Origin of the sequence: Acinetobacter sp. TAC-1, from assembly GCF_029025845.1 — a bacterium.
GTDB lineage: Bacteria > Pseudomonadota > Gammaproteobacteria > Pseudomonadales > Moraxellaceae > Acinetobacter > Acinetobacter guillouiae.
Map to the genome: position 1 here is coordinate 2,996,316 of NZ_CP118892.1, position 57,671 is coordinate 3,053,986.

Sequence of the window (57,671 nt, forward strand, 5' to 3'; positions counted from 1 at the left end):
GCCACTTTAGGTTGTGGCTGGTTGATTTTAAAAACGGAAGCGCGTTTACAAGACATCATGTATACGCTGATGCCAAAGCTGTTAATCACGTTAATGATTATTTTTGCTGCCGTCAGTATCTATACCCCGATCACACATCCTGAAATTGCCCAGCGCTGGTTTGCATTACCAAACCTCATCTATTTCAGCCCTGTGCCTATTTTAGTTGTACTCTTTTCTGGTTTAATTTTACATGCTTGTAAGCAACGACATGAGATCAAACCTTTTGTCTATACGCTGGCATTGGTTTTTCTAGCATTTACAGGATTTGTAATTAGTTTATGGCCCAATATCATTCCACCTTCAGTTTCAATTTGGCAAGCCGCTGCACCAGAATCAAGTCTTAAATTTACCTTGGTCGGCGCGGCAATTCTGATCCCAATTATTATCGCTTATACCTTCTTGTCTTACTGGGTTTTCCGAGACAAAGTCCGTATTGGTGATGAAGGCTACCATTGATCAAGGAGTTTTAGATGAACAAATACATCAAACAACTCAACCCTGCAACATGGTTTATTTTGTTGTGGTGTTTCGGTTTTGCAGCATTGGCTTTAATTGCGGGTTTGTTTAGATTAATGCTTAGTTTTGCCTATTAGGCATATACCTGTTGATGATCTGACTAGCGAAGAAAGGATAAGTATTTAACTATGCTTATCCTTATTTATAGCCAAACCACCTAAATATTTATACAACTGATTTGCATCAAGTCATTGATCAGAAATGAAGCTTAAGTATTTGTATAAACTTTTAGAAACTGCTGGTTATCAATTCACTTTTTGTGCTTTTGAAGCATAGATACTTATCCTATCGTGGGGCGACAAGGATGTCGCCGTTGAGCGGGGGTATAGGATGTACCCCTCGCTCAATAAAAGATTTTTGTCCCTTTTTATCTCTAAAAAGGGAGGCATCGCCTACGCAAAGATATTTAAACTTTGAATGTAAGGTGTAGCATTGCAAGCTTTTTAGAATCAAACAATTTATTTTCTCCATACAATTGATTTAATTAAAAATGTTAATTAAGAGAAATTATATTCTTGTGTCTCAGTTTTTACAGGTTAACTATACTTGGACGCTTAAATGTCCTGACTACTAAAGATGATGCCCCTTATTTTTAATAGAGGGCATCACTCGATTTATCGGATTGAGCAAAAATTAGAATTTAAAGGTATAGGTTGTGATAAAACGATTTTCCACAAAATCCTTGCCTGGCATGTTTCCAACACCATATTTAATATTGGCATCAATATAGCGCCATTCCACTCCAAGCCCCTTTAACCGTCCTTCTGGAACAGTATAGTTTACAATCAAATTCTTCTCGGTTTCTTTATTATCCTTAAAGCCAGCCCGATAAATGTCACTACCATTTAAATAACGCAAGGTCAGTTTCAAGCCCGGTACGCCATGATCTTTAAAGTCATAACTATATAAGGCATGCCAAGTAAACTCTTTCGCTTTATAAAAAGCAATTGTAGACCAAGTCTGTAAATATCCTTGCGGGACATAACCATTTAAAAGTGGAATATTATCCTCACCGAAATGTTTTTGCACACCCGCTAAAAAGGTATTTGGCCCATGTTGTGCACTCGCTTGTAATCCTAGAGATTGAACATCGATGTTTCCAAAATAAGCATCGCCATCCTCTTTATAATTAAAATAGCGCGCATCTACTTTTAGCTTGGTCTCATTGACTTTTTCTGTATAAACCGCATTGAAATAGTGTTGTTGATAAATATCTTCCAACTGACCAAACCAGTATGAACCAGTGAAGTTTGGGGTAAACTTATAGTCTAAGCCGATAAAATTTAAACCATCACTTCTTTTGTTGGGATCTGTGGAGTTGCCCAAAGTGAATTTTCTATATTCATCATCATCTCGGGCATTGACATGGGTAAAACGACCTGCGGACAGTTTTAAATTTTGAATGTCTTGGCTTTCTAACATTACCCCAGCATAGGTCGTCACCAATTGTCGAGAATCATCAATAAATAAAACTGGTGTTTTTGGAAAAAGCTCCCCCACTTTAAGCTCTGTATTTTGATATTTAAGTTTTAAGGTGGCACCTAATTTTAAATAATCCCGTGCTTGTTGGGCTTCACTTTTGTCATATTTAAAAACGGTATCTAAACGTTCATCATAACGATCATTTAAACGTAGGGCATATTGAAAACCAAAATCTAAACCGACTTGTAGCGCAGTGTCGCTATAACCCGATTCAAAGCGCCCAGATGCCGCCTGCGACCAACTGCCGAGGTCATGTTTGGTATCTTCGTAGTCACGTTCATTATAGAAATTACGTAAATAAATACTGGTGTTACTCTCTTCTAAAAACTCGGCATAAGCGGCATCTATACTCAGACATCCAAACAGCGTATAAAGTGCAACTCGTTGAGTTCTATAAAGCAGATTTAGCTTTAACATGGGAAATCCTTTCCTGAATCTTTGAAATTCTTGTTGTGTAAGTTCTAGGGTATTCTTTGTCTTATCCTCCAGACAAAACTTTTGCACTTCCTTAAAATATAAATAAATTCAAAATGATATAATTAAGGAAATACATCAGTATTACCCATTATCAGAATTATTAATGTAATTTTCCATGTATAATGTGGTATATGTTTATACCTTTTCAGTCATACCACTGCTATTTTAAATCTAGATAAACAATTTTTTATGTATAAAAATACATTTTAAGATATTGAAAAATAAATATTTTTTATTATTTTTAATGATCTAACAACATGGTTATTTTCAAGCTATAGCATGACAGCATCACAGTTTTATCATTTGAGCGGGTTAAATATACCTTTTAAGTATTTAAAGATACCGAATTCAGTCTAGATAAGGGGATTACATTCAATTAAGGTATATAGAAGGATTTATGAACCAAGCAAGATTAGGAATGATGCTGGCTCAACGCACAACATATCTTAAAAGATATGACGCAAACCAGCATTATGGCAAGATTAAGGAGATAGCCATGACAGCCAATAATATTAGAATTTTCGAGACGGAAGAAGTACAGAATTTCATTAACCTACTCAGCGGGCTTGAGCAAGACGGTGGAAATCCTCGTACTAAGCAAATCATTCATCGGGTGGTTTCTGACTTATTTAAGACCATTGAAGATTTAGAGATTTCTTCTGACGAATATTGGGCTGCAATTGCATATTTAAACCAGCTAGGTACCAGTCATGAAGCAGGCTTACTTTCTCCTGGTTTAGGCTTTGACCACTTCCTTGATATGCGTATGGATGCAATTGATGCCGCTTTGGGTATTGAGAACCCAACCCCGCGTACCATTGAAGGCCCACTTTATGTCGCAGGTGCACCTGTTGCCCAAGGTTTTGCTCGTATGGATGATGGCAGTGATCCAAATGGTCATACCCTGATTTTGCACGGTACAATTTACGCTGCAGATGGTCAACCACTGCCAAATGCACAAGTTGAAATCTGGCATGCCAATACCAAAGGTTTTTATTCACACTTTGACCCAACTGGCGAACAACAGCCTTTTAATATGCGTCGTACCATTATGACGGATGCTCAAGGTCAATACCGTGTACAAACGATTCTGCCTGCAGGTTATGGCTGTCCACCAGAAGGCCCAACTCAACAATTGTTAAATCAATTAGGCCGTCATGGTAATCGTCCTGCACATATTCATTTCTTTGTATCTGCAGATGGTCATCGCAAACTAACCACGCAAATTAACGTTGCTGGCGACCCGTACACCTATGATGACTTCGCCTACGCAACACGTGAAGGCCTTGTGGTTGACGCAATCGAACATACAGATGCAGCAGCGATCCAAGCCAACGGTGTTGAAGGTCCATTTGCCGAAATGGTATTTGACCTCAGACTTAGCCGCCTTGTAGATGGTATTGATAACCATGTGGTTGACCGCCCTCGCCTACAAGCTTAATTCAGCTAAAAGTCATTTTGTGAATCTTGAAATCAGGCGAGCTGTAACGGTTTAGCCTGATTTATTTTATGGAAAAGATATTTAGATGGATATTCATACTTTTGATGCAGCAAGCAATACTATTTTAGCCGTTGTACCTGAAGATGCGAAAGCTCTGGCTCGACTGCGTGCCATTCTACAGGCAGGTCAATTTCCGACGGTTACAGTGATTGGCAAATATAATCATGGTAAAAGCCGACTGTTAAATGAGCTTATTGGTCAAGATATTTTCTCAGTTGCGGATAAACGAGAAACGGTGGCCCTATCCGAACATCTGCAACATCAAATCCGCTGGTTAGATGCACCGGGTTTGGATGCTGATGTGGCGACAATCGATGATCAACTTGCTCAAGATGCGATGTGGAACAAAGCGGATATTCGCCTCATGGTGCATTCGGTACGTGAAGGTGAGTTTGATCCTTATGAATTACACTTATTCCAGCAATTCGAGCAAGATGCAAAGCAGACCCAACGTCAAAGCTTACTGCTGCTTACTCAAATTGACCAGATTCCAGATCAAGCCGTTTTAACACAGATTATTGATAGCATTCAAAATCAAGCACCAACTGCAACGATACGACCTGTATCAGCTACACGGCACCGTCAAGGTATCGAAAATTCCAAACCCGTACTGGTACAACGCAGTGGTATCCCCGAACTACAACACACACTTCATCGGATGCTTGAGCAAGTCCCCGCAATACGTCAATTTGAAAAAAAACAGATCATTGTTGATCTAAAAACGCGCTTATCCCACCACCTAGAAACCATTCAAAGCAACATTCAGCAACTTACAACAAGCTTACAGCAGCAACGCCAAAATTTTGAGCGTGATCTCAATCAAATATTAGATAAAGTGCGTCAAGATTTACAACCGGTCCTACAGATCTCTGGGCAGGATAATTCGCTAGAACCAGATTCTTTTGCCAATATGTATAAAGTAACCGCGGGCAAACGTGATCGTAACCGTATTCAAGTGGCTTATTCTCGTGCCTGTATCGAAATCAATAGCCATCTGGTGCGCTATGGTGTGGTGGGTTTACCTGATACGCAAAAAAGTAATGTACGCAGTCTAGATACGGTCATGGTTGCGGTGATGGGTGTCTCGGTCAAACTGCGTAAAGATCTCAATCTTATTTTTGTCGAAGAATCAGGTCGTCAGCGTTTACGTGGTGAATTTGCCCATTATTTTGAATTGTCTTCTGATCGAATGCAGTTGCAACAGCAATTACTTAATTTGCAGCAGCAACAGCAGCTCATCATACAAGCCCAACAGGCATCAACCACTTTGGAGCAGGTATAATGACCGTCCATGATTCGCATGATTCGATTCAGACGCTGATTGCGAGCACCGAAGCTTTTGATCAGCAGGAACAGGACATCATCCTGCATTTAAATAAGATGCACACTTGGCATCAGCAACTGGCGATCAATCTCAATAAACAACGTATCAATCCCATTGGACTGACATCATATAGTCAGATTGCCCAAGACATCGCAGTACTCAATTCTCAGCTTGAAAGCTATCTCAGCCATTGGGAAACACAATTAGAAACCCTACATGCTGCACAATCCATCGCAGATCATTTTGACGATAAGATTATTTTGCTGATTTTCGGAAAATTCAATGCGGGTAAAAGTTCATTCTGTAATGTATTGGCAGAGTGTTTTCACAGACGCCAGCAAAGCGTTGAATATTTTTATCTCGACTCAGGTCAAATTATCCATAGTCAGGAGCGTTTTAAAGAAGGTGCCACAGAAACCACCACACGCTTACAAGGGGTTTGTTTAGCAAACAACCTCATTTTATTGGATACCCCAGGACTTCATTCCGTTACGCCAGAAAATGCAGCATTAACCCAACGCTTTATGGATAGTGCGGATGGTGTCCTTTGGCTCAGTAGTTCCTCCTCACCCGGTCAAGTCAAAGAATTAGCGGCTTTGGGGCAGGAATTACGCCGACATAAACCGTTATTGCCAGTGCTGACACGCAGTGATTATTTTGAAGAAGATGAAGTCGATGGCGACATTTGCCAGATTCTATGCAATAAAACCTCTGACCAACGTTATCTGCAAGAAACCGATGTTCAAACCCGTGCTATTGACCAACTGATCGCAATGCAAGTTGATCCTGTGCTGTTGCAATCGCCAATTTCAACCTCCTCTCAGATGTTAAAAAATGCGGATTTCAATGATCAGGCCATGCAAATGGCAGGTTTTAATCGTTTATTTGATGCACTTTTACATTTGATCCAACCTGCTCTGGCTTATAAACAGCGTAAACCTGCGGAAGCATTGTTACATCATTTACAAGAACAAATTCTAACGCCTTTACAACTTGAGGTTGTGCCACAACTGCATCAATTACAGCAGCAGCTAAGCAATGCTATGAGCGCTTTGCTGCAACATAAACAGCAGATCATTACGCAAACATGGCGCAGTATGATTGCAACCCTGCCAAGCTTATTAGAGCAACATGCCGAGCAGCAAGCGGTGGATGAATTGTATAGTGCACTGACCCAACAGGCTCAACAGCTTCTATCACAACATATTGCAAATACTTTATCGGATTATCAACTGCAATATGCCCCTCTCAGTCCGTTACAGTTTGCTAAGCATCTGGCGTATGAAGTGATTTATGCTGATGATGCAACCGAGATCTTGGCCATTGGCCATGACCGTTTATATAGCGAGATCTCACATAGTTTATGGCAAAAGCTTGATCTATATAGCGATGAAGTTATTTCACAATGCCAAGAACTGCTGAGCAATCTTCAAGAGCAAATTGCCACCATCCAGCAAGGCTTAATCAATGACGAACAGGAACTACAATACATTGCGAATTCATTAAGAATGAAGGGATAAAGACTGATAATGTCATTTTAAAATCAATATTTTAAAATCATGGTTTCAAATCATTAACTCAATAGATCTCATGCATAAATCAAAAAAATGATCATGTTGAGTGAATCATATTGGTATTGAAAGTCCCTTCTCCCGTTGGGAGAAGGCGAGGATGAGGGGATTTTTTATTGATCTCAGCGCAGGCCTATACTCGATTAATCCCCATCGAGTTGAAGTGGAATCCCTTCTTCTTCAAATACTTGTCGAATACATTCTAAAATTTTAGGTAAATAAGGACTTTGATCCATATTTCTCACAGCTAATGAAATAGGACTATAGGCCTCTATATCCAAAATCGGAATATAGACCAGATTTTTCATGCCTATTTCACTGGCGCTTTCAGGAATAATGCATATCCCTTCCCCTGACGACACCAAACCCAAAGCCATATGGATTTCTCGAACTTCAACCATATCTTTCGGTACCAAGCCTAATTCGGTAAAAATGGATTGAATCAAGGTTGAGAAATTGGGCTTCTGTGTGGCTGGATAAGAAAAAATAGGTTCATTGATAATTTGCGATAAATAAATACCTTTATCAATATAACTGGTTAAATGATGATTTTTATGCGCGGCTAATTTTAATTTCTCTTTGTACAATAAAATGCGCTTAATCGATGGATCACTAATTCTTAAACGACCAAAGCCTAAATCTATTTTACCGAGTTTGAGTGCTTCAATTTGATCCTTGGTACTATATTCAATCAGCTCAACCTGAATATCAGGGTTATTTTGACGAAATAAATAAATTACCTGAGGCAATAACGCATACAGCAATGAACTGACATAACCAATACGGACAATTGTATTCATTGAACTAATACGCTTCGCCATTGAGGTGGCTTGCGCAGTATGAGTCAAAATTTGTACCGCATGTTGGTAAAAGAATTGTCCTGCTTCAGTTGTTCTTACTGGACGTGTGCCACGCTCAAATAAAAGAATACCGAGTTCTTCTTCTAACTTTTGAATCTGACGGCTCAATGGCGGTTGAGCAATACATAATTTTTCTGCAGCTTTGGTAATACTCTGCTCTTCAACCACTGTAACGAAATAACGAAGATATCTTAATTCCATCTCTATAAATCCCTTTTATATACCTTTTAAGTATCTAAAAATACCAAAATCGGCCTAGTTAAAGATATTACATTAAATTAGGGTATATAAATAGATTGATACTTAAGAAATAACCACGATGTACAAGTCCATAGAAACGCTGTTAATCGAAATTCCAACGATACGTCCTCACAAGATGGCCGTTGCGACAATGCAAACCCAAACCTTGGTCTTGATTAAAGTCACGACTGAAGATGGTTTAATTGGCTGGGGTGAAGCGACCACAATTGGCGGTTTAGGTTATGGCGAAGAAAGTCCTGAAAGTGTAAAGACCAATATCGAAACCTATTTTGCGCCATTGTTAAAAACACTGTCTGGTGCCAATATTGCCCAAACAATGCAAGTGATCCATCGTAATATCAACGGTAATCGTTTTGCGAAATGTGCTGTTCAAACTGCATTATTAGATATTCAAGCGCAACGTTTAGGTCAACCCCTGAGTGAGATTCTAGGCGGTCGCTTACGTGACAGTATTCCTGTGCTTTGGGTTTTGGCGTCGGGTAACACCGAAAAAGACATTGCCGAAGCAGAAAAAATGATTGCGTTAAAACGTCACAATGTCTTTAAGTTAAAAATCGGATCACGTCCTGTTGAACAAGATGTTGAGCATGTATTGGCAATCAAAAAAGCCTTGGGCGCAGACATCTCAATTCGTGTAGACGTTAACCGTGCTTGGTCTGAACTGAATGCAATTAAAGGGATTCAAATGCTTCAAGATGGTGGCGTTGACCTGATTGAACAGCCTTGTGCAATTCATAATATTGATGCTATGCAACGTCTTAGCCGTAAGTTTGATATCGCGATCATGGCAGATGAATCATTAACTGGTCCACAAAGTGCTTATAACTTGGCAAAAACCAATGCAGCCTCAGTTTTTGCGGTAAAAGTTGCGCAATCTGGTGGTCTGATTGAAGCATGCGAAGTCGGTAAAATCGCCAATCTGGCAGGTATTGATCTTTATGGTGGCACTATGCTTGAAGGTCCTGTTGGAACAATTGCCTCAGCACATGCCTTCTCTACATTTAGCAATCTCGCAGCGGGAACTGAATTATTTGGCCCACTGCTACTGACTGAAGAAATTTTAAAAACACCGCTTCAATATGGCAATTTTGAGCTCAAAATTCCAACTGGTCCGGGCCTCGGCATTGAACTAGATGAAGACAAAATCGACAACCTACGTCGTCAATAATTCAAGGAGCTGACATGCTTTTCCAAGTACGAATGGATGTACACATCCCCCTCGATATGCCCGTCGAAAAAGCCAATGAAATTAAAGCAATTGAAAAGGCTTATTCACAAGATTTACAACGTCAAGGGAAATGGCGTCATATCTGGCGTATTACAGGCCAATACTCAAACACCAGTATTTTTGATGTAGAGAGCAATGAAGAACTCCACAATATTTTACAGGGATTGCCTTTATATCCTTATATGAATATCGAAGTGACGGCCTTAAACCGTCATCCGTCTTCAATTCGAGAAGATGACCATTAAGCAGCGGGTGTAAATTCATTGACCAAATAACTGTGAGATAAGTTCTTTCTCACAGTTTTTTAAGTTTCTATACATGTCTATCTTTGCTAATGCGGTATGTATAGAAATTTAAAAACATGGATAAAAGGTTCGTCTTATGATTGATAAAAGTAAGCTCTCGTTGTCTGAGGTTCTGTCACATATCAAAGATGGTGCAACCATTATGATTGGTGGCTTTGGAACAGCAGGACAGCCCGCAGAGCTGATCGATGGGCTGATTGAACTTGGCGTTAAAGATCTGGTGATTGTCAATAACAATGCAGGCAATGGCAATTACGGTCTGGCTAAACTGCTTAAATCGGGTGCAGTCCGTAAAATCATTTGTTCTTTCCCTCGTCAGTCTGATTCTTGGGTATTTGACGAACTCTATCATGCGGGCAAGATCGAACTGGAACTGGTTCCTCAAGGTAATCTCGCGTGTCGTATTCAAGCCGCAGGAATGGGTTTAGGTGCCGTATTTACCCCAACAGGCTTTGGCACATTATTGGCAGATGGTAAAGAAACTCGTCATATCGATGGCAAAGACTATGTGCTTGAATATCCAATTAAAGCAGATTTTGCACTGATTAAAGCACATCAAGGCGACCGTTGGGGCAACTTGGTTTATAACAAATCAGCACGTAACTTTGGTCCAATCATGGCAATGGCTGCAGATGTCACCATTGCACAGGTTTCAGAGGTGGTTGAATTAGGTCAACTCGATCCTGAGCATATTATTACCCCAGGAATTTTTGTTCAGCATGTGGTTGCAGTTGATGCAGCCAATGGTAATGGAGAATAACAATGAGCTACCAAAAACTAAGCCGTGACCAAATTGCTGAACGTGTTGCCCAAGATATTCCCGATGGGGCTTATGTCAATTTAGGTATTGGTTTACCGACCAAGATTTCAAAATATTTGCCAACAGACAAAGATGTATTTCTACATTCTGAAAATGGTTTATTGGCTTTTGGTCCTCCACCCGCCAAAGGTGAAGAAGATCCTGAGCTGATTAATGCAGGCAAAGAATATGTGACTATGCTAACGGGTGGCTCATTTTTCCATCATGGTGATTCTTTTGCCATGATGCGTGGTGGACATCTGGATATTGCTGTATTGGGTGCATTCCAAGTGGCAGCTAATGGTGATCTTGCCAACTGGCATACCGGTGCGCCAGATGCGATTCCTGCGGTGGGTGGCGCAATGGATTTGGCTGTAGGGGCCAAGAAAGTCTTTATCACCACCGACCATGTGACCAAGCAAGGTGAACCTAAGATTGTTGAAGAACTGAGCTATCCAGTGACAGGTAAACATTGTGTTGATCGTATTTATACTGACTTATGCGTGATTGATGTGACCGCAGAGGGTTTAAAAGTGCTTGAAAAAGTTGCAGGTCTGAGCTTTGAAGAGTTACAGGCTTTGACGGGTGCTCAATTGATTGATGCGACACAGGGATAATAAATCCCTCCCTACCTCCCTTTAAGAAAGGGAGGGGTTCTCTCTTTCATTAAGATAAGAGAGAAAGTCTCTCTTTAAAAAGGTGAGAAGTACTGCTTCGCAAGGGGGGATTCAATATAAAAGGAAAGACACATGAAAAACGCTTACATCATAGATGCCATCCGTACCCCATTTGGTCGTTATGCCGGTGGTCTTGCGCCAGTCCGTGCAGATGACCTCGGTGCTATTCCAATTCAAGCATTGATACAACGTAATCCAACGGTAGATTGGCAGCAAGTTGATGATGTGATTTATGGCTGTGCCAATCAGGCTGGTGAAGACAATCGTAATGTCGGGCGTATGTCAGCATTATTGGCAGGTGTGCCCTATCAAGTGCCAGCAACCACTGTCAATCGTTTATGTGGTTCATCACTGGATGCGATTGCCATGGCAGCTCGTGCCATCAAAGCCAATGAAGCAGATTTAATTATTGCGGGTGGTGTAGAAAGCATGAGCCGTGCGCCCTATGTGATGGGTAAGTCGGACAGTGCTTTTGGACGCAGTCAAAAGATCGAAGACACCACCATGGGCTGGCGCTTTATCAATCCAAAACTCAAAGAATTGTATGGTGTGGACAGCATGCCACAAACTGCTGAAAACGTAGCAGAACAATTCAATATTAACCGTGCGGATCAAGATCAGTTTGCGCTGAATAGCCAACAACGTACTGCGGCAGCACAAGCTCAAGGCTTTTTCAAAAATGAGATTGTGCCTGTCACTATTCCACAGCGTAAAGGTGATGCTGTGCTTGTGGATACAGATGAACATCCACGTGCATCAACTACTTTAGCAGCACTGACAAAACTTAAAGGTGTGGTCAAAGCTGATGGTACGGTCACGGCGGGTAATGCATCAGGGATTAATGATGGTGCAGCAGCCTTATTGATCGCTTCAGATGAAGCCGTAGAAAAATACCAATTAAAACCACGTGGCAAAATTATTGCAGCAACCACTGTAGGTGTTGAGCCACGAATTATGGGCTTTGCACCTGCGCCTGCAATCAAGAAACTGCTTAAACAAGCCGATCTTAATTTAGCGCAAATGGATGTGATTGAGCTGAATGAAGCCTTTGCCGCCCAAGCTTTGGCTGTAACCCGTGATTTAGGTTTGGCAGATGATGATGCACGCGTCAATCCCAATGGTGGGGCGATTGCTTTAGGTCATCCTTTGGGTTCATCAGGTGCCAGACTGGTGACCACAGCCTTAAATCAACTTGAACAAATCAAGGGTGAATATGCCCTATGTTCAATGTGTATTGGGGTGGGTCAAGGTATCGCGCTCATTATTCAACGTGTTGATCAAAATTAAGGAACGAGCAATGCCAACTTTTCAATCAGCGGATGCACAAATTAATTATCAAAGTTTTGGAAACCCTAACTCCCCTGCACTGGTCTTTTCAAATTCCTTAGGGACCAACTATGGCATGTGGCAAAAGCAGTTCAATTATTTTAAAGAACGTTTTTTTGTCATTTGCTATGACACCCGTGGACATGGTTCTTCATCTGCGCCACAAGGTCCTTATACCTTGCCCCAATTGGCTGAAGATGTGATTCGATTACTGGATCATTTAAATATTGAAAAAGCCAGTTTCTGTGGCATTTCTATGGGGGGGTTAACAGGTCAATGGTTAGCCATCCATTATCCACAACGATTTAATGCTGTTGTTATCAGTAATACCGCAGCAAAAATTGGACAAGAACAAGCATGGCTAGATCGTGCTCAACTTGTCCGAGAACAAGGTTTAACCAGCATCGCAGCAACCGCTGCATCACGTTGGTTTACAGATCCCTTTATCCAAAGTCATCCTGCAATTGTCAATAATCTGTGTAACGACTTAAGTGCTGGCAGCGCAATAGGTTATGCCAATTGTTGTGAGGCTTTGGCTAAAGCGGATGTCCGCAATCAACTCAAAGACATCACAATACCAGTTTTGGTCATTGCAGGGACGCAAGACCCTGTAACTACAGTTTTAGATGGGCAATTTATGCAACAGCACATTCCGCAATCCCAACTTGTGGAAATTCAAGCATCGCATATTTCAAATATTGAATGTCCTGAAGCATTCAATACTGCACTTGAAAAATTTCTCTCAGCAATTTTTGCGACTGAACTTTGACACTTTATCTTTGACACTTAATTTTTTGAAGCAGCATAAAGGGATAGAACATATCCCTTTATTTTTTGGCATTTCACCAAGACTTGATAAAGCATATTTAAAATAAAATGATGAGATAAAATTAAGTCTATTTATTTAAAAGTATAAATATATACCCACAAAGTAATAGAAAATTACATATAAAAATAACAATCATTTTATTTAATCAGGACCTGCATATCGATAAATCTGCTGTTTTTAGAAAACATCTAAAAACATTTCTTTCTCAATACTCTATTTCTCAACAATAATGAAAAGGATATTTCAATTGAAAAAAAGACCCTCAAATAATCAACTGAGCGATAAACACCACTTAATCAAATTAGGTGTTTTAAGTTGTTTATTGCTTGCAGGATGTAGTTCATCCTCTCGTTTAGAATCAAACCCAGTGCAAAAACAGGTCACGATTCAACGTGACAATTTTGGCACACCGCATGTCTATGCCAAGGATACTTATGGTCTTTTTTATGGCTATGCTTATGCAGTCGCAACTGATCGTTTATTTCAAATGGAAATGTCAAAACGTACAGGTTTAGGCACTGTTGCTGAAGTGCTCGGTCCTGACTATCTACAGTATGATATTGCAACCCATAGTCGTTTTAATCCTGAACAGATTAAACAACAAATTGCCCGACTTTCTCCTGAAGATCGTGCCATTTTCGATGGTTATGCTGCTGGTTTTAATAAGCGTGTCCAAGAGGTTTTGGCCAATCCAGAGCTGATGCCTAAAGAGTTTGTTGATTACGATTTTAAACCATCAACATGGCAGCCAGAAGATATCGCAATGGTCTGGGTCGGCTTAATTCTCAATCGGTTTTTTTCAGCCAGTTCAGAAGTTTCAAACTTAGATTTACTGACTCAACTACAAAAAGAAAAAGGTCCAGAAACAGGGTTAAAAGTTTATCAGCAATTACGTTGGCTAGATGATCCGAGTGCTCCCACAATTATTCAATCTAAAGTAAAACCACAAGTTTCAGCACATCAGCAACACATGTTAAAAGGTATAGCGCCTATATCAGACCAAGCAGCCAAAAACTATTTAGCTCAAGCGCGTATAGCATTGGGTAAAAGTGTGGTTGATGGCGTCCCTACAGCCAGTAATGCTTGGGTGGTCAAAGGAGATAAAACGGTAGAAGGCCAAACGGTTTTATATAATGGCCCTCAACAAGGCTGGTACACGCCTGCAATTACTTATGCGGTTGGGTTACATGGTGCTGGCTATAATCTCACTGGGATTACCCCTGTCGGTCTACCTGCTATTTTATTTGGAACCAATGGAAAAATTGCTTGGGGTTCAACTGTCGGTTCGCTTGATACCAATGACGTCTATCAACTTAGCTTAAATCCGAGCAATCCAAAACAGTACCGTTATCAAGGCAGTTATATTCCCTTTGAACATCAACAGATCAAGATTAAAGTCCGTAATCAGCCAGACCACGTTTTAGATGTGTATCAAAGTAAACAAGGCTTTGTCAGCACATGGGATGAAAAAAATCATACCGCCTATGCACAAAAACGTAGCTGGGAAGGTGTAGAGATTGAAACTTTATTGGGCTGGGCCAATGCAGCAAAAGCGAGCAACTGGCAAGAATTCCTAGATCAAGCCAAACGTGTCGCGGCTTCGATTACGTGGTTTTATGCCGATACCCAAAATAATATTGGTGTCGCTGCATTGGGTCGTTTACCGATCCGCCCTGAAAACCAGCATATTCAACTGCCTGCTCAAGGTGATGGCTCAATGGAATGGCAGGGTTTCTATGATTTCTCACATAATCCCAAAGCCTATAACCCTGAAAAAGGCTATATTAGCAGTTGGAACAATAAAGCTTATGCGGATTTACGTTCCGATTCCTCCAACTTCTCTCATGTTGACCGTGTCAATGAACTGATTGAACCCCTAGAAAGTAAAGCAAAATTAAGCCAACAAGACATTTGGGATATCAATAAAATGGGCGCTTGGTCGGATCTGAATGCGCGTTATTTTATCCCCTATATGGTCAAAGCTGCGCAAAGCCCGAACGCCTCACCTCTGGCAAAGAAAGTTGCACCAATATTGGCGAGTTGGGACTTTAAGCTTCGTCCTGACAGTGAAGCTAAATTCTATCAAGGCGCAGCACCTGTCATTATGCGTACATGGCTCAATCAAATGATTGAATTGGTGCTTAAACCAAATCTATCTGAAAATATTTATGCGCGTTACACAGATACCCTTTACCCAGTAAATAATGACCCACGGAGTACACAACCTGCCAATGCATCCAAACTAATCTGGAATGCGCTGCAAGGCAAACAAGCCAGCGTTGCTCAAACCGTTGATTTCTTAAAAGGACAATCAGCAGATGATGTGGTGTTAACTGCCTTGGAAAACACCTTAATTCAGCTTTCAAAACAATATCATTCAGACCAACCCAATGACTGGAAAATTCCTGTTGCCACAATGGGATTCTCCAACAAAAACTCAGTGGGTATCCCATGGGCCGATCAGGCACATCAACAACAGCTGAGCACCTATGGGAATACAGGGAGTGCAACCTTTAGAGTGGTACTTAATCCCAATCAAGTCAGCATGTGTTCAATTCTTGCACCTGGTCAAAGTGGATTTATTCATCGCAATGGAAAGACTGATCCACACTTTGCCGATCAGCTGCCATTATTTGAGAACTATCAATGTAAGGATGATGCGGTAAGCCAAAAGCAAATTGATCAAGCAACACAGCAAAGTATGACTTTAACCTATTAATTTTTACTCTAAACAGCCCAATATATGCATATATTGGGCTGTTTGGATTTTAAAGCTTGTTCAGCTTATATATTTCCATAACTTATCAAGCCTATATTCGCAACCAGTAGATCACTGGAAGCGATACCACTCTTTTTAGACTGTGCTACCTACTTTTAAATATCTATGCACATTTTTAATAGCGAATCATCACTGATTTTAATTCAGTGAAATCTTCAATAAATGCATCTGAAAACTCTCGACCAGTTCCTGAAGCTTTCACACCACCAAATGGAACCGACGGATCTAAAAAAGTATGCATATTGACCCATAAAGTACCCGCTTCAATTTTCGGTATTAAACGCAAAGCTTTGGACAAATCGTTGGTCCAAATACTTGCGGTTAAACCAAACCGAGAATGATTCATCAGCTGAATGAGTTCTTCATCCGTTTCAAATGGCATTAATCCTACAATTGGACCAAAAGTCTCTTCTATAAATAATGGATCATCAATCGCTTTTAAAGAAATTAAAGTCGGTTCGACAAAATAACCTGTTTGTTGCAAAGTATCTCCACCAGCAATAATTTGATTATTGGCTTTAGCCAAATCTAAATAATGCTTTACTTTATCAAAGTGAGGCCGGTTAGACAGCGGACCAAACATACTGCTTTCATCCATCGCCGATCCAATTTTAAATTGAGATAATGCTTTAGAAAGCTTGGCAACAAGCTCATCATATTTTGTCTGATGCACAAAAAACCGCTCTGGCGATGCACATACTTGGCCTTGATGCACAAAAGTTGCTTGTATCAAGGTAGGTAAAATCTCATCTATATTTGCATCAGCCAAAATGGCAATCGCATTTTTACCTCCCAACTCCAAGCTAACACGAGTTAAATCACTGCTCATCGCAAGCTTACCAATAGCAATCCCCGTAGGTACTGAGCCTGTGAAAGAAACCTTTTTAATCAAGGGTGACTCAATCAGATATTGCCCAGTTTCGCCTTTACCCGTCACAACATTGATCACACCTGCTGGAATACCCGCTTCAATTGCTAACTCAGCTAAACGTAGCAATGACAAACTGGCAAATTCACTGGGTTTCAGCACAATGCTACAGCCTGTTGTTAAAGCTGAACCAATTTTCCAAATGCCAATCATGAGTGAAAAATTCCACGGAACAATACCCGCGACGACCCCAACAGGCTGCCTCAAGGTAAATGCGGTATATTTTTCACCTTGTGTAGAAGGAATAGAAGGTTGCATCGTTTGACCATGAATCTTGGTGGCCCAACCAGCAAAATATCTTAAAAAAATAATAGATTGCGCCACTTCAAGATGACGGGAAATATGAATTAACTTTCCAGTAGACAAAGACTCTAGTTGCGCAAGTTCCTCAGCATATTGCTCAATTAAATCTGCCAATTTATTCAGTTTTACACCACGTTGATACGGTGTCGTTTCAGCCCAAGCATTTTGAAAAGCATGATCTGCACTGGATACTGCATCTACAACATCTTGTTGACTAGCGATACTGATCTGAGCAATGACTTGTTCGGTAGAGGGATTCACAATATCAACTTTATTTGAATGTTGAGCAGCAACCCACTTCCCATCAATAAAATGTCCATGCGCTCTATTCAAAAAAGTCTGTACGCTATCTAATATTTTGACTTCATTCATTTTTATTCCTCACGTTTAACTTTAAAAGGCTTAATTAATAGATATATTGCAAAATCAATTGAGCATATAGATTGGTCTTATCATCATAGTTTTGAGTACCGCCACTATGGATATCTTGCTTCGGTTTATACAGCCCAATGAGCGGAATAACGGTAACGTTTTTATTTACAGACCAGACCGAAAACACATCCAACTCATGTCCATCAACATTTGTTAAAGCTTTATTTACTGTTTTAAACTTATGTGCCAAAGCACCTAATATAAAATTTTCTTTTAAATTCATCATGTAAGATATTTGATGAATATCGGCATTTTTATTGAAAGGACCCGCATAGTTTCCAGCAACCTCCCCCTGAAACCATGTTCCAAATCCCACGGTATTTCCATAAAACATGGGATCATATTGGTCTGAAAAACGACTAAAGCGATAGCCTAGCGAAGGCGTATATTTTGAAGATAAAAAGTTATAGTTCAGTCCTAAATAACCTGCATTTTCTTGGTGTTCCTTTTTGTCTTGAACAACAAATTCAGATTTAATTTGTAACTCTGGTAAAAGTTGATAATTCAAACGTAAAGCATAATTTGTAAGATCTTTCCGCCCTGAAATATGCTCGGCATCGTCAAGATCTAATACATTTAAGTAAGTAAATCCGATACCTTTATCATTAAGTTGATACATCAGATCAGTTACAAAGAGTTCTGATGAAAATTGTGCTTTATTATTCGATTTTAAATAGGCCAGTTTTAAGGTTGTATGATCTTGCAATTTATATTGCAGCAGACTGGTAAAATCAAAACTGCGTCGTGCCGCCAGATAATAGGCCCCTCCACGGTCTAATGAGCCATCTGCGGGTAGTTTTCCGAGGTTTAATGCATCACCAGCAATAAAAAAACCGTCTCCAATCATTATATTTTGTCGACCAATACTTAAATCATATGTGGTCAATTGATCTTTATGAGTACCATCTTTAAAACCAATAACCCATTCATTCACATCAGTTTTACGTTCTTTACCATTACTATTTTGTCCTGCATCCCCCTCTCCAAATGTGGCTGAGCTAATCCCACTCAAACCTGCATAGAGTTGGTTGTTATTCAATGTGTATTGTCCTTTTGCACCATATTTAAGATGCCCTTCTTGCCAATTTATTCTTTGCTCAGCTATGTTTTCACCGTTATAACTTTTCCCACTGCTAAAAGCACCCAAGGTGACTTCAAAAATCGGTTGGATTTCTATTTCGCTTGCATAGACAGTTGAAAAAATTGAGACAAAGAGAGTCCCTCTCATCACTTGAGAAAGTAGCGTTTTCATACAAAATTCCTTTTTTGTGAACGGTCTACAAGACGCTAAGTTTTGGGTAACTTATTGGTTACCCATACTTGCTGATTGGCATCTTTAGTGATGCTCATGCTGGGTATTTTCTTTTTCATCACCCAAGTTCAAGGTTGGTGTATTGTCAAAAAAATTCCACGGTTTGATTAAGGTATAAACCCATTCTGTTGGCATAATTGGCCATTCTTCAGCACGTGCTACATGGGTTGTTCCTGTCGTCATCCAGACCACAAGGTCTTTATTCTCAATATTGTCATTGTTACGAATAAACTGTCCTAAACCAGTATCATGCGTTGAGCGATTTGAATATTTACCTTCAGGGTAGCGTTCATCAGCATTGTACTGCGTCACCCAAATTTGCTTATCCATAAAATTCAGACGTTTAAATAACCATTCATCTTTGGCAAAATTTGCCCCCTTCGCCACAGGGTGTGTACCACCAGCAAACGGAATCAGCTGATAAGAAACTGGGTTACCGAGTTTATTTTCCTTATTAAAGTTGGTTAGCAAACGAATAGTCGACGGATCAAACTTTTCAGCGGCGTTTTGCTCATTGCTAATCACCTGACTGTCAATTTGCATCGTACTTGTACGAACACCACCTCTGTCATTTACCTTCACGACAGGGTCCATATGCATAAAGCTATTATTTTCCCCATCGACATCCAGATCTAAACGGAAGTTATAGATATGTTGATGCGTTGTACCAACAATATTATGGTCAATTAACGTGCCGTATTTAGTGTCTTCTTTGGCAGTACTGTCATGCATAGTTCGCGCTTTAACCCCTTTAACAGCTTCAATTCCTGTTGCACCAGCATTAATTCCAATGACACCATTTTGAGCAAATACCCAATCAAACATATAATCGTAATTTCCAACCGTACTAATCCAGCGCACCACAAGCTCACGGCGGGCTTCACTTGCATCCTGATCACCAAAAATTTCTTGATGCTTATACTCAGGTCCAGCATATCGCTCAAAAATTGCGATCGCATTTGGAATAACTTGAGGCTGCCCTTTGTAGTCAGCAATCACGGCATCTAGTAAAACCGCATTTTCTGGCGCATCTGTTCCCAGTTGAATCGATGAAGTGAGTGTTCCCATACCATACTCACCTGAGTCTAGATAAGATTTAAAGTACCATCCCATATCAGGGTCACCATATGGAACAACCATTCCACCAAGGTTGCCCTCATACATGACTTTACGCTTTACACCCTTATCTTTATAAGTCACGGTTGAAAGCTGTAGGCCAACACGAGAATCCAGTCCAACATGGAAACACCAGTTTCCCCAATGTACAGTCTGTCCAGTAATTGTGAAGTTTTTACCTTCAGGTTCAATAATGTTCAGTGGTTTAATTTTCGGGGGTTGCGTATTTTTAGTCGCATAAGGTCGATCTGCCATCGGAACGGGAATCATTGCCCCTTCTTCAATTTTAATAATTTTTTCTTTATCTAGATCAACCACAGCAACTAAATTTTCAATAGGATGTGCCCAATAATTGCCATCGCCTGTATCTAGATATGATACGACTTTTAAAACGTTCAGTTGTTTGTCTAAACCATCCTTACCGCCAAAATATCCAACAGTTAGAGGATTGGTAATGACCTTTTTAACATCCGTTACACCTCGTTTACGTAAAGCTTCCTGATATTCTTTGCTTGACTCAATCACACGCTGGACTGTCTCGAAGTTATCTAGCAGGATCATTCCATGTGTATCTTTTAATACATTCCATTTTGTAACTTGCTGAGTATGAAGATTCACCTCACCTTCAATCGCTTGATTACCTTTTAATAAAATAAAAGATGCTATACGGTCTTCTTTATAGTCTTTGTGGTTAATAAAATAATCCCACACTTTGGCTTTTTCAGGTTCTTTCAGCTTTAACTCGGCAAAACGCATATTTTTATAGGCATATTTTGAGCGATTAATACTTTCAAATGTTTTTTTGATTTCTTCTGTACTTAAACTATTGAGTGGGTGAAACGTGTTTTCAATTTTAAATGTTTGATCTAAGCCAGACTGAAATACTTCATTGAAAAAGTCTTTGCCAATAACAGGCTTACCCTCTTTAATAACTAATGGCACACTTAACTTTAACGGTTTACCATTGACTAAAACCTGATCTGAATTTGGTTTAGCTCTCACCACTATAGAGCCTTTGCTGATCATATACGTATTGGTAAAATCATCTTTTACAACTTTAGCGCCTTGCTCGCTCATGTTTTGATATAAAGGGACTAATTCTGCCTGTCCACCATGCGCATAAGCTTGTGTGTTCAGTCCCCAAAAGCTCGCAGCTATAGATAAGTTAAGCGCCAATATTTTTTGTATATCATTGAATAATCGTTGTTTACGCATCAGTTTCATCCTTTTCATCTATCCCTAAACTATCTAAGACAGATAGTTAAATGCACGTTCCTATGTGTGAAATTCGTGAGATAAACTGAATATTTTTAAGTTTATTCAGTCGTTCCTAACTGTTCTCATCGATTTAATTTCAACACACTTGCATGGGGCTAGCTTGTTCAGGAATGACCTCGAACTTGTCTAGAAGTGACATCAAAAAACAAAAGACTTAAGTCAAGACATGCTCTCTAAATTCTTTAGGAGAGACACCATAATTTTTTTTAAAGATTTTTGAAAAATGCGCGCCATCCCAAAATCCCCATTTCAAGGCAATTTGGGTAATCGAGCTTTGCTTATTTTTTTTATCAAGCAAATCCGCTTTAATTTTTTCTAAGCGTTTGAGCTGTATATACTTGTTAATCGATAAATTTTCTTGAAGAAATAATCGATAAAGATGCCGTAATGATACACCAATATGCTCAGCAATCAGCTTAGGTGTCAGATCAGGTTTGGCTAAATTTTCAATAATATAGCGCTCTGCTTTTTCCATAAGATTGTTTGAATCATGCATATTTTTATAATTAATTGTCGGCTTGATTAAAGCAATCAAGGCATCTTCAAAAGCATTACCATCTTCAGTTGCATACCAAAGTTTAATGTTTTCAGCAGACATATTTTTCATAATATTTTTAAGTAAAAAACCACTCATATTTTGCGTAATGAGTTTGCCAAAATATTCAGAACTAATATTTTCTTTCAACAATTTTTCCCGCGACAAATGCACAGAAATTTGACTGACTAAGCCTTGTGGAAACATAGAAATTGTTTCAACTGGGTCGAGTAATACAATATCGCCCTCATTGAGGCTCAAGGTTTCATTTTTATAGTTCAACTGTATTTTGCCCGAATACTGCAAAATCAAAAAACAAAAACGATTATTTACTCGATCGATTTCATCCGCTTTTCGGACAATTTTGTTTGCATTATTTTTAATAAAAGCGATCTCAGTATCGCCCAATAAAAAACATTCGACTTCGCCAATGAACAAATCACGGGTACCATCAAAATCTGTTTCAAAATTACCGCAAACATTTTTGATATTACGCGTCCAAGTTATTAGTGCATCACGTACATATTGGTTCATCCGCTCACTTCCTTGTTTTACGGTTTAAACTTTTCAAAAATCGATATTAAATATACTTCTCGCTCATAAATTCTTTTTTTTATTATATAAATAGCGAATAGTCTAAAGCTGATAGACCCTTTCAACCTATCAGCTAATTAAGTCTTATACAATCCCCGCAATATCCTTTAAAATTTTAATAAAAATTTCCTTTTCATTTTCAGGATATTTTTCAAAAACTTCATTTTGATGGCTATCGGCAATATCAAACAGATAATGTGCGGTTTTCTTGCCCTTTTCCGTTAACTTAAAAAAACCTTCCGTTTCAATCAATAAACCATCTTTTTTTAAGATAAGCGCAGCTTGTTCGATCTCACGCATCGGCATGGCAATATCACGTGGTAAATCTGCTTTATTGGATGCGGTACCACTGCCTAACACCAATAATAATCTTGCTTCACTGGTTCTAAATCCAGTGATTAACTGCTTCGGAATATAATCAGTCTGATAAAATTTAAACGCCCGACTCATTAAATAACAGACATTACTATATAAATGCCCTTGATGTAATTCGCCTAAGTCTTCTGCTTCTACAGTATCTTTAAGCTGTAATAATGGATGAGGAATCACGCCTGAATACGCACCTTGGTGATACACCAACGGACTACGCCCTTGATCATGAAACTTAACGACTTTGCCAATAATAATCCAGTGATCACCACCTTCAATAATTTCATGTCGCTCACATTCAAACACTGCTGAACAATGGTCTAGAACTGGTGATTGACCTGCACCAACCTGATAACTTGTACCTTCATACTTATCGATATTGCGACGGGAAAACTTATTGGATAACTCAATTTGAGAACCCGATAAAATATTTACCGCAAAGTGTGTAGCTTGCTCAAATACAGAAAAACTCGATGATTTTTTATCGATACTCCATAAAATGAGTGGTGGGTCTAAAGACACTGAGTTAAAACTATTTGCAGTGACTCCAACCTTCTCGCCTTGCTCATTTTGTGCCGTCACAATGGTCACACCTGTAGCAAAATTACCCAATGCCCGTCTAAATTGCATTGGATCTATTTTGATTTCATCCATTGATTTTAATGAATTCATTATTCTCTCCTGAATCTTTTATCCTATTTAGCTCGGTATCTGAAATTGCTTCGTCCTGTTAAAAGCAATTAAATATCCAGTACCAATCGTGCTGACTTTGCACGGGAACAGCACACCAGTATTTGTTCATTACTGGCTTTTTCTTCATCAGTAAAATACACATCACGATGATCAGGCTCACCTTCGATCACATCGCACATACAGGTTCCGCAGACGCCCTGTTCGCAAGACATTTCAATCTCAATCCCTTCACGTGCCAGTGCTTGCAGAATGGTTTCTTCGGCATTGACCATGATGATCTTGCCGCTACGCTCAGCAACAACTTCAAATGCATCACCGTTGGTTTCAACCTCAACCTGAAAATATTCCTTATGAATCTGTTGCTCAGGAAAATTTTGCGTCAATGCCAAATTAATCACCCAATCCATAAATCCATTGGGACCACAGGTATAGATATGGCTTGCTTTGTCTATGTCCTGAATGGCAGATTGAAAAAACTCACGATGGCTGGCCCCTTCCGATTTAAAATGGAAGGTGGTAAATGGCGCCAATACACTATTTCTAATTTCATCGACAAAGGCACATTGCTCTGGGCTTGCCCCGCAATAATGCAGTTCAAAAGATGCATTTTCTTGTACCAATTGATAGGCCATAGTGATCAAAGGGGTAATTCCAATCCCCCCACCCACCAGTACAGCATGTTTGGCTTTGACTAATGGAAACAGGTTTTTCGGTTCACTGACCTGTATTTGCATACCATCTTTTAAATCATCAAAAGCCGAGACTGAACCACCACGCGATTCTGGATCACGTAAAATCCCCAGTCGGAATATGCCAACATCTTTTGGGTTTTGGCAAAGTGAGTACTGACGCACCATACCATTGGGTAAGTGCACATCAATATGCGCACCTGCTTCAATTTTTGGTAATGTGGCAGAATTTGCAGATTCAAACTCCATGACTGCAACATTCCCACCTTCTACATGACGGTTTCTGACAACCACGTTATAGAGTGTAGCCATGATTTATCTCCCTTTTATGCATCTCGCCCAAGGCTTAACGCATAAATAATCCACCGTTAATATCCCACGTCGCCCCAGTGACAAAAGCTGCGCTTGGGCTTGCCAACAAGGCACAGGTTTCAGCAATAAATTCCATACTACCTAATGCTTTGACTGGGATATTTTGAATAAATTGCGCCATTTTTTCGTCAGATACCACACTGTGTACAATCGGTGATTCCATTGGCCCAGGTGCTATGGCATTTACAGTCACGCCTTTAGCAGCAAACTCTTTGGCAAAGATTTTGGTCAAAGTCACAATTGCACCTTTGGTTGCAGCATAGTGTGCTCCTGTTGCAGTGCCTCCATTTTGCCCTGCCAATGAAGCCATATTGACGATACGGCCATAGCCTTGATCTGCCATATATTTGCCAATAATCTGACACGCTTGAAAGGTTCCTCGCTGATTCACTTGAGTGATCCAGTCAAAGTCAGCTGCAGTAATCTCTAAAACAGGGGTTGCCTTGGTGACCGTCGCATTATTAATCAACACATCCAATTTGCTGAATTTTTGTTGAATCCACTGCACTGCAACATGAAAATCTTGCTCAACTGAAATATCCAGTTTTAACGCAAACATATTCTCGGCATTAGGACTACGTGCTTTGGCATTTTCAGCCTTTTCTAAGCTGCTGGCAGAGACAATCACTTGATGCCCCTGTGCTGCAAAATATTCGGCGATCACATTCCCTAAACCAGATGCTGCGCCCGTGACTAAAACAACCTGTTTCATTTTTTGCGCTCCTAGAGGATGTAACTGATACCCGCCAAAGTATCGGTCGAGTTGACTAAGTTGATAATTTTACGATTGATCTTAAAGCCTTGTTCTGGATCACGAACCAAATGAAAAATCACATCTGCGGTGTAATGTTTTAAGCTTTCCTTACGGAATTCACGGAGGTTTTGTGCACAGCGTAAAATGATTTCACCATCCTCATCTTTTACGACACGGATACGTGACACGCTACGGACGGTATTGGCTTTGGGTGCAGTCGAAATCGCTTCACCATTTTCCAAACGTTCTACCCGTAATGTACGCATATGATTGTTGTCATAGGCATAGTTCAAATTATTTTCATAATCCTTGAGTGTCGGATCAATCGGAATGATATACACGCCTTTTTCATTCCAGAGATTGAGCCATTCACGGTATTCACTGTGGTCTAACATGTCAGCTTCAGCCCAAACAAAAGCAGTCACTTCATTTAATAATTGCAAATTCATGTTCATGCTACTCTCCTTAAGCCGTCATCATCTTTTTCCACTGCTGATAAGCAGCGCGCATTCCAGTTTCTGCACTGACATCGCTCTTTAAGCCATCTTCAGTTTTTACTTCGCCGGGTAAACCACGGTTCAACATGATCCATAAATCATGACCAGCATTGGCACCATGTTGCACACGTTCCCACGCTTCTGAGTCATCAGGCGTACCGAAACCAAATGGACCTTGGAAATGTTCATGTAGACGTAAGCGATATTGATTGGCAATCTGTGGACCACCATCCATCGTAATCACAGAATGGTGAATTTCAGTTTCATTGACTGAAATCGGTTGCATAACACGGAAGAACGCCATTGAACAGGCAATGTTCGGGAACAGGTTTAAGTTAAAACCAGAACCACCCACAGCACGTACAATACGGCGTACTTCAAGTTCTTCATGTCCTTCATCACGTAACGCTTGAGCAAGCTCTTCAAAACGTTCCTGAATTGGGCGTTCCATCAACTCTTCATCTAAATCCACCAGCTCAGGAATCATCACCATGACACTGTGACCATTGCCTAAGTCTTCAACATAGCCAGGTTGATTTTCAAAATTAAACAATTCTTCAGTCTTCTCATCGACTGAACTTAAGAATGACTTATGTACCAAGGGGAAATGATAAGCATCGGTGGTATTTTCCAGCTGGATTTTCCAATTGCCTGGGAAACGGAAACGATGTTCACCCAATACTTTAATTGGATAACCTGCGCCTTGTTTCATAAACAAATCAATCCATTTTTTCGCAGCGCCCAAGAAATCCGCTAAAGGCTCAATATCATCTTTAAAGGTGGCGAAAATCATACCGTTGTATTCTTCAACACGTAGGCTAATCAATGGAAACTCTGATTTATCCAGACACTCACCGTAACTTTCAGGCGAAGGTACACCACGCAATGAACCATCCAGTGCATAGCTCCATCCGTGATATGGGCAAACAAAACTGTTGGTTTTGCCTTTTTTATGTTCACATACCGTTGCTGCACGATGGCGGCAACGATTGAGCAATACATGGACTTTTTTCTTACGGTCACGTACAACGACCACAGGTTGCTTACCAATATTAATGGTTTTATAGCTACCACCATCTGGAATTTCGCTGGCATGTGCCACCCAAACCCAAGTGCTGTAATAAATCTTTTCCATTTCATCATCAAAGACACGCGCATCTTTATATAAAGAGGTATGCGCACGATCACTTTGAACTAACTCGCTGTAATCAATGTTAATATTCTGCATTGGAATAATACTGTTCATATCCATTATCCTTTTCAATTTATCCATAACTTATTGCTGAGACGGTACTGGCAATATCGCTGTACTGTTCCAGTGAGACACGGGGCGACTAAAAATATTTTCAGTCTGAAAATGCTTGATCTTCCATAGACCATCGGTTTGCTGTTTAAATTTCACGCTGAGTTTTGCGGCATTTAAATGGCTATCTCCATTGAGAAAGGTCGAGGTTTGCAACATCAACCAGCTTGCATTGGCCTGATCGCCGGCAATATAAATTTGTTCTGAGCTGACAAAATGCGCATTCATCACAAAATGTGATTCGGTTTGGGTATAGCTTTTAAACATGTCAAAAATGGCTTGCCATGAAGTATAGCGACCAAAAGATTGCCCATATTTCTCACCAATCCCTTCCCAAATACTGTCCTGATCAAATAAATCCATTAATTCATTGAGGTCAGTCTTGGCATTTAATCCATCACAAATTTCCATATAACGATGAATACAATTACGAATCGCGTTTTGCGCTTCGAGCTGTTCTAAGCGTTGTAAGATAACGGTCAAATCTATCTGGCTATTCATGTCATATTCATCCTTGGACATCTCGTGATTATTTAAATTCGGCTTATAAATAACCGGGTGCTGGCTGCATACCAAAGCTCACCAAAGCGGCATTTTGTAAAGTGGCATCACCCATAAAGGCATGCTGAGTCACCACATTGGTATCATTCACAAAACGGCTAAATGGGTTATGGGTATAAATTGCAGTCATGCCCGCCAGCATTTGAATTTTGCGCGTTACACGTGCACAAACTCGAGCAACATGGGTACAAGACAAACGCATCTCACTGATCTGTTCTGGCGTTGGCGTACCACCTGCAATAATTTCATTCCAAACGATTTGCATAGTGTCGTAGAACCAAACACGTGCTGCTTTAAACTCAGCTTCGACTTGGGCAAATTCATATTGGGTGACGGGGCGACTGGCAATTTCAGCACCACCTGTAATGGATGATTTCCCTGGCGCTAACTTTTGGAATTCTTCCAACGCTGCTGCTGCAACACCGATCCCGACCACAGTTAACACCTGTGTTGCCAACGACAGTGATGGATATTTAAAAAAAGGTTCCGAAAGTTTGGACGGTTCACCACGAATAAAGGTCCAGTCATTGTTTACAAAGACATTATCCACCAACAGATCATGACTGCCTGTTCCCTTTAAACCGACCGTATCCCAAGTCATTTCGATTTGCGCTTGTTTTGCAGGAATAATTGCTAAACGGGGGAGACCTTGTGTGGTGTTATTGACCTGTGGACTAATCCCCACCCCAATAATATCGGCCCCCATACAACCACTTGAAAATTTCCATCGACCTTTTACCACCACGCCGTCAGCTCTTAAATCTGCGGGTTGCGGCGGAAAAATACCTGCTGCAAATACAATATCTGGGCTCTCTTTATATAATTCTTCAAGCGTTGCTTCAGGCAGGCTACCCAAATAGGCAGGGCTCATCCCAAAACTCGCAACCCAGCCCACGGACCCATCTGCTTTAGACAAACGTTCAATCAACTCACAAAATTGTTGAGGTGACCATTCATTGCCGCCAAAACGTTTCGGTACCAATGCACGATAGACTCCAATCTGCTTTAACTTATCGATGATGTCTTGACTCACATACGCTTGGTTATCGAACTCGCCTGTACAAGCCCGTTCTCGAATCTCCTGACAGAGTGCTTCTAATTCCGTTATTGTTGTGTCCATTACAAATTCCTTTGTCGATAAATTATTCATTACCCAACTCCTTGTCATTTATTGCGCGGCATCCACGATATATTTCGCAATTGCACACAGTAGCTCATCCGAATTTCGTTTCGCCACGATTTGTAAACCCACTGGTTGCCCTTCGCTGGTTTTGAGCGGTATTGAAATTGCCGGATGTCCAGATAAATTGAATGGACGCACCAATGAAGTTAAGTTCAACAGTGCAACCATATGTTCTGCATCGATTAATTTGGGTGGGATTTGCGGAAGGGTTGGCAGTAACACGGCATCATATTTTTCCAATAAGTCATCAATTTCATTGATAAATTGTGCTTTGACCGCTTCCGCCTCTTTTACTTGTTGCGCAGTGGTTTGCGCAGATTTGAGCAAGCGAGCATGGATATCGTCACCCAGCAAACCAGTTTTGGTTAACTCACCATACGCCTGCCAATTTTCATAATTAATGATTTGCATCCCTGCATCATAAGCAGGTTCAAACCATTCAGATTTCACTGGTGTAGCTGACAGATTCGCCTGAGCAAGAAATTGCTGAATACAGTTCAATACCGTTGGGTTCGCATTTACCTCAAGCCAAGCCAGTTTCGGCGTATGCGCTAATTTTTCCAAAGCATGGAAACTTGGATCGATTATCTGCATCGCGGTTTCAATCATTGCAACCGAAGCGGCAAATGGTCCCACGCAATCCAGCGAACTCATGGCTGGATGTATCCCTTGACGACTGACGCGATTGAATGTCGGCTTAAAACCATACACGCCACAACATGCCGCTGGCATACGAATTGAACCACCAGTATCGGTACCTAAAGTAAAATCAGCCAGACCTGCGGCTACGGCAGCAGCAGACCCACTCGATGAACCACCTGGAATTAGATCAGGATATTGAGGATTGATTGCAGTGCCAAAAACAGGATTGATCCCGGTAATACCAAAAGCCAACTCATGTAGATTGGTTTTTGCGGTAATTTGGCAATCCGCTGCCAAAATACGCTCTACCACTTCTGCATTTTTTGTTGCAGAAGGCTTATCCATCAAGGCTTTGCTCCCGATCATGGTCTTTAGACCTTGAATATCAATGGAATCTTTCACCATGACTTTTAAAGCACCGTGTCCTATTTGTACGTCTTGTACAACAATATTCATTCACTTTTCCATGTATTTTTGTACTTAATACCAATATCGGAAAAAGTAATGTAATTGTCAAGATGTTTTTATCAGAAAGAGCAAAGATTTTTTCTTTAATTTTTGTATAATGATGAATATTCATCTTTATAAAGTTATCACTTTGCTATGCTTACTCATTTAGAACAATTTCTACCTAATAATGAACCTAGCAGTTTACAAAGCTATCCTTTCTTTTGGATTTCTCAAGTGAATGGTAAATACACTCAACTTATTGAAAAATCAATAAAAAAACTAGGTATCGATAATACACGTCGTAAAATCATTTTAAGTACCAATGCTTTGCAACAAGCCAGTATTACCGAAATTGCCAACCTCTCTACGCTTAAATTGACCACAGCAACCAAAGCCATTTATCGCCTAGTTGAAGATGATATTGTGCAGGTTTTTTCGTCAGAGTCTGATGAACGTATTTCGATGGTCAAGCTCACAGACAAAGGTAAAGAATTGGTGGAGCAGATCAATCAAATCAGCCAAGTGACTTTATCTGGGATTTTAAATGCCTTTGAAGATGAGGAATTGCATCAGTTAAACGCACAGTTGAAAAAGCTATTCAATTTGATGCCATCAAGCTAAAAGTCGTAAATAAATGCCCATTTGCTGAATGCAATGGGCGAATTGTTCAGTCCATCACGTTGTGGACTGTAAAATATTAAACGGTGGTTTTAACTTACTTTTTTCAATTCGATCTGAAAAGGTCCGCAAAACATCTTGTTTATATTGATGAATATCCACATCCGCATAATTATAAAAACCCTGCTTTTCACGAAGGCCATTACGCTGCTGCCGCATATTTTCCGCAATAATTTCAGGTGTACGAAAACGCTCACCCAGCTCTTTTTGCAAATATTGCGAGGCATAATACAAAATATCGCCACCGCCCCAATCAATAAACTCCAATAAGCCTAAAACAGAAAAACGCAAACCAAAACCGGTACGAATAGCAATATCTATATCTTCTGCCGAAGCGACTCCATCTTCAACCATACGTGCCGCTTCATTCATTGCCAAGGCCTGAATCCTTGGCACGATATAGCCCGCCTTGGCATTACAAACCACAGGTACCTTACCAATCGCCTGTAGAAATTGCTTAAGCTGAGTCAACACCTCATTTGAGGTCTGGTCAGAACGGCTTAACTCCACCAAAGGCATGAGATAAGCAGGATTTAGCCAGTGTGCATTGACCACTCGCTCAGGATGCGAAATCATTTGCGCAATATCCGTCACTAAAAATGTGGAGGTGGTCGAAGCCACAATACACTGCTGTGAAAGATATTGATCCAGCCAAGCAAAAATTTCTTGTTTGGCTTGTTTTACTTCTGGTACAGCCTCAAGGATCAACGCACAGCTTGGCAATATGCCTGTAGCAGCCTGTTTAGATAAAATCGCAACCTTATCCAAAATAAAATCTTGCTGCTCCGCTTGAATAAACTGAATTTTCTCAAGCAACTGTAACTCTTGCTGTAAATCAGCACGAATTTGAGTTTGATATTGTTCGAATTCAGCTTCACTGCGTTGTTTTGCATCAATCAAATCAACGTTTAGTCCTGCATAGGCAAATGCAATCGCAATGGCTTTGCCCATACGTCCAGCACCAAGCACCGCAATTTTTTCGATCATCTGCATTTTAGACTCCTTGTTGCAAAATCGCTTGCAGTTCTGCTGGGCTTTTATCCGCAAGACCTAAACGCTCAAAAGTACGTCCTTGTTGATATAAATCCTTACCCGTGACCGCTGACGCGATATTCAACAAGCCCTCAGCAACAGGGGTTGCGACACCTGCCCAACGTCCCACAGAAACTAAAAAAGATAATCCTAAACGAGTGTCTTCTAACATATAGCGATGTGAATCTAAGTCGATATCCTCACGCCAGTCACCACTGTCGGTTAATTTTCCATGTGCCCCACGTCCATACATCCATTCATCACCCTCACCTTCATGATTATAATGATCCGCCAAAGGAAAATGTGGTGCGACATATCCCAATGCTTCACGTACTTGTATTCGTTCCGCATCGAGTTGATTGGTGACACGACGAATTGAGGGTTGAGTACCTTCGTTATGAATATCCCACGCTTCAAAATGTTCAAGTGGACCCGCATTCATCAAAATCAAAGGTGGATGAATAATGGGGCCAGCATTCATCAATGCACCACTTAAGCTGTCTTCAACGGGTTCAACGCTAGGATATGCCTGCTTAAGCACTTGAAATGCCTGTTGTGACAACACGCTTGGAAACACGCCTGTGGGTAACCGGGTCGCATAACCACTAATCACAATTTGATTCACCCCATGTTTACGCACCAAATAAGGCAAAGTTCCCGTTTCTGCAAATGCCACTTGCGCAGTGTTGCCTGCTTGTTGCATCGCCTTGGCAAAGATAAAACTACCAAATGTCGCTGGTGGCAAGTACACCACTTGCCCTGCTTTAAAAAATGGCGCTGCTTGATGGGCTAAATCATCATGTGTGGTCGCAGGTAATGGAATAATAATCAACTCGGCATGTTCAATGGCGCGTTGCAAATCATCAGACAAATTAATCTGACTCTTTTCAAAACCCACCGTCACAGTACGATCGCCCTGATAATCTTTAATCTTTAATTGCCCAGTGGCAGCAAGTTGTTGTAAAGCATCTGAATCACGGCGCCATAACAGCACCTCATGCCCTTTTTCAGCCATTTCTGCCGCAGCTGCATAACATCCATGACCGCCACCTAAAACTGTAATTTTCATCATTGCTCTTCCTGATTTATTTCAATTCATCATAGAAGCGCAATAACCTGCTGGCTTATCCAAACACGCAACACCTGTTCAGTTTACGAAAGCATTGTACTCATTTGAACAGGACTCATTTTTAAAGTTTTAGAGGGCAAACACCCATAGCGTTTTTTATACAGCGTAGAAAAATGCCCTAAACTTTGGAAGCCATGACGCAGCACAATATCCGTCACTGTTTCATTGGTTTGAGCTTGCTGTAAAGCCTGATGTACCCGTTCAAGTCGCTGATCACGGATATACTCGACTGGGGTTTGTTGTAAATACTGGCTAAAGCCTTTTTGCAATGTGCGGATCGACACCTCACAACACTGGCTTAAATCCGCTAATGAAATTGGTTGTTCTAAATGATCCTGAATATATTTTTGTGCTTTTTTTAAATAGCCGGGCAAAATATGCTGTCTTTGCAAATTAAGCTGGTCACTATAGTTATTTGGGATCTTTAATAAAATTAGTTCAATTAAATACTGGGTAAAACTCGCAGAGATAAAGCTCCAATTTTGAATATGATAATAGGCATGGCACAAATAATTGAGGGTTTCAATAATCGAGTCTATGCCTTCTTCGGTACAGGACAGGCTCATATCAAAGATAACCGGTTCATGACTGGTATACCCCAACATTTTAAACAATTGGGTTTCTACATCATGTTGAGCAAGTTTTAAAATAATATTTCGGCAATGCTGATTGGTCTGGATTTGCTGTTGAGTATGCGGATGCGTAATCGACATTATCCCGACTGACTGTAGCACCTGTTGGTCTTCTATACCGACTTTACATTGGCCTTCCAGTGTCAAACGAAATAAATAAAAATCGGAAACTTCATCAATGGTAATTATCACAGGGGCACTATATTTAAGATCGTACAAGGCACAATTTCCAAAGCGAAAACCATTTAAACGGGTATTTAGCGGTTCACGCACTTCCACCTCAAAACGATGAGGGCTTAAATAATAGCTGACCTGATCTTTAATGGTTTGATAATCATCCGATTTAAACAACAGCAACTCATTTAGATAATCCAACTTGAAAAAATGTTCCATTCTTTCACTCCCTGATTATGGATTGACCAAACAAGTCACGAAGCCCCTTACAAAGAATGGGCTTTGTGACTGATTGAGAGCACCATCGAATTAAGAGGCATGTTCCTGCTGCATACTAGCACTAAATGCCTTGCAGCCCTTTTTCAATAAGATAAATGCCAACACACATGAAATCGTACCCACGATAGACAAAGACATCCCCACCATCAGTGGATTTTCAAAGATTTTATCTGTAATCAATGCCACCAACGTGGTACCGATTCCAACCGCAACCAAATTACTGATCAGCAAAAATACAGCTGAGATTTGTGCGCGCAACTGATTCGGTGCCAGCATTTGCATTGCTGTAGTTGAAATTGGCATTGGGAAAGAGGCAAAAAACATGGCAGGGACCAGAAATACCACAGAAAGCCACAGCTCATTGACTTGGGTAAACACCATAATTGGTAAAATTAATCCCACGATGCCGATCACACCGGTAATCATTGGCGCGTCCTTACGTCCTTTTTGAATAAACCAGTCATTGAGCCAGCCTGCACAGAATACGCCAAGAATATTTGCCACCAATAACACCGTGCCTAGCATATAGCCTGCTTCTGTCGGTGTAAGGCCAAACTTACGCATGTAAAATGCTGGTGACCAACTAATCAAGCAATACAGTGCCATTGCATAGAAAGTAAAACCTAAATAATGGCAAGTAAAAGTACGACTATGTTTTTTGATAAACTTAAACGCATCTTTCATATTGGTCTTTTCAACTTGACCTTGTGCATTTAAACGCTGACCTTTGCGTTGCGGTTCTCTCACCGTAAGTAACACCAGTAAGCCAATAAACACCCCAGGTAAGCCCACGATAATAAATGCCGCCTGCCATGCTCTTAATGCACCAAATAAAGGAACCTGAATGGTGTCCATATTTTTAAGCAAGCCAATCACATAACCGCCGACCAGAAAAGCAATCCCTCCACCGACAAATGAACCAATTGAATATACTGCAACAGCACGGCCTAATTTGTCCTTACTGAACATATCACTAAACATTGAATACGCTGCTGGAGATAAAGCAGCTTCGCCCACCCCAACCCCCATACGGCTTAAAAACAGTTGAATAAAGTTTTTACTTAAGCCACAGAATGCAGTTGCAATGCTCCAAAACACCACCCCGACTGCAATAATTTTTGGTCGAGAAAATCGGTCTGCCAAATAGGCCAGTGGCAACCCCATAAAGGCGTAAAACAACGAAAAGGCGAGACCATGTAATAGACTAAATTGGGTATCTGACAAACCTAGATCAGCCTTAATCGGTTCAATCATCAGTGCCAGTATCTGCCGATCTATAAATGAAAAGATATAAGCCAACATGCACAGCGAAACAACATACCATGCATATGTATTTGAATGAGAGCCTGTTGACTCTGGTGAATGAGTATCCATTTTTCTTCCTTGTCCATGCATTTTTATGATTGGTATCTTTAAGAAGAGGTCGCGTATTCGAGGAAATATCCATTTCCTATCCACCTTCATAAAGAAAAGCTTAACCCACTATAGTTATTTTTACATGGAATTTTCCATGTTATTTTAAGTATATAGTTATACCTTTTACTTCACAATGCTCAACTCGAACAAATTTATTTTATTTAAAATAATAGATATCAATAAGATACTCTGTTTTTTAAATTGTAAATTATTTTTGGGAGCGTTCTTGAAACATACGTTAAAAATTTAATTTTAAAATAATATTGAATTTTACATTTATTTTTACATAATATAAAAAATACACCTCTCATAGGAAATGGATATGCCGCTGTCAAAACAAGATGCAATTGAAAGTATACATAGCATGCACGTACTGATTGAACGTATTTTTAACGGGAAACATACAGAACAAGATCTTCCCCTACTTATTGAATATTTTTCCGATCATTTTGAGATGGTCGGTGCAGCTGGAAAGCGTTTTTCCTTGGCCGATGTCAAAGGGCTGTTTAGCAATAATCAGGGCAAGATGCCAGATCTAAAGATCGAAATTTATGATGAACAAATTTTGATGCAAAGTGAACAAAGCATTGTTCTCACCTATACTGAAAAACACACCAAGGAATCAGGAATTCTAGTTCGACGTTCATGTGCACTGATTGAAGAGATTCAAGGAAAAATGCAGTGGAGTTATTTACAAGAAACCTTTTTACCTTAAATAGCCGTCAGTCTTAATAACTTCATTTTTCAATGCAACGCTTTAAGTTCAATAAGATATCAATTTAGAATATAAATGATTGAGTTGCGACTTAAAGCTTAGCTCCCCGTTTTTGGCAAACACTTTGTCTATTTTCATCCCTATTATTAAAATTTTACTTAAAAATACAATTACGGTGAAGTCCAATTCAAAAATATTATTTATTTCAAAAGCATGCATCTTTTTATATGCAAAGTTGATTCAACAATCCTATCGCAATCTCCTCAAGAAAAATGTATCTAAGCATTTAATCTGCATAAAGTGGATAAACACATGGAAAATCTGGATAGAGCCCTTCTTTAAATCGCGGTTCAATCAAACAAAGGACTGATTGGATAGAGGAAGAGCCCATGACTGCACGTAACCTCGCCGAATGGCAAAATTTTGTACACAGCTGTATCGATTTTCGACCAAATGATGGTGTTTATCGAATTGCTCGCGATATGTTTACCGAACCAGAACTGTTTGATCTCGAAATGGAACTCATTTTTGAAAAAGTCTGGATTTACGCTTGCCATGAAAGTGAAATTGCCAATAACAATGATTTCATTACAGTACAGATTGGCCGACAACCGATCATTATCAGCCGTGATGGTAAAGGCGAACTACATGCCATGGTCAATGCCTGTGAGCATCGTGGTGCAACCTTGACCCGTGTGGCCAAAGGCAATCAGTCTGTATTCACCTGCCCGTTTCATGCTTGGTGTTATAAGTCGGATGGCCGTTTGGTTAAGGTCAAAGCGCCAAATGAATATTGTGAAGATTTTGATAAATCCAGCCGTGGTTTAAAACAAGGCCGTATTGCCAGCTATCGTGGATTTGTTTTTGTCAGTCTGGATACTCAGGCTACAGATTCACTGGAAGACTTTTTAGGTGATACTAAAGTGTTTCTTGACTTAATGGTTGATCAATCACCAACAGGTGAGCTTGAAGTATTACAAGGTAAATCTGCTTATACTTTTGCAGGCAACTGGAAACTACAAAATGAAAATGGTCTGGATGGCTATCACGTTAGTACCGTGCATTATAACTATGTTTCCACTGTTCAACATCGCCAGCAAGTCAACGCAGCCAATGGCAGTGAACTCGACACTCTCGATTACAGTAAATTAGGTGCGGGTGATGCCGAAACGGATGATGGCTGGTTTAGCTTTAAAAATGGGCATAGTGTGCTGTTTAGCGATATGCCAAATTCAGCAGTACGTCCTGGTTATGATGTGGTGATGCCGTATCTGCTGGAAAGATTTGGGGAAAAACGCGCTAAATGGGCCATGCATCGTTTACGTAACCTCAACCTTTATCCAAGCCTGTTCTTTATGGATCAGATCAGTTCACAACTGCGTATTGTCCGTCCAGTGGCGTGGAATAAAACTGAAGTCATCAGCCAATGTATTGGTGTGAAAGGTGAGTCAGCGGAAGCACGTCGTAACCGTATTCGCCAATTTGAAGACTTTTTCAATGTATCAGGATTGGGTACACCAGATGATCTGGTGGAATTCCGCGAACAACAAAAAGGCTTTCAGGGGCGTTTAGAACGCTGGAGTGATATCTCACGTGGTTATCACCAATGGAATTATGGCCCATCACAAAATTCACAAGACCTTGGTATTGAACCGGTGATTACAGGACGTGAAATTACCCATGAAGGATTATATGTCAACCAGCATGGTCACTGGCAACGCCTGCTCCTCAATGGACTCAATAAAAAAGCACTTAAGATGCAAGAAGTCACTTTTTTAAATCAATCTGTTACGGATGAGGTATAACCATGTCTCTAGAACTTCATTTTGCAGTTTCTCAATTCCTTTATAAAAAAGCGGAACTGTGTGATCGCTATGATTGGGATGCTTATCTCGAACTCTATGATGAAGACAGCGAATATCATATCCCACAATGGATTGATGATCATCACTACGTTGAGGATCCCAATCAAGGTTTGTCCTATATTTATTACCCCGATCGTTCAGGACTTGAAGATCGTGTGTTCCGTATCCGCACTGGAAAAGCAGCTTCTGCAACGCCTTTACCGCGCACTCAACATAATATTCACAATGTACAAGTAAAGACTCAAGAAGATGGTTTGGTCGAGGCAAAGGTAAGCTGGCGCACGCTTTATAATCGTCAGGGCCTTGAAGGATGCTTTTATGGTCATGCCACTTATTTGCTCCGTCCAACTGAAGATAGCTTCCGTATTCGTCGTCAACACAGCGTATTGCTTAATGACAAGATAGATTCGGTTCTCGATTTCTATCACGTCTAAGGAGAAATACAATGAGTCATTCTGTTGCACTCAACTTTGCCGATGGTAGAACATTTTTTATCGCGGTACAGGAAGATGAATTACTGTTGGATGCAGCAGTTCGTCAAGGAATCCACCTCCCGCTCGACTGCCGCGAAGGTGTTTGTGGAACCTGTCAGGGAAAATGTGAAACGGGTATTTATGAACAAGAATATGTCGATGAGGATGCATTAAGCGAACGTGATTTGGCTGAACGTAAAATGCTGGCTTGCCAAACACGGGTTAAATCTAATGCCGCTTTTTATTTCGATCATAGTTCCGAAATCTGTAATGCGGGTGAAGCTTTAAAAATCACTACGGTGGTTACTGCTGTTGAATTGGTTTCAGAAACCACTGCGATCTTGCATCTCGATGCCAGTAGTTTTGACAAGGAACTGAATTTTTTACCAGGTCAATATGCACGTTTACAAATTCCAGAGACTGACGATTGGCGTTCTTATTCATTTGCCAATCGTCCCAATGCCAACAATCAACTTCAGTTTTTAATTCGTCTGCTTCCGGATGGTGTAATGAGTAATTATCTCAGAGAACGTTGTCAGATTGGACAAAGCCTGATGATGGAAGCACCTTTAGGTAGTTTTTACCTACGTGAAGCTGAACGCCCTTTAATCTTTATTGCAGGTGGTACAGGCTTATCGGCTTTTTTAGGTATGCTCGATAATATTGCCGATCAACCAAATCAACCCTCAGTCCAACTCTATTATGGTGTCAATACAGAAGCCGATCTATGTGAACAAAAGCGTTTGATCGCCTATGCAGAAAAGATCAAAGACTTTAGTTATCATCCGATCATTTCAAGCGCCTCAGAACTATGGCAAGGAAAATCAGGCTATATCCATCAACATCTGGATAAACAACAACTTCAACAACAACGCTTCGATATGTACTTATGTGGCCCGCCACCGATGATCGAAGCCGTCAAATCTTGGCTAGATGAGCAGTCTATCGAAGATTGTTCGATTTACAGTGAGAAATTCTTACAGAGCAATACAGTTAGAACTTAGTTTTAACAACAAAATGCGTGTCATATCTTAAGATATGACACCAACTCACAGCAGGGTTAAGCTCAAGATGATTCAAATCTTATTTGGGCAACAAAACTTATTAAATAGCGAAATCATAGGATGATTTATTGATGGAATTTGGATATTTTTTCTACGTCGTCTGAATATTTCAGTTTTGTGATATCCTGATATTTAAAATAATATGAGGATTTTTAATATAATTATATTATTCAATAAGTTATATCATTAAAAACAACTAAAAATAAATTGATCATTTTAGTCAGATTTGCTATACATAGAGATAGATCTTAAGGAATAGGATCATATAAAGAGTACAAAGCATGATCAACGCTATCCTTTATTTTTTTAAAAATACCATAACGTTTTTATTGATTTGATCACGCCAAACTAGACTAAAAATATGTTGTATCGAGGTATTTTACTTGGTCTATTTTTTGCTTAACTCTTTATATCACTGCCAGCCACTTAAAGTTTTAAGTATTGTTTAGTGCATTTTTAATCAGGTCATCATGTGACATAAAGATTAGCTGTAATAAACAAGCCAGCCAAAAGGAATATTTATGAGTCAGGTCGATCCTACTATGGAATTCAATGGACGTCATTTACAGCAATGTCCCATTTTTTCATCGCAAAACTTAGTCTTTCAGCATCAAGACTTAGGCGAAACCTGCAAAAGTGTTGGGCAAATCTTCAAACCACATCTATTAAAAATCGTACAACAACAAAACGATTTTCACTCATCCATGCACCATCTTAAAGCAGGACGATTATCCATCAGTCGTCTGGAATACAGTGCCGATGTCTATATTGAACCTGACCATTTAGAAAAATTTTATCTGATTCAAATCCCAACACAGGGATATGCAGAAATTGAAATGAATCAACAAAAATTTATTTCTTATCCGCAAGTTGCCTCTCTAATTTCACCCGAACAATCGCTAAAAATGCGCTGGCATGCCAACTCACCACAGCTGATTCTCAAAATTGATAAAGATGACCTTTTACAGCACTGCCGCCAGCATCTTCCAGACGCACAGCAGCACCCTCCTATTTTTGAACCCAAGCTTGATCTTTCTACCCAAGGCGGTGCTTATTTTTTCCAATTGATGCGTACATTGATGGATGCGCTTGCTTGTGCACAGCATCCTTTGCATCACCCAATGGCATTTAAGCAGTTTGAATCCAGTCTATTTAATGCCCTGATTTACGGCCAAGCCAACAGCTTATTGCATCAAATCGATCAGTACAGAGAAAAAGCCATTTCACCTTATTTTGTCAAACGTACTGAAGCCTATATGCGTGAAAATCTACACGCAAATTTAACCATTGAACAACTGGCTGAACAGGCAGGCGTAAGCGTACGTACCTTGTTTGCAGGATTTAAAAGCTTTTTAAACACCACGCCAATGTCATATTTAAAAGAGTTGCGTTTTGAACAAGCGCATATGGAACTCCTACAAAATGAGCATGTCTCAGTCACAGATGTCGCGTTTAAATGGGGCTTTAGTCATCTTGGGCGTTTTTCTCAGGAATATAAACGTCGTTATGGTGAATTGCCCTCATGTACACGCCGTAGCACCCTTGAACAGCAAGATCTTAGGTTTAAGCCGTATTCTTAAGCAACCGATGATTTTTAGTTAAAGAGATTTTATTCATTATAAAAAATTAAAAAACCTATTTAGACGTATCTAAATAGGTCAAGTATATCTGTCAGTATGTTGCCATAGCGTTTCAAATTAGAAGTGATGAATATAACGTAATTGCAAACGAGTTCCTTCAGGACGATTTTTTGCATCCTGTTCAAAATAGGCATTTGTCACGATATGATCATGTTTAGAAAAGCTATACATCGCCCCCGGTCCAATCGCCCACACTTGTTCACGTGTGCCTGTTAATTTTTCACCCTCTACTTTCGTGTCGGTCATTTGCTTGAGCCAGTAACCATTGATCCCTAAGCGTAATTGTGGTGTAAGCGCATAGTCTGTTGCAAAATTGGCATGGATCGCTTGCCCTGCTTGAATATCATCTGCAAGACCGAAGCTATAATTTGGATCATCATTTTTAAAATTGTACAAATAGTGCAGACGTGTAGAAACCGTCCACTTGGGATTAAACCAATAAGTTGCTGCCCAGTATGGATCAAATGAGACGGCATTATTGCCCGGATTAATATTTTTATTCTGATCATATTTTCCTGTCGGTAAATTAACCTGAAATTCAAAACGTTGTACGAATTTGGGCCCATCTTTGCCCATGACTGGGTCAAACTGGATAAATGGCCCAATCATCAGATCACCAAAACCCCCTTGGGCTTTAATCGCGGCATTATTTAAACCATCATCCATATCCATTTTACTGACAAATGGAATCAGCACATTCAATCCTAACGATGCATGTTCACCTACACGCACATCGGACAGATAACTGACTTGTTCAACAATGACTTGATAATTTAAATCGGTCTTGGGTAAAGCTAACCGATGAGCTTGATTGTCTTTTAACTTGTTCGAATCATAATTTTGCAGATACGTTTGAGAATACCACCCCGGCCCAGCAGGCAGTCCACCATCCAGAAAACTGGTCATGCCCAGATTCACTGTCGGCAAGTCATAGGCGTGTGCTGCAACCGCTGTTAAGACCACTGTTCCAGCAAGAAAACCTCTTTTGATCACATTATTTTTCATTTTCGATCCCCGAAAAAATCACGATCAAAATTGATCGTGATTGTTGCTGTTAAATACTCAGTTCTGGATGCGCTGCAGCAATACGATACTTGCCCGCATGAAACACCAATGGCTCACCAATACGATGTTGATAATGTTCAATCTGACCAATAAAAATCAGATGATCCCCCCCTTCATATTGATTTACGTTTTTACATACCAATGTTGCCAATACATCTTCTAGTAACGGTAAACCGCGCTCACACTCACGATGTGCAATGTTGGCAAACTTATCCTCTGAACCACGGGCAAAATGCCCTGAAAGTGAGTGATGTTCTTGTGCCAGCATATGAATCGCAAAATATTCGGCCTCAGTAAAATCCAATAAACTTGGTGCAGTCTTTGACAAACTCCATAAAATCAGCGGCGGATCGAGTGATAGTGAAGAAAACGAGTTGGCTGTCATCCCAATTTTTCGTCCATCTCGTCCACGGGTTGTAATCACCGTAACCCCTGTAGCAAACAGCCCTAACAGGTTGCGGATTTCTCTTGGATTTTCCGTATCAATCGGTTTTAAATCCAGTTCCTGCGATGTGTTGATATTCATACCATTCACCTTTGACTTTGCTTCCCTGTTAAGCCACTTTTTGACAGCTTTTCGATTCGATAAAATGCTGTGCCTGTTCTGGATCAAACCACCATGGGGCAAAATTGCGTGGATTATCAAAATTATTGGCAATACTCGAAGCAATGGCATGGTTCTGCTCAGCCGCCGCCAAAAGCTCAATCATGTGCGGTTGTGGTGGCAACAATAAACTGTTGGTCCAAGCCACGACTTTTTCGGCATATGCCCAATAACGTTCAAATGTCTGTTGCATCCATTCATCTGTAAATGTTTGATTGTCATGCGCTAAAATGGCATCGAAATAAATTTTGCTACACTTGGCAGCATTGTTTGAACCTTGCCCAGTGATTGGGTCGTTCACCACTAACGCATCGGCCATACCAAAAACTTTACGACCAGATGGCAGGGTTAATATCGGTTTACGCACTCCCGGTGGAAAACGTCCAGACAGATAGCCACCAGCGTCGGTTAATTCAATATTTTCACAACGTGCTGCTTCCCAAGGCACATATTTGTTTAAAATATCTTTACTCATTTGCAAATGCTGTTCTGGTGTTTTTGCATCTTGCCAGCAATCCATCGGCCCACCAGGAATGCCTTCAAACACCATAATTTCACAAGCACCTGTAACTGTAAGTGCTGGAAAACAGAAATATTCACCCACTTCTGGAATCACGTTAAAAGTCACCCGAGAATACGGCGACATCTGCTTCATACCTGTCACATAGGTCAAGGCAAGCGCGCGTTGTGGCTTATCAAAGCAACTACGCGCTTCATCACGCTCGAACTGTTTAACCACTTCTCCCTTACCTGCGGCCAGTAAGACCAGCTCATATTCAGCAGTGAGCTGTTCCAGTTCATCTATTCCAACATCTTGAATAATCAACTGACCACCACGACGCTCAAACATTTCCATCCAGTACGGCATCTTGACGCGCTGATCTACCGATTGTGCATAACGCTCCAATCTTGCACTCCATGCAAAGGCAGGCTGTTTTGTTTCTGGGTTGACCAGTGTAAATCCAATCCCTTCAACCGCTGGACATTGCTCTTCCCAAAAATTAAGTCCAACATCACGCTCTGTTTGCAAGGCCGTGTGAAACATACACTGACTCGACATGACCTTGCCCTGACGAATTTCATCGCCAGTACGATTGGTGACAATCGTCACCTCATAACCTGTGTCTAATAATCCTAAACCGAGCTGCAATCCAGATTGACCCGCTCCTACTATAGCGATACGACGCATCATGGTTCTCCCATATTTTTTAATTCATTGAGTGTTTTAAATGTTTGATTTGCTATCACGCTTCATCGGCTAAACGTGGAATAGCTGGTTGATTCCTTTCAGGCCCCATGACGGAGTAACCACCATCGACGGCATAATCTGCGCCTGTCACAAAACTTGCGGCTGGCGAGAGTAAAAACAGCACCACATTGGCCACCTCTTCGGGATGACCTAGACGTCCCAACAAATGATAGTCAGCTGCTACGGCATCAGCTTTGCTTCGGTTATTGCCACTAACGTCGGCAATCACCCGTGACCATGTCCAACCAGGTGATACCGAATTAACCCGTACCCCATCTGCTGCAAAATCCATCGCCATGGACTGGGTGAGTTGTCGCATCGCTGCTTTTGAAACGGGATAAAGCCAACGTCCTGTTTGTGCAAATTTGGCGGAGATCGAGGTGAAATTGACAATCGCACCATGCTTGGTTTTTAAATCCTCATAAAACGCACGGGTCAGTTCGACTGCTGAAAGCAGATTAATATTCAATGCTTGTAGCCAGTCTTCACGTGAGGATTTAAAGCCATCATCCAGATAGGTACAGGCCAGATTGACCAAATAATCAACTTTGCCAAAGCTGTCGTGAATTGTTTTCACTGCGTTTACAATCGCCACATCACTGCTTAAATCAGTTTGAATAAATTGCGCTTGCCCGTGCATGGCATCCGCCACTTGCTGTCCTTGTTGGTCAATATCCAGAATAATGACTTTTGCGCCTGCATCGACCAGTGCTTGAACCACGGCCTGACCAATCAGGGTTGCGCCGCCACTGACCACAGCGACTTTCTGATTCAATTGAATATCCATATTCCACTCCTGATAGTTAAAACGATTTGCCTTCACTGCTTGACCAAGACGGCATGAGGGTATTGGATGGCAAATCTTCATCCAGTAGTTTTTGAGCAGTTTCTACACCAGCAACGGGTAGCCCTTTAGGGTTGAGTAATCCAATTTGAACCAGAACGGATGCCTGATCCCAGTAGATATGTTCATGGCAGAGTTTTGGGCCACGGAACTGAATCACACCCAGCATAGGAATCTCAACATACTTTCCTGTTGGCGCGACGCCCGGCAGTAACCAGTCAATTTCACTGTCATGGGTAAAACTCATAATGAATTCATCCACCACCTGTGTTGAACCGACAGTGCGTGAGATCGACGTGATCTTCATATCTTTTGGATTTTGATGAACGAAGTGGTATTGATAGAAGCGGGCAAGTTGGCTATATCCCACACCACCTGTCAAGGTTGGAATATGATTGACATAGGGTTGCGCCACCATGGTTGCCATAGTGGCAGGCACATCGCGTGTATCAAATTCATAACGGATATGCGCTTCCCAAAGTGCAACCAAATCATAGACTGGTCCGATACTTTGATGCAGTGCGGTAATACTGCGTTCATGGGCAAAACGTGCGGAAGGTTTGTGATAATGTTCGCTGTTTGGTCGGGCAAAGGCATGATCTACACCCTCATAGACATAAGCCTGAACATTGCTATATTGGGCGGCAGCATCCAGAATCTTCTGGCGTGCCTCTGGCGGTGTAAACTTGTCTAATTCAGCAATATGTAAAACTACTCGCCCTTTGGCATTTTCAAGTTCATCGAGTGTCTTCTCGATTCCTACCCCGTAATACCCCACAGCACAGGCCACTTCAGGAATACGGCAACCTGCCAGATACGCCAGTTTTCCACCCAGACAATACCCGACGACACCCAATCCAGCACTGGCATCGCAACTCTCTAAAGTTTTAAGAAAATTTAAGCTATCTTGAATATCTTCGACACCTTGATCTTCATCATAATGTTGATAAAGCTCGAAGGCTTTTTGAAAATCTTGCTCGGTATAACCCAGTTCAATGCGGGGTGCAGTCCGCCAGAATAAATCTGGTACCAATACGGTATAACCTTCCTCAGCCAAAAAATCAGCCTTGATACGCATTGCTGCATTCACACCAAAAATTTCCTGACACAGTACAATTCCAGGCCCTTTTCCGCCCTCTGCAATTGCCAAATACCCAGCAAATGACTTCCCTGTTTGTGTTTTTACTTCAATATATTGACCTGACATTTCATCCACTCCAGACCTAACCGTTAGCGTTATCATGTCTGTGAAAGGTATTTAACGTCTGTCCAAAATCTGCGAGGATTATCCAATCAGTGCGGAATACTGTGAAAGATGAAAACTCAAGCCATAAAATTTATTTTTAGAAATCATTAGCTCTTTTTCATAAATCAAAAAATGAGCATATTGAGCGAATCGTTTTGATATTGAAATTACCTTTGGGCTGAGGCGAGGATGAGAGGGCTTTTATATTGAATTATGGTTTTAATAAGGACTTATGATAGAAGCTGATTGCCACTTTTTATAAATGTCTTGTCATCTACTATTCTGAACAACATTATCTTAAACAAGATTTTTCTCACCACATCAATAAGCCATAGTTAAATAAGTAAATCTGCAATTTTGCAAAAGTTCTCAATAGAACTCATTGTTAAAGTCCATCTCTCTCAGCAATACATTGCAACAATACCCTGTTGTTCAGTAAGCTATGTTCAACACTACCTGTAATGCACGCTTCTGTGCGATTCGTCCCAACTTCTATAAAGCTGATTCTACCAAGCTGAGTGAATCTATTAGACATGGTTTCTGATTTATTAAATTCTAATATGCACCTTGCATTTTCTGACAACAATCAAGTTCGTGTAGTAACGACTTTTTCTGAACTTGTAAATACGACATTTCAAGGCGAGATAAATGCTATTTGTTGGAACAGAGATTTGCTGGGTGATTTTAAAGAAATTGTGTCTAAACTTGAATTAAAAGAAAATATTACCGAAGTTTCCACTGAAGATCTTTTAGCACTACAACTTTCAGAAAAAGGTATTCTGGCAAGGGACATCATCTTAAGCGATATACAACTATTAACTGATTTCGGCGCTTCGCCTTCACTGAATTTACTTAAACATTATGAACGGGACCAAGATCTGGATTTCATTTCTACAGATGTATATTCGTATCATGTTGATCGTTCGCCCATTGAAACAGATACTTTTTTATGTACCTATCATGGCGCTGCCAGTGACATCATCTCCAATGATCAAGTGGAACAAAAAATTTTGATCCCAGAAATCAGGGAACAGCTTAAAGCATTACATGACGGTCCTGAAACGGAATTTGAAACCTTTCTGCAAGAGTATTTTTTTGATCTGCATTACCAGCCGAAACCCAACTCAGAACCTGTAAATTTAGGCTCAGGACATCTTTGGCGCTTAGCGGTAGATCATCCAACACAACAGGTTTTACCTTGCGTTCATCGAGCGCCCGTTGAAAAGGATGGCGAGTATAGGTTGTTATTAATTTGTTAGATCATGCCCCAATACAGCGAATAAGTAGAGAAAAATTGCCTCTTGATATGACAAGTCTAAAAAGAATGATCAAAACACGCACTTGTAAATAAGGCTGTGTAATTCTATTTTAAAATAATCAACGACTCGCACTTTAAGCAAGAGACTAAAGTGGTTTATTAAAGCTTTCCCATTTTGGAAAGAATCAGGTTAAAAGCGCGAATATATTCACAGATTATATTTTTACTCGATTCTTGGTTTCACTTGGACTCTCTCCAAATTCTTCACGATATTCATGCGAAAAACGACCCAAGTGATTAAATCCCCAATCAAAAGCTAATTTTGAAATGGAAATATTTTTATCCATAGAGGTACTTAAGGTCTTATAGACTTGTTGTAAACGATATCTACGTAAAAAAGTCAAAGGACTTGTTCCATAGTACTGTTGAAATTCAGCATATAATTTAGACTTTGATACGCCAGCTAATCTTAGCAAATCTTCTGCACGAATCTCTTCATGGGCATACTTCTGAATATAGTCGCACACCTTACGTAAGTATTCTGGCGCTTGTTGATCAGATAAGGATCTTAACAAGCTTGAATAATTATTTTCTTGCGAGAGTAATAAAGCTTTAATCAGGAAATTTTCATAATCCTCTGACCAAAGTTGTAAGCCCTGCATACTTTTGTATTGAGATCGCAGCAACAAAAAATGATCAATATTTTGCCACCACATCCCGATCCCCTGATCTATCTTCAAACTCATTTCAGGATTGAAAACCACGGGCTCTTCAACAGACCGACGTAGTAATTCGCCTAACACCTTCTGCATACTTTTTTCAGGAATAACCACTTGATATTTTTTACAATCTTTATCAATCGCTAAATCCTGTAAATCTGCATTAGATAAAATTAGCCCTTTATCCGCACTGGAAATGTAATTGGTGCCATTGATTGCTAAAGTCTGCTTACCTTGAATCGGCAAGCTAATACTATATGCTCTTAAATTAGACGTGTTAATGAGTACATTTGCACCATAGCTGATCTTACCGATCGCCATACGCTTGTGGGGTAATCGAATCCCTTCATAATGGAAATCTAAGACATTTCGACCGCATGTATCTAAATGATGCTCCCCACATATTGAGGACATTAAACTGTGTGCAAATTCTGCCTGACGGGAATAGTGATTTAGATCCATCTCTTGGCTTAGTGATAACATATTCTTTTCACCTAGCTAACGCTCAATACTTATTAAGGGGCAAATTACGTGCCAATTCCTTTACTTAAAATATTAAGCTGTGTTTATCCATAAACAATGTAGAAAATCAATTTTGTATCTTTCTTTATAACAAATTTAATTGAGAACTTATATACTATTTGAGTATGAAATTATTACTAAAATAAGTCCCCTTACAAAAACTCTCCAGCATTTTAAAATCTGACTACAACGTAAAAAACATTATTTTCTTTAGCTCGTGATTAAAAACATATGCATATATTAAAATATCTAAAAAACCAACATTCCCATCATTTATACTGCATATTTAAGCCATCCTCAACATAATAAAAAATTATGAGGCTATTGACTCTAATTCACCTTAACTTGTAGCGATACTCAATATAACCTGCAATACTTATCATTATTTATTAAATCTTACATCTAATACTCAAAATTATTTAAAATAATTCGACCTCTATTGAATAAATCAAAAAATAAGTATATTAAGAAAATCATACTGCTATTCAAAGTGCCTTCTCCACGTTAAAGAAGGCGAGGATAATGGTCTATATGTTGATTTATGCTTTTAAAAGAACTTATGTAACAAAATAGCTGATAATTACCATTGATAACGAAGCCTAAATAAATGCAGATCAGGCGTTGCTTTACTATCACTGGTATATAATCGTTCATAGTCAAAACCAATACCATAATTAAAGCGCAAAGCCATACCTACTCCCAAATCACGCCTTGAAAAATCTTCACCTTGCGTATATTTAATGTGATCACCCATAACATAAGGCTGTATCGATTGAATGCCATAATTTTGTACTTTAAACTTATATCCTGCATAGTATTCAATACCATAGGCTTCAGTATCCAAATAATGTTCTAGAACATAAGGCGCTGGCTGATTGCGCGCAAGATTATTCGGCACTAAGTTCTTATACCATCCTGCTCCCACTCCCCACATCCACTGACCATCAAAATAATATAAAGCTGTAGCAATTACATGTTGGGATAGATCATGATTATCTTGTGAATCCGATAAACTGACTTGATTATGTTTATAAGAAGTTCCCCAATTTAAATTTTTGCTCAAATGAACATCCGTTGCGATCTCTTCACCTGATTTCAATTTATAGTGGAAGTTGTTCAGTGATGTTTCATCTCCAAATAAGTACGCTGCATAAAAATCAACATATTGATTTTTCTTTTCATAACGTAATGTTTTACTTGAAACTAAGGTTCCATCAAAAAATGAAAAAGGACTCCACGTAGAAACTTGGCCCAACATATCGTAATCCCAAAGATCTGTTTTCACTCCAACGACATCATGGTAAATGCTATACATTTTACCAAACTTTAATGTGCCATATTGAGAATTTTCCATACCCACATAGGCTTGAATCGTTGTGAACTCTTCATCATTCTTGGCATAATGACCATCCCAATCCAAGATTTTTGGCAAATTGAAATAATTTTGATACCCTACAATTAAATGTGTATTTTCATTCAATTTATAATCAAGATCTAAATACATACGGCTCGCAGCACTATAACCATTTCTACGATATTTTTGACTTTGATTGTTCGCATTATATTCATCAAAGTTTAAAGCTTGTAAGCGCATGCTCCCATGTGTTTTAACTGTCAAACTATCTTGATCAGAAAAAATTTGATCTTGATTAATCAGCTCAACTTCAGCAAATACTGTTGTTGCATTTAGTATTACCCATGTGAAACAAGCAATTTTTAATGTATTTTTTAACATTTCTACATCCTTGTTATTCAGATTTAAATCGTTAGACTATCCTTTCTAACCATCATGAAATTTATAACAATTAAATATTATCCGTGTATTTCAATGTAATATTTAAATTATGATTAAAATTTTCTGAAATTTTTATTCATTCAAATCAGAACTTCAACAAGCATAATATTACAATCACATTTACGGCAAAATATTCAAAGCATCAATATTTTAGAATTACTTATACTACTAGAGTGTTTTTAATAATTTATTCAACAACTCCCTATTAATGTGCGGATTATTAAAACCCAATATCACATTTATTAGAAATTTTAGAAAAATATATTAATACGACTTTAGGATCATCTCATCGATTTTATGTGTTATTAAGAACCAAATTCCTCTTGGTTTATTCTTTTCAAAAAAACCGAAATGGATAACCAATTCGGTTTTAGATTGCATATCGTCATCAAACTATTTTTTATGAATATTCCCTTGATTCTGAATAAATTCAGCAATATTAATTACATCAAGATCCTCACTCGCATGGACAGGACCTTTAAACTCACGCCCAGCTGTTGTTTGTAAATATTCACTATTAATTTTTTCATTATCGGGCCAAATATGGTTCAATACCAATCCCTTAGCCCCCATTTTCGTAGCAAATGCACCTACACCTAAGGTTGCTTTACGATTACGAGGATCTGTTCCTGAAATAATCGCTGTATGACCATCTAAAATCTGTGTCGTCATGGTTTTTTCTAAAGGTGTACCTGCAAACACTGCTACAGCTGCATTTACATCCATCACTTCATTAATCAAAATGTCGGTATTTTTACCCAAACGAAGTAAATTTTCATTTGGAGCAGTATCACCACTAAATGTGACCGATCCATATTTAGTATCAAAGCGATAAGACCAAGCTGGATATACCAGTGGATGCTGAGCCAATGCTGCAGTCACTCTTACATAATCATCTTGATAGACCTGTATCGGGTTCATCACAGGTGACATATTGCTAGGACTGGCATTTTTAGGTGCAGGTAATGCCATAATGTTTAACATCCCTTGCCCATTTGTTCCGGTCAAATCTCGTGGTTGATCATCTGCACGACGTACTGTATGAATTGCATTATTCATATCATAGGCATTCGCAGCAAAATGTAGCTGCATTAATTCTTTAATGCCTGGCGTTGGGTCTTCAGCATGGATTAATTTAGTATTTGGTAAATGACCAAATCCAGCATCATCACCTAATTTACCATTCGAGTCAGCACGATCTGGTCCAACCAATGCAATTTCTTGTTTACCATATTTCCAATTAGGGAAGTTAACATTCACAAATGGATACAGATCATCCACATGATCAGAGTGCAAGTGTGTAATAAAAATTCCACGCACATCGCCAAAATTCAGACCACTTTCATAAAAGCGTTGTACCAAACCTGATCCTGCATCAATAACATAGACTTGACCATCTACAACCAGCGCTGTTGATGTCGCAGCCCTTAGACTTGGGAAAGGTCCTGCTCTAGTCCCCAACATAACAAGGTACATTCCAGTGCGTGGCGGTGGAGTCGCTCTAACTCGTTTAGCTTGACGCTGCAAGTAACTTGGTGTCGCACTCTTTAAACTCTTTGATTGTGTATCAGTACGATTAAACGCTTGTTCATCTGCGGCAAAACTCAACTGGCCAATAAAACAAGTGGAAATAGCAACACACAAATATTTTTTTAAATTTTTCATATTAATTCCCTTTATATAAAACAGTCTTTAAAAATCACAGCACATCATTTTCTGTAATTTCATCGATTACGGTATTTTCAAAGCAAAACTATTGAGTTGATAGCGTTAGTTTTCTATTAATCTCAGCCAGTAAGAGAATCCTTCACTTAAGGTTTTACATTTTACTCATCATAATTTTAACAATCATTTTTGAACAATCTTTCTAATTTTTAGGTTAATTACAACGATATTTTGAATAAAATTTAAATAATAATGAAAAATTACTGATTATATTCTATTTTATAAATACCATCCTATTCACGGGGTCTAGCTCACATTATGCTACTCAGCTATATAAAAACTTAATGTCATTAGACCTCAATAATTTGCTTGATGTTTAACATGCGATCTTGCATTGTTATAAGGCTATTCCTTACCACCCATTCCACGCTTTAATAGACAGCGAATTGTTTTAATATTATTCCATTCGTTCAAGAAATTTTCTTTTTAAACCAATAAATTATTAATAGAACCATTAAAAATGGAATACCAAACTGCAATGTTGATTTAAACTCATCGGTAAACCAAGTGGTAATCGTAATGCTAAATATACTGATCAAACCTAATAATGAGATAAGCCGACTTGCTGGAATTTTAAATTTCAGTACTGTTTGATGGCTTGCAAGATGTTTTCGGAAAAATATATGTGTTACAAAAATACTTCCCCAAGTAAATAATGCACCAAACATGGAAAGTGCAATCATGATAGGAAATGCTGACTCTGGATTAATGCTATAAACTACACTCGCAACTCCAATCCCTATGGCAGAAAGCATTAATGCATTTATGGGCACACCATTGCTGCGGATTTTTCCAAAGATTTTTGGAGCATCTCCTGCACGTGATAAACTAAAAAGCATACGGGTAGAAATGTAGAGCATACTGTTCATCGCTGAAAGTGCGGCCACAACAACAATAGCGTTTAAAATACTGTCCGCATATGGGATACCGACCAGTCTCATGACTGTGACAAACGGACTGGTTGCATCTTTTCCAATCAATTCAGTCCATGGTACTAGTGTCACAATTAAAAATAGTGACAGTAAATAGAATAGAATCAACCGTACAGCCGTACTCTTAAATGCATATTTTACCGCTTTTTCTGGATCAGCAGCTTCACCTGCTGCCACAGCAATCATTTCAATACTGAGATAACTAAAAATAGAAATAATGACACCAATCCAGACCCCACTAAAACCATTTGGGAAAAATCCCCCATGACCAGTTAAATGAGCCGTGATATGGCTTTGCTCAGTATTTTGCGTGAGAATTCCAATTGCGAGTAATATAAATACAATAATGGCAAAAATCTTAATGGTAGAGAACCAATATTCAACCAATCCAAAGGCTTTAACACTATAAGCATTAACCGCAAGCAAAGTGCCTGAGAAAAACACGATCCAGAACCAAGCATGAACATCTGGAAACCACATTTTCATATAATCAGCGACAGCGGTAATTTCAGTACCAACCGCAAGAACCATACAAGCCCAATAACTATAACGCACTAAGAACCCAGCTAATGGACTAATATAATGTTCTGCATAAGCTCCAAAAGATCCTGAGGTCGGGTGCTGAACCGTCATTTCTGCAAGACATGCCATCAGTGCAAAAGCGATTAATCCACCAATAGCGTAACTGACAATAACTGCAGGACCTGCATAACTAATCGCAAACTTACTCCCCATAAATAAGCCAGTACCAATCGCACCACCAATGGCAATCATACTCATTTGCTTTGCAGTCAATTTTTTATGTAGGCCCGATTCCCTAGTTTGAATTTCATCAAAATTATTCATAAACCCCTCCTGGGTAAATGTATTTTTGTTTATAAAGCAACTTAGATTAAGTGACTTGCCCGCGAACTTGATATTCGCTGTTCTCCCATTCACCTAATATCATGACTTGCTTTAGGTGCTGTACAGCATCCCAAATATCAACAAAACCGAGATATAGAGGGGTGATTCCAAAACGTAATACTTCAGGTTCTCGATAATCACCTATTACCCCGCGCTTAATTAATGCTTGGATAATCTCATAACCAAATTGATGCTTATAACTCACATGACTACCGCGATGTTTATGCGCAACTGGGGTAATCATTTCGAATCCAAAGTCAGCGCATTCTTGCTCAACTAAAGCCATGAATAAATCAGTCAGTTTTAGCGATTTTGTTCGAATTTTCTCCATACTGGTATTGAGGAAAATATCTAAACCACACTCAATGAGACTCATTGAAATAATACTTTGAGTTCCACATAAATAACGACGAATACCTACGGCTGGTTCATAGTTTTGAGCCATATCAAAAGGTTTGTTGTGCCCCCACCATCCAGATAAGGGTTGCCAGAACCTATTGTGATGCTTCGGATTAACCCAAAGTAAAGCTGGAGAGCCAGGGCCACCATTTAAATATTTATAAGTACATCCAATCGCAAAATCACTATCTGTCTGATTTAATTCAATCGGAACAGCACCAACAGAATGACAAAGGTCCCAAATAATCAAAGCACCTTGAGCATGAATTTTTTGGTTAATTTCGTTCATGTCATACAAATAGCCAGTACGATAATTCACATGTGAAAGCACCACCACAGCAACATCGTTTTGATTTAAGAGTACATCTAAGTCATTTCCGTTTTCAATTAATTCCAAACGATAGCCTTGATGAATAAGATCCAAAAATCCTTCAATGATATAGATATCCGTTGGAAAGGCATCCTTCTCAGCAATAATTACTTTACGTGAAGCATCCTTTTCTGCTTGAATTTTCACAGCTGAAGATAAGACCTTAAAAAGGTTTAATGTCGTTGAATCGGAAATAACCGTTTCACCTGCATTTACACCAATTAATTCAGCAACTTTATCTCCCAAACGCGTAGATAATCCCCACCAATCTGCGGTGTTCCAGCTATTAATCAGGTCATTACCCCATTCTTGAGAAATAACCTGTTGTGCTAAATCTAATGATTTGGCGGGTCGAGCACCTAATGAATTACCATCAAGATAAATAACATTTGTTGGAAGTGAAAATTCGTTTTTAAATTGTGCTAGTGGGTCTTCCTTATCCCAAACTTGACATTGTTCACGTGTAATCATGTTTTCTCCTTTTGGAAATCGTCCTTTATTTAGTTAAATATTATCATGATGAAAATATGATTTATTCGATATTATCTAGTCATTTTCTTATATTTTGATATATAATTCTAATTAAGTGGATTATATTTGAAGGATATCCCATCATGGATTTAGATGTTATTGATCTTAAAATTCTAAAACTGTTGCAAGAAGATGCACGCTTAAGCAATCAAGATCTGGCTGATCTTGTGCACTTATCTGCTTCTGCTTGTCATCGTAGAGTAAAGATTTTGGAATCAAATGGAATTATTGAAAAATACCAAGCGAAAATAAATTATGCAAAATTGGGTATCAAAATAGAGGCAATGGTTGAAATCAAGTTGGCTCATCTTACAGATGAAGATCATCACACCTTTATGACTCAAATTAGGGATTTTGATGAAGTAATCAACGTTTATATTATTACTGGCGAATCTAACTATGTTTTGTGGGTAGCAACAAAAGACCTAGATTCTTTTTCTCAATTTATCATCAATAAGCTCAATAAGATTAAAGGCATTATGAATATAAACTCGAAGATCGTTTTGAAAAAAGTGGTGCAAAAGAGTTTGATTTAAAATTTACTTAGTTGAGCATCATAACGACTATCTAACACCACAAAGGGTTCAGCAACCTCCTCCCATATATGGTTTAATTAAATACATATTAAAACCATGAACCAAAGTAATTTTTTAAAATTTTTAAAGAATACCCTAAGATGTATAATTTTTAAGCAACCAAAAGCTTTCGTCTAATGAGCTTGAGTATTTTTTAAGAAGTTTCATTTGCTCATTTAGAATATTGTGAACCTGTTTACGTATATTTTTTATTATTTGTTAGCATGATGTTTGATGAGCTGAAATACCAAACGGGCGCCCATAGCATGCAACGTTACTTCTTTTAGAAAAAATATAAAATGAACTTTTCAAATTAAACCCAATCGACAATCATCATAAGTGCCAAATGCTATCTGTTAACAGTTTGACTTCCTCGATATCGTGAGTCACATATAACATAGGAATTTTAATCTCATTCTTTATTTGTTGAAAGAATGGAATAATTTCAGCTTTATGCTCTGCATCCAATGCAGATAAAGGTTCATCTAATAGCAGAATATTCGGCGAATATAAAATCGCACGCCCCAATGCCACACGTTGTTTTTCGCCACCAGACAGATGTATTGGCATTCGACCAAGCAGATGGCTCAGCTTTAATAATTCAACGATATAGTCCAACTCAAACTGACGTCGCTCAACATCGATTCGGTTATATCCAAACTTTAAATTCCCCATAACATTTTTATGTGGGAATAATTGGGCATCTTGAAAGACTAAACCCACACGGCGTTTTTGAGTGGGGATATTTATTTTTGTTTTATGATCAAACCAAGTATCTTGGTTCACTTTGATCCAGCCTTGTTGTGGCGTACGTAAGCCAGCTATCGCATTTAAAATGCTGGTTTTACCTGAACCAGAATGTCCAAATAATCCCACAACACTTTCATCAGATTTAAATTGCTGATTTAAATTAAATTTATCAAATTTCAAGATTATTTTAAAATCAAAATGCATTACGTTAACTCTGTTTTTTCTTTTGATAGCGGTGAAACCACTGTGCAAACCATAATGCCAAAAATGCCACAGTCAATGAAATCATAATCAGACGTTGCAATGCATGATTCATATCAGGCTGTTGCATCAAACTATACATCGCAAGCGGTAAAGTTCTGGTTTCACCTTCAACATTCCCCACAAAGGTAATGGTTGCGCCAAACTCTCCTAAACTACGACAGAAACATAAAATTGCACCAATTAAAATACCGCTACTCGCTAAAGGCAAGGTCACATGCATAAAAGTTGAAAATGCAGATGCACCTAAAGTTTTTGCAGCCATTTCTAGCTTTTGATCAACAAGTTCAATCGCCAGACGAATCGATTGTACCAATAATGGAAATCCCATCACTGCCGAGGCCAAGACTGCACCTTTCCAATTAAATGCAAAATCTAGGCCGAACTCCGTTAAATATTTCCCTAAGAAGCCACGATTACCAAAAACTTGTAAAAGTAAAAAACCTGGCACAACTGGCGGTAACACCAAAGGTAAAAAAATCAATGTTTCAAATAATGATTTTCCGAAAAAATCTTTACGTGCCAAAATCCAGCCAACGATAATGGCTGGAATCAAGCTAAAAATCAGACAAAAACCAGCAACTTTACAAGAGAGTTTTAAGACTTCAATTTCTGCTGGTGACAGTACATCAAACATAACCGATTTCTAATTGAGAACGCTAAAGCCATATTTTTTAAATATAGTTTTAGCTTCATTACTTTGTAAATATTGATAAAACTTAACAGTTTCAGGGGTCGGTTTTACCATCCCCATTGGGTAAACAATTGGTGTATGCGTGTTTAACGGAAACTCAGCAATAACCTTAACGTCTGGACTAATTGCAGCATCAGTTAA

The 57,671-nt window shown here is 39.5% G+C and carries 51 protein-coding genes (2 of these 51 cut by a window edge); 20 read left to right on the forward strand and 31 right to left on the reverse strand.

The genetic code is table 11. The annotated features are described in order from the left end of the window. Together cydB and PYV58_RS13965 are read left to right on the forward strand one after the other, a co-directional pair. Positions 1-498, forward strand: partial view of a cytochrome d ubiquinol oxidase subunit II gene (gene cydB / locus PYV58_RS13960; protein ID WP_034617970.1) — the 3' portion only. 507 nt of this gene lie to the left of the window's left edge; 498 of the gene's 1,005 nt are visible here — the last part of the coding sequence; its start codon lies beyond the left edge, outside the window; it ends in the stop codon at positions 496-498. Positions 499-512: 14 nt separating this feature from the next. Beyond that, entirely contained in the window at positions 513-635 is a 123-nt protein-coding gene (locus PYV58_RS13965) for a DUF2474 family protein (RefSeq protein WP_004721553.1), read from the forward strand. Positions 636-1,191: 556 nt separating this feature from the next. Here PYV58_RS13965 and PYV58_RS13970 read toward each other — a convergent pair. Next, positions 1,192-2,457 carry an OprD family outer membrane porin gene (locus PYV58_RS13970; RefSeq protein WP_034617968.1) on the reverse strand — a complete coding sequence of 422 codons (1,266 nt, stop codon included), beginning with the start codon at positions 2,455-2,457 and terminating at the stop codon, positions 1,192-1,194. A gap of 556 nt (positions 2,458-3,013) precedes the next feature. On the opposite strand from PYV58_RS13970, the gene catA reads away from it, so the two are divergent. From catA to PYV58_RS13985, 3 genes are all read left to right on the forward strand, one after another. Next, complete coding sequence (gene catA / locus PYV58_RS13975; RefSeq protein WP_034617966.1) at positions 3,014-3,958, forward strand: catechol 1,2-dioxygenase; 945 nt, start codon at positions 3,014-3,016, stop codon at positions 3,956-3,958. 85 nt (positions 3,959-4,043) lie between these two features. Further along, positions 4,044-5,300 carry a GTPase gene (locus PYV58_RS13980; RefSeq protein ID WP_034617964.1) on the forward strand — a complete coding sequence of 419 codons (1,257 nt, stop codon included), beginning with the start codon at positions 4,044-4,046 and terminating at the stop codon, positions 5,298-5,300. Further along, positions 5,300-6,862: a dynamin family protein gene (locus tag PYV58_RS13985; protein ID WP_034617962.1), complete on the forward strand. Its 1,563-nt coding sequence runs from the start codon at positions 5,300-5,302 to the stop codon at positions 6,860-6,862. The genes PYV58_RS13980 and PYV58_RS13985 overlap by 1 nt, the downstream gene beginning before the upstream one ends. Before the next feature lie 194 nt (positions 6,863-7,056). Here the strand turns inward: PYV58_RS13985 and catM are convergent, their stop codons facing one another. Further along, positions 7,057-7,974, reverse strand: a complete 918-nt coding sequence (gene catM, locus PYV58_RS13990; protein WP_034617960.1) for a cis,cis-muconate-binding transcription regulator CatM — start codon at positions 7,972-7,974, stop codon at positions 7,057-7,059. Between the two features lie 118 nt (positions 7,975-8,092). On the opposite strand from catM, the gene PYV58_RS13995 reads away from it, so the two are divergent. From PYV58_RS13995 to PYV58_RS14025, 7 genes are all read left to right on the forward strand, one after another. Next, positions 8,093-9,202, forward strand: coding sequence for a muconate/chloromuconate family cycloisomerase (locus PYV58_RS13995; RefSeq protein WP_004721566.1), 1,110 nt, complete (start codon positions 8,093-8,095; stop codon positions 9,200-9,202). A gap of 14 nt (positions 9,203-9,216) precedes the next feature. Next, on the forward strand, positions 9,217-9,507 hold the full coding sequence (gene catC / locus PYV58_RS14000) for a muconolactone Delta-isomerase (RefSeq protein WP_004820442.1): 291 nt from the start codon (positions 9,217-9,219) through the stop codon (positions 9,505-9,507). Between the two features lie 136 nt (positions 9,508-9,643). Continuing rightward, a complete protein-coding gene (locus tag PYV58_RS14005) occupies positions 9,644-10,327 on the forward strand; it encodes a 3-oxoacid CoA-transferase subunit A (protein WP_275059552.1) in 684 nt (227 codons plus the stop codon). Positions 10,328-10,329: 2 nt separating this feature from the next. Next, positions 10,330-10,983: a 3-oxoacid CoA-transferase subunit B gene (locus tag PYV58_RS14010; RefSeq protein ID WP_004820437.1), complete on the forward strand. Its 654-nt coding sequence runs from the start codon at positions 10,330-10,332 to the stop codon at positions 10,981-10,983. A 132-nt stretch (positions 10,984-11,115) separates the two neighbouring features. Beyond that, positions 11,116-12,330: a 3-oxoadipyl-CoA thiolase gene (gene pcaF / locus PYV58_RS14015; protein WP_275059553.1), complete on the forward strand. Its 1,215-nt coding sequence runs from the start codon at positions 11,116-11,118 to the stop codon at positions 12,328-12,330. A gap of 10 nt (positions 12,331-12,340) precedes the next feature. After that, complete coding sequence (gene pcaD / locus PYV58_RS14020) at positions 12,341-13,138, forward strand: 3-oxoadipate enol-lactonase (protein ID WP_034614206.1); 798 nt, start codon at positions 12,341-12,343, stop codon at positions 13,136-13,138. Positions 13,139-13,427: 289 nt separating this feature from the next. After that, complete coding sequence (locus PYV58_RS14025) at positions 13,428-15,917, forward strand: penicillin acylase family protein (protein WP_051671019.1); 2,490 nt, start codon at positions 13,428-13,430, stop codon at positions 15,915-15,917. A 175-nt stretch (positions 15,918-16,092) separates the two neighbouring features. Here the strand turns inward: PYV58_RS14025 and PYV58_RS14030 are convergent, their stop codons facing one another. From PYV58_RS14030 to PYV58_RS14085, 12 genes are all read right to left on the reverse strand, one after another. Further along, on the reverse strand, positions 16,093-17,580 hold the full coding sequence (locus PYV58_RS14030) for an NAD-dependent phenylacetaldehyde dehydrogenase (protein WP_034614200.1): 1,488 nt from the start codon (positions 17,578-17,580) through the stop codon (positions 16,093-16,095). A 34-nt stretch (positions 17,581-17,614) separates the two neighbouring features. Beyond that, a complete protein-coding gene (locus tag PYV58_RS14035; protein WP_034614196.1) occupies positions 17,615-18,892 on the reverse strand; it encodes a hypothetical protein in 1,278 nt (425 codons plus the stop codon). An 84-nt stretch (positions 18,893-18,976) separates the two neighbouring features. Further along, positions 18,977-21,292 (reverse strand): primary-amine oxidase, encoded by a 2,316-nt coding sequence (gene tynA / locus PYV58_RS14040; RefSeq protein ID WP_171077775.1) that lies wholly within the window; start codon positions 21,290-21,292, stop codon positions 18,977-18,979. A gap of 208 nt (positions 21,293-21,500) precedes the next feature. Beyond that, on the reverse strand, positions 21,501-22,415 hold the full coding sequence (gene feaR / locus PYV58_RS14045; protein WP_034614190.1) for a transcriptional regulator FeaR: 915 nt from the start codon (positions 22,413-22,415) through the stop codon (positions 21,501-21,503). 144 nt (positions 22,416-22,559) lie between these two features. Next, complete coding sequence (locus PYV58_RS14050; protein WP_034614186.1) at positions 22,560-23,516, reverse strand: p-hydroxyphenylacetate 3-hydroxylase reductase component; 957 nt, start codon at positions 23,514-23,516, stop codon at positions 22,560-22,562. Between the two features lie 68 nt (positions 23,517-23,584). Continuing rightward, positions 23,585-24,538 carry a PDR/VanB family oxidoreductase gene (locus PYV58_RS14055; protein ID WP_004721592.1) on the reverse strand — a complete coding sequence of 318 codons (954 nt, stop codon included), beginning with the start codon at positions 24,536-24,538 and terminating at the stop codon, positions 23,585-23,587. A gap of 34 nt (positions 24,539-24,572) precedes the next feature. Then, positions 24,573-25,310 carry an SDR family NAD(P)-dependent oxidoreductase gene (locus tag PYV58_RS14060; RefSeq protein ID WP_034614183.1) on the reverse strand — a complete coding sequence of 246 codons (738 nt, stop codon included), beginning with the start codon at positions 25,308-25,310 and terminating at the stop codon, positions 24,573-24,575. A gap of 11 nt (positions 25,311-25,321) precedes the next feature. Next, positions 25,322-25,807: an aromatic-ring-hydroxylating dioxygenase subunit beta gene (locus tag PYV58_RS14065; RefSeq protein WP_004721595.1), complete on the reverse strand. Its 486-nt coding sequence runs from the start codon at positions 25,805-25,807 to the stop codon at positions 25,322-25,324. Positions 25,808-25,817: 10 nt separating this feature from the next. After that, positions 25,818-27,095 (reverse strand): aromatic ring-hydroxylating dioxygenase subunit alpha, encoded by a 1,278-nt coding sequence (locus tag PYV58_RS14070; RefSeq protein WP_004721598.1) that lies wholly within the window; start codon positions 27,093-27,095, stop codon positions 25,818-25,820. Positions 27,096-27,125: 30 nt separating this feature from the next. After that, entirely contained in the window at positions 27,126-27,653 is a 528-nt protein-coding gene (locus PYV58_RS14075) for a nuclear transport factor 2 family protein (protein ID WP_034614181.1), read from the reverse strand. 43 nt (positions 27,654-27,696) lie between these two features. Then, positions 27,697-28,833, reverse strand: coding sequence for an acyl-CoA dehydrogenase family protein (locus tag PYV58_RS14080; protein WP_227548142.1), 1,137 nt, complete (start codon positions 28,831-28,833; stop codon positions 27,697-27,699). Between the two features lie 48 nt (positions 28,834-28,881). Further along, positions 28,882-29,994 carry an amidase gene (locus tag PYV58_RS14085; protein WP_034614176.1) on the reverse strand — a complete coding sequence of 371 codons (1,113 nt, stop codon included), beginning with the start codon at positions 29,992-29,994 and terminating at the stop codon, positions 28,882-28,884. Between the two features lie 147 nt (positions 29,995-30,141). Between PYV58_RS14085 and PYV58_RS14090 the strand changes: the two genes are divergently transcribed. Next, complete coding sequence (locus tag PYV58_RS14090) at positions 30,142-30,609, forward strand: hypothetical protein (protein ID WP_004721604.1); 468 nt, start codon at positions 30,142-30,144, stop codon at positions 30,607-30,609. A gap of 54 nt (positions 30,610-30,663) precedes the next feature. On the opposite strand, the gene PYV58_RS14095 is transcribed toward PYV58_RS14090, so the two are convergent. The 4 genes from PYV58_RS14095 to PYV58_RS14110 form a co-directional block, all read right to left on the reverse strand. Continuing rightward, positions 30,664-31,659, reverse strand: a complete 996-nt coding sequence (locus tag PYV58_RS14095) for a 3-hydroxybutyryl-CoA dehydrogenase (protein ID WP_034614175.1) — start codon at positions 31,657-31,659, stop codon at positions 30,664-30,666. A 1-nt stretch (position 31,660) separates the two neighbouring features. Beyond that, positions 31,661-32,767, reverse strand: a complete 1,107-nt coding sequence (locus PYV58_RS14100) for an NAD/NADP-dependent octopine/nopaline dehydrogenase family protein (protein WP_034614172.1) — start codon at positions 32,765-32,767, stop codon at positions 31,661-31,663. Between the two features lie 83 nt (positions 32,768-32,850). Then, the gene (locus PYV58_RS14105) at positions 32,851-33,852 is read right to left on the reverse strand and encodes a helix-turn-helix domain-containing protein (RefSeq protein WP_034614169.1); all 1,002 of its coding nucleotides are present in this window, start codon (positions 33,850-33,852) and stop codon (positions 32,851-32,853) included. 90 nt (positions 33,853-33,942) lie between these two features. Further along, a complete protein-coding gene (locus PYV58_RS14110) occupies positions 33,943-35,286 on the reverse strand; it encodes an MFS transporter (protein WP_004721612.1) in 1,344 nt (447 codons plus the stop codon). A 364-nt stretch (positions 35,287-35,650) separates the two neighbouring features. On the opposite strand from PYV58_RS14110, the gene PYV58_RS14115 reads away from it, so the two are divergent. The 5 genes from PYV58_RS14115 to PYV58_RS14135 all read left to right on the forward strand — a co-directional run bounded on the left by PYV58_RS14115 (position 35,651) and on the right by PYV58_RS14135 (position 41,025). Continuing rightward, positions 35,651-36,043, forward strand: a complete 393-nt coding sequence (locus PYV58_RS14115; RefSeq protein WP_034614166.1) for a hypothetical protein — start codon at positions 35,651-35,653, stop codon at positions 36,041-36,043. 389 nt (positions 36,044-36,432) lie between these two features. After that, positions 36,433-37,848, forward strand: a complete 1,416-nt coding sequence (gene antA, locus PYV58_RS14120) for an anthranilate 1,2-dioxygenase large subunit (protein WP_034614163.1) — start codon at positions 36,433-36,435, stop codon at positions 37,846-37,848. Positions 37,849-37,850: 2 nt separating this feature from the next. After that, positions 37,851-38,342 (forward strand): anthranilate 1,2-dioxygenase small subunit, encoded by a 492-nt coding sequence (gene antB / locus PYV58_RS14125; RefSeq protein ID WP_004721618.1) that lies wholly within the window; start codon positions 37,851-37,853, stop codon positions 38,340-38,342. Between the two features lie 11 nt (positions 38,343-38,353). After that, on the forward strand, positions 38,354-39,385 hold the full coding sequence (gene antC, locus PYV58_RS14130; RefSeq protein ID WP_004721619.1) for an anthranilate 1,2-dioxygenase electron transfer component AntC: 1,032 nt from the start codon (positions 38,354-38,356) through the stop codon (positions 39,383-39,385). 581 nt (positions 39,386-39,966) lie between these two features. Next, positions 39,967-41,025 carry an AraC family transcriptional regulator gene (locus PYV58_RS14135; RefSeq protein WP_034614159.1) on the forward strand — a complete coding sequence of 353 codons (1,059 nt, stop codon included), beginning with the start codon at positions 39,967-39,969 and terminating at the stop codon, positions 41,023-41,025. 117 nt (positions 41,026-41,142) lie between these two features. Here the strand turns inward: PYV58_RS14135 and PYV58_RS14140 are convergent, their stop codons facing one another. From PYV58_RS14140 to PYV58_RS14160, 5 genes are read right to left on the reverse strand one after another with little or no spacing between them, the layout of a single operon-like run. Further along, a complete protein-coding gene (locus tag PYV58_RS14140) occupies positions 41,143-42,090 on the reverse strand; it encodes a transporter (protein WP_034614157.1) in 948 nt (315 codons plus the stop codon). Positions 42,091-42,139: 49 nt separating this feature from the next. Then, positions 42,140-42,670 carry a flavin reductase family protein gene (locus PYV58_RS14145; protein ID WP_034614219.1) on the reverse strand — a complete coding sequence of 177 codons (531 nt, stop codon included), beginning with the start codon at positions 42,668-42,670 and terminating at the stop codon, positions 42,140-42,142. Positions 42,671-42,704: 34 nt separating this feature from the next. Continuing rightward, the gene (locus tag PYV58_RS14150) at positions 42,705-43,943 is read right to left on the reverse strand and encodes a styrene monooxygenase/indole monooxygenase family protein (protein ID WP_034614217.1); all 1,239 of its coding nucleotides are present in this window, start codon (positions 43,941-43,943) and stop codon (positions 42,705-42,707) included. Positions 43,944-43,998: 55 nt separating this feature from the next. Next, positions 43,999-44,790, reverse strand: coding sequence for an SDR family oxidoreductase (locus tag PYV58_RS14155; protein WP_034614154.1), 792 nt, complete (start codon positions 44,788-44,790; stop codon positions 43,999-44,001). Positions 44,791-44,806: 16 nt separating this feature from the next. Then, positions 44,807-46,054 carry a dienelactone hydrolase family protein gene (locus PYV58_RS14160; protein WP_004820381.1) on the reverse strand — a complete coding sequence of 416 codons (1,248 nt, stop codon included), beginning with the start codon at positions 46,052-46,054 and terminating at the stop codon, positions 44,807-44,809. Between the two features lie 599 nt (positions 46,055-46,653). On the opposite strand from PYV58_RS14160, the gene PYV58_RS14165 reads away from it, so the two are divergent. Then, positions 46,654-47,352, forward strand: a complete 699-nt coding sequence (locus tag PYV58_RS14165) for a DUF1826 domain-containing protein (protein WP_034614214.1) — start codon at positions 46,654-46,656, stop codon at positions 47,350-47,352. Between the two features lie 214 nt (positions 47,353-47,566). On the opposite strand, the gene PYV58_RS14170 is transcribed toward PYV58_RS14165, so the two are convergent. The 5 genes from PYV58_RS14170 to kynU form a co-directional block, all read right to left on the reverse strand. Further along, the gene (locus PYV58_RS14170; RefSeq protein WP_034614151.1) at positions 47,567-48,553 is read right to left on the reverse strand and encodes an AraC family transcriptional regulator; all 987 of its coding nucleotides are present in this window, start codon (positions 48,551-48,553) and stop codon (positions 47,567-47,569) included. A gap of 619 nt (positions 48,554-49,172) precedes the next feature. Beyond that, positions 49,173-50,327 (reverse strand): porin, encoded by a 1,155-nt coding sequence (locus PYV58_RS14175; RefSeq protein ID WP_034614149.1) that lies wholly within the window; start codon positions 50,325-50,327, stop codon positions 49,173-49,175. 453 nt (positions 50,328-50,780) lie between these two features. Beyond that, complete coding sequence (locus tag PYV58_RS14180) at positions 50,781-52,052, reverse strand: MBL fold metallo-hydrolase (RefSeq protein WP_034614145.1); 1,272 nt, start codon at positions 52,050-52,052, stop codon at positions 50,781-50,783. A gap of 470 nt (positions 52,053-52,522) precedes the next feature. Next, on the reverse strand, positions 52,523-53,890 hold the full coding sequence (locus PYV58_RS14185) for an amino acid permease (protein WP_034614144.1): 1,368 nt from the start codon (positions 53,888-53,890) through the stop codon (positions 52,523-52,525). Between the two features lie 46 nt (positions 53,891-53,936). Beyond that, positions 53,937-55,190, reverse strand: a complete 1,254-nt coding sequence (kynU, locus tag PYV58_RS14190; protein ID WP_034614141.1) for a kynureninase — start codon at positions 55,188-55,190, stop codon at positions 53,937-53,939. A 143-nt stretch (positions 55,191-55,333) separates the two neighbouring features. Between kynU and gigD the strand changes: the two genes are divergently transcribed. Continuing rightward, positions 55,334-55,786: an Lrp/AsnC family transcriptional regulator GigD gene (gene gigD, locus PYV58_RS14195; RefSeq protein ID WP_004721649.1), complete on the forward strand. Its 453-nt coding sequence runs from the start codon at positions 55,334-55,336 to the stop codon at positions 55,784-55,786. A 372-nt stretch (positions 55,787-56,158) separates the two neighbouring features. Here the strand turns inward: gigD and PYV58_RS14200 are convergent, their stop codons facing one another. The 3 genes in view from PYV58_RS14200 to modA are tightly spaced (at most 9 nt apart) and all read right to left on the reverse strand, a layout consistent with a single transcriptional unit that may run on beyond the window. Continuing rightward, positions 56,159-56,779, reverse strand: coding sequence for an ATP-binding cassette domain-containing protein (locus PYV58_RS14200; protein ID WP_034614138.1), 621 nt, complete (start codon positions 56,777-56,779; stop codon positions 56,159-56,161). A gap of 4 nt (positions 56,780-56,783) precedes the next feature. Further along, positions 56,784-57,473, reverse strand: coding sequence for a molybdate ABC transporter permease subunit (modB, locus tag PYV58_RS14205; RefSeq protein ID WP_004820372.1), 690 nt, complete (start codon positions 57,471-57,473; stop codon positions 56,784-56,786). Between the two features lie 9 nt (positions 57,474-57,482). Then, a protein-coding gene (gene modA / locus PYV58_RS14210; protein ID WP_034614135.1) for a molybdate ABC transporter substrate-binding protein crosses the window boundary here: on the reverse strand, positions 57,483-57,671 show its 3' portion. Its footprint extends 555 nt past the window's final position; the window shows 189 of its 744 coding nt (coding positions 556-744); the start codon falls outside the window, past its right edge; the stop codon is at positions 57,483-57,485.

Coding starts and splice junctions, on each gene's coding strand:
- PYV58_RS13985 (WP_034617962.1), top strand. CDS start 5,300: ATGACCGTCCATGATTCGCATGATTCGATTCAGACGCTGATTGCGAGC.
- PYV58_RS14100 (WP_034614172.1), bottom strand. CDS start 32,767: ATGAAAATTACAGTTTTAGGTGGCGGTCATGGATGTTATGCAGCTGCG.
- PYV58_RS13995 (WP_004721566.1), top strand. CDS start 8,093: ATGTACAAGTCCATAGAAACGCTGTTAATCGAAATTCCAACGATACGT.
- PYV58_RS14180 (WP_034614145.1), bottom strand. CDS start 52,052: ATGAAAAATTTAAAAAAATATTTGTGTGTTGCTATTTCCACTTGTTTT.
- PYV58_RS14200 (WP_034614138.1), bottom strand. CDS start 56,779: ATGCATTTTGATTTTAAAATAATCTTGAAATTTGATAAATTTAATTTA.
- PYV58_RS14155 (WP_034614154.1), bottom strand. CDS start 44,790: ATGGATATTCAATTGAATCAGAAAGTCGCTGTGGTCAGTGGCGGCGCA.
- tynA (WP_171077775.1), bottom strand. CDS start 21,292: ATGAAACTGATGCGTAAACAACGATTATTCAATGATATACAAAAAATA.
- PYV58_RS14140 (WP_034614157.1), bottom strand. CDS start 42,090: ATGAAAAATAATGTGATCAAAAGAGGTTTTCTTGCTGGAACAGTGGTC.
- PYV58_RS14105 (WP_034614169.1), bottom strand. CDS start 33,852: ATGGAACATTTTTTCAAGTTGGATTATCTAAATGAGTTGCTGTTGTTT.
- PYV58_RS14095 (WP_034614175.1), bottom strand. CDS start 31,659: ATGCAGATGATCGAAAAAATTGCGGTGCTTGGTGCTGGACGTATGGGC.
- PYV58_RS13980 (WP_034617964.1), top strand. CDS start 4,044: ATGGATATTCATACTTTTGATGCAGCAAGCAATACTATTTTAGCCGTT.
- PYV58_RS14065 (WP_004721595.1), bottom strand. CDS start 25,807: ATGAACATGAATTTGCAATTATTAAATGAAGTGACTGCTTTTGTTTGG.
- pcaF (WP_275059553.1), top strand. CDS start 11,116: ATGAAAAACGCTTACATCATAGATGCCATCCGTACCCCATTTGGTCGT.
- PYV58_RS14005 (WP_275059552.1), top strand. CDS start 9,644: ATGATTGATAAAAGTAAGCTCTCGTTGTCTGAGGTTCTGTCACATATC.
- PYV58_RS14060 (WP_034614183.1), bottom strand. CDS start 25,310: ATGAAACAGGTTGTTTTAGTCACGGGCGCAGCATCTGGTTTAGGGAAT.
- PYV58_RS14170 (WP_034614151.1), bottom strand. CDS start 48,553: ATGTTATCACTAAGCCAAGAGATGGATCTAAATCACTATTCCCGTCAG.
- pcaD (WP_034614206.1), top strand. CDS start 12,341: ATGCCAACTTTTCAATCAGCGGATGCACAAATTAATTATCAAAGTTTT.
- gigD (WP_004721649.1), top strand. CDS start 55,334: ATGGATTTAGATGTTATTGATCTTAAAATTCTAAAACTGTTGCAAGAA.
- PYV58_RS14010 (WP_004820437.1), top strand. CDS start 10,330: ATGAGCTACCAAAAACTAAGCCGTGACCAAATTGCTGAACGTGTTGCC.
- kynU (WP_034614141.1), bottom strand. CDS start 55,190: ATGATTACACGTGAACAATGTCAAGTTTGGGATAAGGAAGACCCACTA.
- PYV58_RS14055 (WP_004721592.1), bottom strand. CDS start 24,538: ATGGCTACACTCTATAACGTGGTTGTCAGAAACCGTCATGTAGAAGGT.
- antC (WP_004721619.1), top strand. CDS start 38,354: ATGAGTCATTCTGTTGCACTCAACTTTGCCGATGGTAGAACATTTTTT.
- PYV58_RS14115 (WP_034614166.1), top strand. CDS start 35,651: ATGCCGCTGTCAAAACAAGATGCAATTGAAAGTATACATAGCATGCAC.
- PYV58_RS14185 (WP_034614144.1), bottom strand. CDS start 53,890: ATGAATAATTTTGATGAAATTCAAACTAGGGAATCGGGCCTACATAAA.
- antB (WP_004721618.1), top strand. CDS start 37,851: ATGTCTCTAGAACTTCATTTTGCAGTTTCTCAATTCCTTTATAAAAAA.
- PYV58_RS14135 (WP_034614159.1), top strand. CDS start 39,967: ATGAGTCAGGTCGATCCTACTATGGAATTCAATGGACGTCATTTACAG.
- PYV58_RS14110 (WP_004721612.1), bottom strand. CDS start 35,286: ATGGATACTCATTCACCAGAGTCAACAGGCTCTCATTCAAATACATAT.
- PYV58_RS14165 (WP_034614214.1), top strand. CDS start 46,654: ATGCACCTTGCATTTTCTGACAACAATCAAGTTCGTGTAGTAACGACT.
- PYV58_RS14070 (WP_004721598.1), bottom strand. CDS start 27,095: ATGAACAGTATTATTCCAATGCAGAATATTAACATTGATTACAGCGAG.
- PYV58_RS14025 (WP_051671019.1), top strand. CDS start 13,428: ATGAAAAGGATATTTCAATTGAAAAAAAGACCCTCAAATAATCAACTG.
- PYV58_RS14175 (WP_034614149.1), bottom strand. CDS start 50,327: ATGTTAAAAAATACATTAAAAATTGCTTGTTTCACATGGGTAATACTA.
- PYV58_RS14090 (WP_004721604.1), top strand. CDS start 30,142: ATGCTTACTCATTTAGAACAATTTCTACCTAATAATGAACCTAGCAGT.
- PYV58_RS14085 (WP_034614176.1), bottom strand. CDS start 29,994: ATGAATATTGTTGTACAAGACGTACAAATAGGACACGGTGCTTTAAAA.
- PYV58_RS14150 (WP_034614217.1), bottom strand. CDS start 43,943: ATGCGTCGTATCGCTATAGTAGGAGCGGGTCAATCTGGATTGCAGCTC.
- PYV58_RS14160 (WP_004820381.1), bottom strand. CDS start 46,054: ATGTCAGGTCAATATATTGAAGTAAAAACACAAACAGGGAAGTCATTT.
- antA (WP_034614163.1), top strand. CDS start 36,433: ATGACTGCACGTAACCTCGCCGAATGGCAAAATTTTGTACACAGCTGT.
- PYV58_RS13970 (WP_034617968.1), bottom strand. CDS start 2,457: ATGTTAAAGCTAAATCTGCTTTATAGAACTCAACGAGTTGCACTTTAT.
- catM (WP_034617960.1), bottom strand. CDS start 7,974: ATGGAATTAAGATATCTTCGTTATTTCGTTACAGTGGTTGAAGAGCAG.
- PYV58_RS14035 (WP_034614196.1), bottom strand. CDS start 18,892: ATGAAAACGCTACTTTCTCAAGTGATGAGAGGGACTCTCTTTGTCTCA.
- PYV58_RS14050 (WP_034614186.1), bottom strand. CDS start 23,516: ATGAATTCATTAAAATCAATGGATGAAATCAAAATAGATCCAATGCAA.
- feaR (WP_034614190.1), bottom strand. CDS start 22,415: ATGAACCAATATGTACGTGATGCACTAATAACTTGGACGCGTAATATC.
- PYV58_RS14080 (WP_227548142.1), bottom strand. CDS start 28,833: ATGGACACAACAATAACGGAATTAGAAGCACTCTGTCAGGAGATTCGA.
- modB (WP_004820372.1), bottom strand. CDS start 57,473: ATGTTTGATGTACTGTCACCAGCAGAAATTGAAGTCTTAAAACTCTCT.
- catA (WP_034617966.1), top strand. CDS start 3,014: ATGACAGCCAATAATATTAGAATTTTCGAGACGGAAGAAGTACAGAAT.
- PYV58_RS14075 (WP_034614181.1), bottom strand. CDS start 27,653: ATGAATAGCCAGATAGATTTGACCGTTATCTTACAACGCTTAGAACAG.
- catC (WP_004820442.1), top strand. CDS start 9,217: ATGCTTTTCCAAGTACGAATGGATGTACACATCCCCCTCGATATGCCC.
- PYV58_RS14030 (WP_034614200.1), bottom strand. CDS start 17,580: ATGAATGAAGTCAAAATATTAGATAGCGTACAGACTTTTTTGAATAGA.
- PYV58_RS13965 (WP_004721553.1), top strand. CDS start 513: ATGAACAAATACATCAAACAACTCAACCCTGCAACATGGTTTATTTTG.